Raw genomic sequence first — 55,812 nt, 5'->3', positions numbered from 1 at the left:
CAGAAACACCACGGCACCCCGTCCCCCTACCACCCGCAAGGGAGTACCCATGGCCGGATTCAACGTCAACGCGGCCCGCGCGCAGCGCCTGGAGGCGCTCGGGCAGGCCTGGACCTTCGAGCTCGACGACGACAGTTTCGAGCTGCCGACCGAGCTGACCCGCACCACGGCCCGCACACTCCGCGACCTCGACGACAACGACGTGGACGGCCTGCTTCGACTCCTGCTGGGCGAGAAGCAGTTCGCCCGGTTCGAGCGGCACGACGTCACCATGCAGGACATCGCGGCCATCCTGGAGGCTTACGGCAAGGAGACGGGGCTGGGCCTGGGGGAAGGCTGAGCCTCGGCGAGCTCGTGGAAGAGCACGCCGAGGCCCTGGAGGCGGACCTGCTCCGCCACTACGGGGTCGACCTGCTGGACTGGCACCGGGGGCAGTTGTCGTCGCGGCGGCTCTCGGTGCTGGTCCAGCACCTTCCGCGCGGCAGCGCGACGGCCCGCGAACTGCACGGCGAGGCCGCTGACTGGTCGGTCACGGACTACCTGCTCGCCTCCGTCGTCGACCAGCTCGCGGAGGCGAACTGGATGTTCGCGACGGTCAACCGGGACGAGGACAGCGAGGCGCTGGAGTACCCCGAGGCCGTACCCCGGCCGGGCACCGAACCGGACGCCGGGCCGGCGGAACGAACAGGAGCGCGGTCGGGCGCGCCGACGGCGGAGGAACTCACCCGCTTCTTCCTCTGATCCCGCTCCGGCCCACCTACGCTTTTCCTTCGCGGCTTCTTCTCGCCTTCAGGCGCCGAAGAGCAGCACGAAGACCGCGAGAGCGAGTACCAGACCGGAACCGACGGCCGTCGGCAAGGACACCCTTCCGGTCATCACTTTGTCCGGGAGCTCGGCATTGGACAGGTCCTCCGGGTCATAGACCACATCGATGATCCCTCCTACGAGCGCAGGTGGACTCCTGAAGGGCCCCAGCCGCACCTGTAACTTGCTGCCGTCCTCCGCCGTGAATTGCATCGTGAGCGTGCTGATTCCTTTGGCGTCCCTTTTCCTGTCCACACATTTCGCGGCGATGCGAATACCGCGTCTCCGTAGCGCTCTGCCGCGTCGGAAAATTTCAGCAGAGAACCAGAACACCACACCCGCCATGACAACGACGGGTATTGCAGGACCGTACATATCGCCCCCCACTCGGACGTGAACTGGCCCAGTATTGAGCCTAGGACATGTCTGCGTCAAGACTCTCCGAGTATTCACGGCGGGCAGAGCGAGGAGGTTTCCTCATGACTCAGCATTCAATCGACGACGTCTACGCACAAGTCGCCGACATAAAGAAGAAGCTCGAAGCAACCGCAAAGGAAAAGCCGAAGGAGGAACCGAAGGAGGAACCGTCCCAGATCGAGAACTGGGCCGAGTTGATAGGCATGGACGAGGTGGTGAAAGCCGTACAGGATTTGAAAGTGAACTCCATAGCCGCCTGGTCCACCCTCACCGCGGTGGTGATCGGGTTCCTGGCCAGTACCATCATCGACAAAGACGCACTCGCGACCTCACTGTTGCAAAAGCGCGGATACGCCCGGGACGACATGGGAATCCCCCGCAAGAACAGGGCAGCCGAACCCCCTCCCCAGGCCCCCGTCACCAATATCGACGTAAACCGTATTACAGCGTTGCGCAGTTCCTCCATCGCCCTGTCCCGCTCACTGAACGATCTCGCCAAGGACGTACGCAACGCGTCGCGTGAGATCGCCTGAACCGGGGAGTTCCCATGTCACTCGCGCGTAGCTCCACCAGCGCCGTCGGAGCGCTCGCACGTTTTCGCGGCGCGGCCTCCCAGGCATCCGCCTCCGTCCGCCGGCTGCGCACCGTGGGCACCGACAGCCTCCGCCTGTGCCACGACGGCACCGCGGCGCTGCCGGGCCCGCTGTGCGTCGGGCTGATCACCAAATCCGGGACACTGCGCCTCCTCGGGTACGGCCGCACCAACCACGCCGGTTCGGGTTCGGCCGCGGTCCTGGACGCCGTACGGGCCGAGAAGGCCACGCCCCCCCACCCCCGGACCGGACGCCGTGGACGGCAACGCCCGCTTCTACGGCTTCGAGATCGAGAACCTCGGCAACGGCCGGGACCCCTATCCGGCGGCCCAGCTCGAAGCGGTGGAACGGCTGTCGGCTGCGATCTGCCGGGCGCACGGCTGGTCGGCGGCGAGCGTGATCGCCCACAAGGAATGGACTCGGCGCAAGATCGACCCGTCGTTCCCGATGGCGGTACTGCGCGCCCGGGTCGGGGCCAGGCTGGGCAGCAAGCCGGCTCCTACTCCCCCTCCTGCCGTGTACGCACCCTTCCCGGGCGCCGCGTTCTTCGTGCCGGGCCGTCGCAGCGAGCTGATCACCGCGGTCGGCAGGCGGTTGGTGGCGGAGGGCTGCGGACGGTACTCGTCCGGTCCCGGCCCCGTCTGGACGCAGGCCGACGTCCTCTCGTACGCGGTCTGGCAGCGCGGCCTCGGTTACGTGGGCCTGGCGGCGGACGGCATCCCGGGCCGCGTCAGCTGGGACGAGCTGCGCGTGCCGCACGTCTGACGGCGGAGCCCCGAGAACCACGACATGGAAGAGGAGCAAGAGGAGCACCACGATGACCGATGCCATGCGGACGAGGACGATCGCGGGAGGTACTGGATGACGGCGACCGATACCGAGGAGGTCGTCCTGGAGTTGGAACGCCTGCGCCGTTCGGTCGACGTCGGCTTCGCCACCACGCGGGGCGACCTCGCGCTCCTCCTCCAGCGCGTCGACCAGACCGACAAGACCCTCGCCGAACACGAGACCCGTATCGAGGCCCTGGAACGCACCCGCTGGCCGCTGCCTTCGCTGGCCGCGGCGACGTCTGGTCTGGCCCTGGCGCTCACGGTGTGGCAGACCACGGGCCGGTAGCCACTTCCGATCGGCTACTTCTTGGTTCGCGCGGGTCCCGTGATCGCCTCCGTGACGGCGAAACCCTTGGCGGGGCCCTCGGGGACGGTGACCTCGGTGCCGTAGGGCACGCGGTGGACGCCGACCCAGTCGGCCTTCTCGGGGCGGGGTTCGGTGAGGACGGTTACGGTGCCCGCGTCGTCGTGGTCGTCGATGATGACGTAGACCGGGATCGCCGCGCGGGCGTATTCGCGGCGCTTCTTGACGCGGTCGCGGTCCTGGTTGCGTTTACCGGGAGAGACGACCTCGAAGACGACTCGGACGCCTGCAGCTGTGAGGCCGAGCCCGTCATCCGTCACATAGCGCTCGGCGTCCCTGGCCACGATGAACAGGTCTGGCACCCACACACAGCCCTCGTGAATGACGTTCGTGTCGTTCCGGGCAGCGAAGTCCCCACCCTTCAAAAAGTCTCCCAGCGCCTCCTTGAGCAGGAAGACGATCTGGCTGTGTGAGTAGCGGCCGGTGGGTGACACCTCGATGGCTCCCTCAATAATCTCAGCGCGGTAGCCCTCGGGGAGTTCCATCGCTTCCCATGCCTGCCACAGGACCTCGTCGAGGCCGGGCCCGTTCTCGGGCAGGTACGGAGGCTCGGTCCTGATCTCGGTCATGGTCTCGGGCCTCTCGTGTGCAAGAGCGGTCATAGTGGCGTCACCTCCTCAAGTGTGGGCTGGACGTGCTTGCGGCACAAGCAACGCCCTCACGGTAGGGAGCCACCTGGGCTCACCTGCGGAAACGTTCTCGGTACACTCGAACGGGCGAATCCGGAACGGCTCACCCCGTCGGCCACAGCTCGAACCACACGCCCTTCGCGTACCGCCCCGCCCTCTCGTCGGCTACGCCCCACATGTCCGCCACCTCCTCCACCAGAGCCAGCCCTCGCCCCCAGCAGGCGACGGCCCCTGCGGCGGGGCGTGCCATGACCGGCGGATCCGGGCTCTCGTCGAAGACGCTCACGTGGAGGCGGGCCGAGTTCAGACGGACTCGGAGTATGGCGGTGCCCTTGGTGTGCAGATGGACGTCGGTGACCAGCTCCGAGGTGCACAGCGAGGCGGCCATGACGAGCGGCTCACGGTCGTGCGTGTACAGGACCGCCCGCACGAAGTCCCGGCAGACACGGGGCGCGGTGGCGTCCGCCGACGCGAACAGGCTGTAGTCGTGGCCGAGTTGAGCGGGGCGATGGGCGGCACTGCGGGCAGGGCCCAGCTGAGCCAGATCGAGACGGCGAAGACGACCATCTTGACTGAGCGGCTCCATGAGCTCTTCCGCCTCTACGGATGCACGGATAAGACCTACATCCAGGCCTTGGTCGCCATGTCCGAGGCTACGGGCAAGGGGTGATGGAGCGCGCACAAGAGGCATATGGATCCTGGCGCGCTCGATCTGACCGAGTCGGAATCAGAGACCGTGAAGATCCGGACACATGAACCGCTGTTCATTCCGGGGCTCTTCCAGACCACTGAGTACGCGCGTGCCATCTTCACCAGCCCGAAGCTCGGGTTCGACAACATCGAGGAGTGCCTGAGGTTCCGTAAGGAACGGCAGCGCGTTCTCACGCGCGACGACCCGCCGTCCGTGCACGCCGTCATCCACGAGGCGGCCCTGCACATGCGTTTCGGGGGCGCCGAGGTCGTACGGGAGCAGTTGTTGCGTCTGGTCGAGATCGCTCGACTGCCCCATGTGACGATCCAGCTCTACCCGTTCAGCGCCCAGGCCTACGCGGCACTCAGCGGGAACTTCGCACACTTCATCCCCCGCGAGCCAAAGTTGGGCACCGTACTGCTCGAGAATCCGCTTGAGGCCCGCTACTTGACCAGGCAGGAACAGCTGCTGGAGTACACCGCGTTGTTCGATCACCTCGTCGAAAATGCCCTCGCCCCTATCGACGTATCGTTGGCCCCGGCGGCACACTCAGTAAAGGACTCGCTGGCCCTCATCCAGCATCTTCTCTACACGCTCTAGGGAGACCCGCATGCCTGAGCTGAGCTGGCAGAAGTCATCCTTCAGCGGCGGCCCTCAGGGCAACTGTCTCTACATAGCCACCGCCCCGCAGTGCCTCGCCGGACTCCTGCAGCACGTCCGCGCGCAGGGCAATGGCTGACGAGGCCTTCGCGCACCCCCGCCTCGCCGCGATCTACGACCCCCTGGACCCCGACCGCAGCGACCTCGACCCGTACCTCCGTATCGCCGAGGAGGTCGAGGCGCGCCGCGTCCTGGACATCGGCTGCGGCACCGGTGTGTTCGCGCTGCTGCTCGCCGGGCGCGGGATCGAGGTCGTCGGGGTCGATCCGGCGCTTGCGTCGCTCGACGTGGCGCGTGGCAAGCCCGGCAGTGAGCGGGTCCGCTGGATCCACGGTGACGCCGCCACACTCCCGCACCTGCGCGTCGACCTCGCGACCATGACGGCGAACGCGGCCCAGCAGATCGTCGACGACCGGGAATGGGAGCAGACCCTGCGGGGCGCCCACGAAGCGCTGCGGCCCGGCGGACATCTGGTCTTCGAGACCCGGGATCCGGCCCGCCGCGCCTGGGAGGAGTGGAACCGCGAGGCCTCGTACAGCGTGACGGAGATCCCGGGGGCCGGCGCGGTCGAGAGCTGGATCCAGCTGACCGAGGTGAGCGGGCAGCTGGTGTCCTTCCGCCACACCTACGTGTTCACCGTGGACGGGCAGGTGCTGACCTCGGACTCGACGCTGCGGTTTCGCGAGCGGGGCGAGGTCGAAGAAGACCTGCAGTCGCAGGGGTTCGTCGTGCGAGACGTCCGTGACGCCCCCGACCGTCCCGGACGTGAGTTCGTCTTCGTCGCGCAGCGGCGCTGAGAACGCCCTGCCCGCTCTCGTCCTCCGCACCCTTCAAGGAGGCCTCGATGCCTGAACTCACCTGGCAGAAATCGACGTTCAGCGGTGGTCCGCAGGGCGAGTGTGTCTACATGGCCGCCGCCCCCGACGGAACGATCCGCCTCCGCGAGAGCGACGCCCCCGACACCGTTCTCTCCACCGGCCCGCAGGGCCTCGCACGGCTTCTGCACCACGTCCGCTCCACCACTGCGGGACACCCGACCGCGTGAAGGGGCCCGGAGGTTCGTCGTGAACCTCCGGGCCCCTTCACCGGCCGTGCCTGCGCGTGTTCGTCAGTCCGTCGGTGGGCGCTTGGGGCGCCACACCACCAGCGCGCTCGTGTGTTGGACCTCCTGGTACGGGACCAGGTCGCGGCGGTACGAGGCGTGGACCGCCGCCTCGCGCTGCTGCATCGTCGCCGCCGCGCCCTCCACGGCCGACTGCAGTTCCGCCACCCGGGACTGGAGCGCGGCCACCTGGTTCTCCAGCTCGATGATGCGCTTGATGCCGGCGAGGTTGATGCCCTCGTCCTGCGACAACTGCTGGACCGTGCGCAGCAGTTCGATGTCGCGGGCCGAGTAGCGGCGGCCCCGCCCGGCCGTGCGGTCCGGGGAGACCAGGCCGAGGCGGTCGTACTGGCGCAGCGTCTGCGGGTGCAGGCCGGACAGCTGGGCGGCCACCGAGATGACGTACACCGGTGTTTCTTCCGTCAGCTCGTAAGCCCTGCCGGTGAATGAGTTCTGCCGACGACGTCCGGTTCCGTCCATGGTGTCCTCATGCTCCCTTCGCGGCCTGGAACAGCTCCGCCCGCGGATCCTCCTCCGCGGTCGCCTCGCGATACGCCTCCAGCGCGTCACGAGCCTTCCCCGTCACGTCCGCCGGGACACTCACCTCGACGGTGACGAGCAGGTCCCCGCGGGTGCCGTCCTTGCGGACCGCGCCCTTGCCCCGGGCGCGCATCGTACGGCCGTTGGGCGTGCCCGGCGGCAGTTTCAGGGTGACCGGGGGCCCGCCCAGCGTGGGCACGCGGATCTCGCCGCCGAGCGCCGCCTCCGTGAAGGTGACGGGCACGGTGACGGTGAGGTTGTCGCCCTTGCGGCCGAAGACCGGGTGCGCGTCCACGTGCACGGTGACGTACAGGTCACCGGAGGGCCCGCCCCGCTCGCCCGGCGCGCCCTTGCCGCGCAGCCGGATGCGCTGGCCGTCCGACACCCCGGCGGGGATACGGACCTGCATGGTCCGGGACGACTTGGCGCGCCCCGAGCCGCTGCACACCGCGCAGGCGTGCTCGGCGATCAGGCCGCGGCCCTTGCAGTCCGGGCACGGATCGGTCAGCGAGAACCCGCCGCCCGAGCCGCGCGCCACCTGGCCGGTGCCGACGCAGGTCGGGCACACGCGCGGCGTGCCGTTCTTGTCGCCGGTGCCCGAGCAGGCCTTGCAGGGCGACTGCGAGGTCATCCGGAGCGGGACGGTCGCGCCGTCCACCGCCTCCGTGAAGCTGAGCGTGACCTCGGTGTCGATGTCCTGGCCGCGCCGCGGCTGCGTACGGGCGCCGGGGCCGGTGCCCGCGCCGCCGCGGTTGAAGAGGCCGCCGAAGACGTCCCCTATGCCGCCGCCGAAACCGCCGGCCCCACCGGGTCCCTGTGCCCCGCCCTGGGGGCCGCCTCCGAAGAGGTCCCCCAGGTCGAAGTTGAAGGAACCGCCCGACCCGCCGGGTCCGGGCCGGAAGCCGCCGTTGCCGAAGAGGGCGCGGGCCTCGTCGTACTCCTTGCGCTTCTTGGGGTCCCCGAGGACGTCGTTCGCCTCGGAGATCTCCTTGAAGCGCTCCTCGGCCTTCGCGTTGCCCTTGTTGGCGTCCGGGTGGAACTCGCGGGCGAGCTTCCGGTACGCCTTCTTGATCTCGGCCTCGGTGGCGTCCTTGGGGACGCCGAGGACCTTGTAGTAGTCCTTCTCGATGAAGTCCTTGGTGCTCATCCTCGACGCCCCTCCTTCCGTACGTCACTCTCACGTACGCGCTCGGCGTGCTCCGTGCGTGCGGGAGCGCGTACGGTCCGTGTCACGTCAGCCCTCGTCCGGGCCACCGCTCTCCTTGTCGTCGGCCGCCGCGCCCGCCGTGTCCGCCTCGTCGGCCTGGGCCGGCTGGGCGCCCGGCTGCGGCTCGGCCACCGCCACCCGCGCGGGGCGGATGGTGCGCTCGCCGAACCGGTACCCCGGCTGCAGAATCGCCACGCACGTCGTCTCCGTGACGTCCGGCGCGTACGAGTGCATCAGTGCCTCGTGGATCATCGGGTCGAAGGGCTCGCCCTCCTTGCCGAACTGCTGCAGGCCCATCTTCGCCGCGACGGTCTCCAGCGACTCGGCCACCGACTTGAAGCCGCCGACCAGTTCGCCGTGCTCCCGCGCGCGGCCGATGTCGTCGAGCACGGGCAGGAGCTCGGTCAGGAGGTTCGCGATGGCGAGCTCCTTGACCGCGATCCGGTCGCGCTCGACCCGGCGGCGGTAGTTCTGGTACTCGGCCTGGAGCCGCTGGACGTCCGCCGTGCGTTCGTTGAGCGCCGTGCGCACCTGGTCCAGCTGGGCCGTCAGGCCTGCGATCTGAGCTGCTGACTGAGCTGCTGCCGTGTCCCCGGCCCGGGCCGCCCCGTCCTCCGCGGAGGAGGGGGCGGCCTTCGGCTCGGCGTCTTCAGGGGTGGCACCGGAGGGGACATCGGGCTGCTCGTCGAAGCCCGGGGTCTCCTCCGTCACGCGGCACCGTCCTTGCGGTCACGGTCCTCGTCGACGATCTCGGCGTCGACGACGTCGTCGTCGGCGGCCTTGGCACCGGCGTCCGGACCGGCGCCCGGGGCCTCGGCGCCCGCGGTGCCCTGAGCGGCCTGGGCGTCGGCGTACATGGCCTGGCCCAGCTTCTGGGAGACGGCGGCGACCTTCTCGGTGGCCGTACGGATCTCGGCGGTGTCCTCGCCCTTCAGCGCGGCCTTCAGCTCCTCGACGCCCGCCTCGACCTCGGTCTTGACGTCGCCGGGGACCTTGTCCTCGTTGTCCTTGAGGAACTTCTCCGTCTGGTAGACGAGCTGCTCGCCCTGGTTGCGGGCCTCGGCTGCCTCGCGGCGGCGGTGGTCCTCGTCCGCGTACTGCTCCGCCTCCTGGCGCATGCGGTCGACCTCGTCCTTCGGCAGCGAGGAGCCGCCGGTGACGGTCATCTTCTGCTCCTTGCCCGTGCCGAGGTCCTTCGCGGTCACGTGCATGATGCCGTTGGCGTCGATGTCGAAGGCGACCTCGATCTGCGGGACCCCGCGCGGGGCCGGCGGCAGACCGGTCAGCTCGAACATCCCGAGCTTCTTGTTGTACGCCGCGATCTCGCGCTCGCCCTGGTACACCTGGATCTGCACCGACGGCTGGTTGTCCTCGGCCGTCGTGAAGATCTCGGACCGCTTGGTCGGGATCGTGGTGTTGCGCTCGATGAGCTTGGTCATGATCCCTCCCTTGGTCTCGATGCCGAGGGACAGCGGGGTCACGTCGAGGAGCAGGACGTCCTTGACCTCGCCCTTGAGGACACCGGCCTGCAGGGCGGCGCCGATGGCGACGACCTCGTCCGGGTTGACGCCCTTGTTGGCGTCCTGGCCGCCGGTGAGCTCCTTGACGAGCTCGGCCACGGCGGGCATACGGGTGGAGCCACCGACGAGGACGACGTGGTCGATCTCGCTCAGCTGGATGCCGGCGTCCTTGATGACGTTGTGGAACGGCGTCTTGCAGCGCTCCAGGAGGTCGGCGGTGAGCTGCTGGAACTGGGCGCGCGTGAGCTTCTCGTCCAGGTGCAGCGGGCCCTCGGCGGACGCCGTGATGTAGGGCAGGTTGATCGAGGTCTCCGTGGAGGAGGACAGCTCGATCTTGGCCTTCTCGGCGGCCTCGCGCAGACGCTGCAGGGCCATCTTGTCCTTGCCCAGGTCCACGCCGTGGCCGCTGTGGAACTGCTTCACCAGGTAGTCGACGACCCGCTGGTCCCAGTCGTCACCACCGAGGTGGTTGTCACCGTTGGTGGCCTTCACCTCGACGACGCCGTCGCCGATCTCCAGGAGGGACACGTCGAACGTGCCGCCACCGAGGTCGAAGACGAGGATCGTCTGGTCGTCCTTGTCGAGCCCGTACGCCAGGGCGGCGGCCGTCGGCTCGTTCACGATGCGCAGGACGTTCAGGCCCGCGATCTCGCCGGCCTCCTTCGTCGCCTGACGCTCGGAGTCGTTGAAGTACGCCGGGACGGTGATGACCGCGTCGGCCACCTTCTCGCCCAGGTACGCCTCGGCGTCGCGCTTCAGCTTCTGCAGGATGAAGGCGCTCATCTGCTGCGGGTTGAAGTGCTTGCCGTCGAGCTCGATCTTCCAGTCCGTGCCCATGTGACGCTTCACGGACCTGATGGTCCGGTCCACGTTCGTGACCGCCTGGCGCTTCGCGACCTCGCCGACGAGCACCTCGCCGTTCTTGGCGAAGGCGACGACGGACGGCGTGGTCCTGGCGCCCTCGGCGTTGGTGATGACGGTGGGCTCACCGCCCTCCAGAACGCTGACGACGGAGTTAGTCGTGCCCAGGTCGATGCCGACCGCACGTGCCATTTCAATTCCTCCAGCAATGACTTGAGTGGAACGGACTCAAGTGTGCATGACGCTCGCCGCTTGGTCAACAGAGATGAGCCGTGAGGGCTCAACTTTATCTCTCGCTTACGCGCAAGTTGGGGTGTGACCTGCGGGTCGTTCGCCGCCCGCGAGGCGGTTGGGACCGGTCGCGCAGTTCCCCGCGCCCCTGAAAACCGCGTCCCGCCGCACCTGGGTACGGGTCAGTGGGGGTGGGCCGCGCAGTTCCCCACCCCCCTTCAGGGCGAAAGCCGGGGTGCAGCCCCGCTTTCGAGGGGCGCGGGGAACTGCGCGACAAGCCCCCACCCGGGCGGCACCCGGCCGACAAGCCGGGTCCCGCCCCCACCGAAGGGCTCCGCTTCGCCGCGGGTACCCAGGCATGCCTCAGCGACGCAGATCACCGCGTCGCTGACTACAGTGCGGACAGCGGAATGGGTAGTCTCGAAGGACTGCGTAAGCTACCGCTCAGTAATGCAACCTCGCAGGCCCGAGGAGCCCCGAAATGCAACTCGCCGCGATCATCGTGTCGCTGGTCCTGACCGTGGTCGGCGTCGCGCTCATCGCACGCGCCATCGGCCAGTTCGTCCGGTACTTCAAGCTCGGCCAGCCCGTGCCCGCCGGTCTCCGCACCGACAACCCGTACCAGCGCAGTGTGACGCTGGTGAAGGAGTTCCTCGGTCACACCCGGATGAACCGGTGGGGCATCGTCGGTTTCGCCCACTGGTTCGTGGCCGTCGGCTTCCTGACGCTGCCGCCGACCCTGCTGCAGGCCTTCGGCCAGCTCTTCGAGGCCGACTGGGTGCTGCCGTGGATCGGTGAGTTCCTGCCGTTCGAGATGTACATCGAGTTCATCGGCGTGATGACCGTCCTGGGCATCGCCGTGCTCATGGTGATCCGGCTGCTGAGCCTGCCCTCGCGGGCCGGCCGCAAGTCCCGCTTCGCGGGCTCCAAGTCGGGTCAGGCGTACTTCGTCGAGTACGTCATCCTCACCATCGGCCTGGCCATCTACGTGCTGCGCGGCCTGGAGGGCGCCCTGCACCACGTCGAGGGCTACGAGGCCGGGTACTTCGCCTCGTACCCGCTGGTCCTGGCCTTCAAGGGCCTGAGCGTGGGCACGCTGCAGAACCTGGTCTACCTGGTCGCGATGATCAAGATCGGCACGTCCTTCGTGTGGATGATCGTCGTCTCGCTCAACACCAACATGGGCGTGGCCTGGCACCGCTTCCTGGCCTTCCCGAACATCTGGTTCAAGCGCAACGCCGACGGTTCCACCGCGCTGGGCGCGCTGCAGCCGATGACGTCGGGCGGCAAGCCGATCGACTTCACCGACCCCGGCGACGACGACGTCTTCGGCGTCTCCCAGGTCGAGCAGTTCTCCTGGAAGGGCCTGCTGGACTTCTCCACCTGCACCGAGTGCGGGCGCTGCCAGTCGCAGTGCCCGGCCTGGAACACCGGCAAGCCGCTCTCCCCCAAGCTGCTGATCATGTCGCTGCGCGACCACGCGCACGCCAAGGCCCCCTACCTCCTCGCCGGTGGCGGCAAGGACATGGAGGGCAACGAGAAGGCGAGCGCCGAGCAGCTCAAGGACGTGCCCGCCGCGGCGCTCGCCGAGGCCGAGCGCCCACTGATCGGGACCCTGGAGGAGAACGGGGTCATCGACCCCGACGTCCTGTGGTCCTGCACCACCTGCGGTGCCTGCGTGGAGCAGTGCCCGGTCGACATCGAGCACATCGACCACATCGTCGACATGCGCCGCTACCAGGTCATGATCGAGAGCGCCTTCCCGTCCGAGGCCGGGACGATGCTCAAGAACCTGGAGAAGAAGGGCAACCCCTGGGGGCTGGCCAAGAAGCAGCGCCTGGAGTGGACCAAGGAGGTCGACTTCGAGATCCCGGTCGTCGGCCGCGACCTCGAGGACCTCACCGAGGTCGAGTACCTGTACTGGGTCGGCTGCGCGGGCGCCCTGGAGGACCGGGCCAAGAAGACCACCAAGGCCTTCGCCGAGCTGCTGCACATGGCGGGCGTCAGCTTCGCCATCATGGGCGGCGACGAGAAGTGCACCGGTGACTCCGCCCGCCGCCTGGGCAACGAGCCCCTGTTCCAGGAGCTCGGCATGGAGAACGTCATGTCCCTCAACGCCGCCTTCGGCGAGGAGATGGACGACGACGGCAAGGTCACCGCCGAGTCCAGGAAGCCGAAGGCCGCGAAGAAGATCGTCGCGACCTGCCCGCACTGCCTCAACACCCTGGGCAACGAGTACCCGCAGCTCGGCGGCGACTACGAGGTCATCCACCACACCCAGCTGCTCCAGCACCTCATCGACGAGGGCAAGCTGGTCCCCGTCACCCCGGTCGAGGGCCTCATCACCTACCACGACCCGTGCTACCTGGGCCGGCACAACAAGATCTACACGCCGCCGCGCGAGATCATGTCCGCCGTCCCGGGCCTGCGTCAGCAGGAGATGCACCGCCACAAGGAGCGCGGCTTCTGCTGCGGCGCCGGCGGCGCGCGGATGTGGATGGAGGAGCGGATCGGCAAGCGCATCAACAACGAGCGCGTCGACGAGGCCCTGTCCCTCGACCCGGACATCGTCTCCACCGCCTGCCCGTTCTGCCTGGTCATGCTGACCGACTCGGTCAACGGCAAGAAGAACGACGGGAAGGCCAAGGAGTCCGTGCAGGTCGTGGACGTGGCCCAGCTCCTGCTCGACTCCGTGAAGACCTCCGCGGACGAGCCCCCGGCGGGCACGGCCGAGACGGAGAGCGAGCCGCAGCCGGAACCGGTCAAGTAGCCGGACAGCCGCGAGCCGCCCCTCCCCCGAGTCCTGGTGGGAGGGGCGGCTCTCGTCCCAGACGTGGTCGAACGGCTCCGCGTAGGCGAATGTGCCGCGCAGCGCCGGCTCGTACGCCGTCAGGGTGCGGACCTGGAAGTACGCGCCCCAGGCGGGGTCGGGCGGCAGGACGCCCAGCTTGGTGCCAGGCCGGAAACTGTCCGAAGCGGCCGTAGCAGGCGGGGCTGCCGAGCAGGGCGACGAGCGGTTCGCCCAGGGGCGCCAGCGGCGCCGAGCACCGCGTGCATCAGGGCGAGGCCGGTGCCGTGGCGCTGGTGGTCGGGGCGCACGCCGATCGGGCCCAGGCCCAGGGCCAGGGCCGGTACGCCGTCGGCGTGTCCGCGTGTGCAGACGACGTGCCCGGTGACCTCCTCCTCACCGGTCTTCTCACCGGCCTCCTCACCGGTCTTCTCGCCGGTCTTCCCGTTGGCCTTCCCGCCGGCCTTCTCCTGGACCGCGACGAACGACAGCTCCGGCAGCCAGCCGCCGCAGGTCCGCAGCGCGTCGAGCAGGGTGGCCTCCACCGGGTCCCGGGGGCCGGGGGTGTCCGGACCCGCGAAGGCCGCCGCGATCACGGCGCGCGCGGCGGGTACGTCGACGGGGGTCTCACGTCGTGTCGGCACCGGTTCGGTGCGGGCGGCCGGAGCGGGGCGCCGCAAAGCGGTATCCGTGTGTCCGCGCACCGCATGTCCGCCTTCGCCTCCTTGCTTTCACCTGTCCGGGCGGCGGTTCAGCGCGGCCGGCAGTTCGGCCCGCCCGCGGATGCCCAACTTCTTGTACGTGCTGGTCAGATGGGTCTCGACGGTGCGGCGCGCGAGGTGCAGCAGGTCCCCGATCTCCGTGTTCGTGCGGCCGCCGGCGGCCAGCTCGGCGATGCGGCGCTCGCTCGCGGTGAGCGCGTCCGAGCCGGTGCGCGCCGTCGTGGTGCGACGGGCGCCGCTCCCGCGCAGGGCCTCCTCGGCCGCGGCCCGCAGCCGTACGGCGCCCAGCCGCTCCGCGCGCTCGGCCGCCTCCCGCAGGCGGTCGCGGGCGCGGGCCCGGTCGCCGGCGGCCGCGAGCTGGCGGCCCTGCGCGATCAGCGCGGGGATCAGTTCCGGCTCGACGGCGGCGTCCCGCAGCATGCGTACGGCCCGCTCCGCGAGGTCCAGGCCGCGGCGCCCCCCGGTCGCCGTGCCGAGCACCCGCAGGGCGCGGCCCACCAGGCGCGGGGTGTTCCACACCTCGGCCAGCCGCAGTTCCTCCCCGGCGAGTTCGAGCGCCTCGCGGGGACGGCCGAGCGCCAGGTGGCACTCCGCCGCGGCCGTCCGCCAGGGGGTGACGACCGGGCTCAGCACGTCGCGGGCCGCCTGGCGGCGTCCGCACTCGGCGAAGTCGTCGAGCGCGCCCGCCCGGTCGCCGGTGGCGGCCCGGAGCACGCCGCGCGCGTACAGGAACCGGTTCAGTTCCCAGGAGTCCTGGGCCTCGCGCAGGTCGAGACCGCCCGCGAGCCGACCCGCCTCCGGCACCCGGCCGGTCTCGACCAGCGCGAGCACCGCGTGGGCCTGGCCGTTGAGCGGCCCCGGGCGGACGCCCGTCGAGCGGCGGGCGTCGGGGCCGGCGAGCAGTTGCGCGTAGTCGCCGCGGGCCGCGGCGATGTCGGCCCGTACGTTCAGCAGGGCCCGCTGCATCGGGTGCAGCAGGGAGGGCCGCTGGCGGGCGAGGCCGCGCTCGACGAGCCGTTCGGCCTCCTCCAGCTCGTCGGCCCACTGGGCCACGGCGGCGGCCGTACCCAGCAGATAGGGCTCCGCGAGCCGGTCGACGGGTTCCGCGAGGAGGGCGCGTACGCGTTCCATGGCGGCGTCCGCCGAGAGCAGGCCGGCGGACGCCTCGTACCGCACGAGCAGGGCCTGGCCCTCGGCGCCGACCAGGCCCGGTGAGCGGGCGGCGCTCTCGCGCAGCCGGCGGTAGACCTCCTGGCGGATCTCCTGGTCGTGGTCGGAGAGCAGCGCGGAGGCGATGTGGACCGTACGGGCCAGGTCGGGGTGGGCCGTCAGCTGGGAGCCGAGCGAGTCCAGCACGTCGATCGCGGCGCGGGCCTCGCCGCGGCCGGACAGCGCGGTGCCGAGGGCGACCGCAGCGCGCACGCGGTTCCGCGGGACGCCGGGGAGGCGGACCGCCTCGGCGAGGCGCGGTATGCCGGCCGACGCGCGGACGGTGGCGTACTCCAGGGAGCCCAGTTCGGTGAGGAGCCGTTGCCGGTGGTCGTCGGGCAGGGGCTCGTCGAGGGCCCGGCGCAGGTAGGGCAGGGCGTCGGCGGTGCGGCCGTCGTGGACGGCGACGGCGGCGGCGTCCAGCAGGACACCGGTGGCCCAGGACTCGCCGACCGCGTCGGTCCGCAGCAGCTGGCCGGCCACGGCCTCGGCGCGTTCGCCGCGCCGGAACATCAGCTGGGCGGCGGCGCGGTGTGCGGCCCGCCGCCGGGTGACGGGCCAGCCGCTGAGCACCGCGTCCCGGAGCAGCGGGTGGGCGTACCGGTGCCGTCCGTCGGCTCCGGTCCGCAGGACCCCGAGGCGTGTCATGGCGGTCAGCCACCCGACGACCCGTGCGGGGTCGGCGTCGGCGATCCCGCCGAGCAGCTCGACGAGTCCGTCGGCGACGGGGCCGGTGCCGGTGCCGTCACCGGGGGCGGCCTCCGGTGACGGGGCCGAGCCGCTGTCGGCGTACCGGCCGACACCGGGGGCTGCCGCCCGGGGCAGGTCCTCGGGATGGCCCGAGAGTCCCGGGCCACCCGGGCGCTCCGGGCCCGGGGGGCCCGCGCTGCCCGGGGGGCCGAGGTAGCCGGGGAGGCCAGGGAGGCCGAGGTGGTCCAGAGGACCGGGATGCTCCGAGAGGCTGCGGTGCCGCGGGGGGCTGCAGTACCCCGGGCGGTCCGGAGGACCTGGGTAGTCCGGGTGGTCCGGGTGGCCCGGGCGGTCCGGGCGGTCCGGGTGGCCCGGGCGGTCCGGGCGGTCCGGGTGGCCCGGGCGGTCCGGGCGGTCCGGGTGGCCCGGGCGGTCCGGGCGGTCCGGGCGGTCCGGGCGGTCCGGAGGAACCCGTTGATCCTGCCGGCCCGGCTGGGCCGCCTGCGTCGTCTGGCCTGCCTGGGCTTCCTGACCCGCCTGCGCCGTCCGGCCCGTCCGAGCCGTCTGGTCTGCTGGGGCCGTCCGGTCTACTGGGGCCTCCTGATCCCCCTGGGCCGCCTGTGCCGCTTGGCCCGCTTGGCCCGCCTGCGCCGTCCGGCTCGTCTGAGCCGTTTGGTCTGCTTGGGCCGTTTGACCCGCCTGGGCTTCCTGGGCCGCTTGAGCTCCCTGCGTCGCCTGCGGCGCTTGGCCCGCTTGGTCCACCTGCGGCGCCTGGGCCGCCTGGCCCGCCTGCCTTGTCCGGTTCGGACTCGGCTCGGCTTCATGGCCGGAGTGCCCGCCGTGGGTCGGCGGACCCGGTGGGGCCGCGTACCCCGGCTGGCCCGGCCGGTCGGGTGTGGGGCCTGTCAGGTTCCCGTCCGGGGCGCCCTCGGCGGCATCCGGTCGCGTCGCGTCCGGGCGTGCGTGCGCGACGTCATGGCGGTCCGCCGCGGCGTCATACCGGTCCGGTCGGAAACCGGTGCCGTCACCCTTGCCGTCCGGCGGGAAGCCGGTGCCGTCGTCCGCGCTCCCGGGCGAGAAGCCGGCACGGTCGCGCACGGCCCCCGGCGGGAAGCCGGTGCCGTCGTCCGCGGCCCCCGGCGGGAAGCCGGTGTCCTCCCGCTCGTCGCCCGGCCGGAGGCCCCGGTTGTCGTTCGGTTGCTCGGACGGTGTCCGGGTGGGACGTTGTGCCAAGTCGTCGTCGAGTGCCGCCAGCACTCGGGCCACCCCCGCCGTCGAGGGACCCGCGTTGTCCAGCCACCAGGTGACCGCCGCCTGGTACGCGCCCGGGTAGAGCGCGGCGCTGGTCTCCGGGACCGTCGCGGGCAGCGTCCCGTGGAGGTCGTCCAGGAGGGCCCGGAGCAGCAGCGGACTGCCCGCGCTCGCGCGTACGCAGTCCTCCACCCAGGTCCGCGAGACCGTGCCGAAGTCCGAACGGACCAGCTCCGCCAGGGAGTCGGCGCTCAGCGGAGCCAGGGTCAGGGTGCGGACGAGCGCGGGCGAGAGCGTGTGGGCGAGGCCGGCCGACGGCGCGTCGATGTCGTACTGACTGCGCTCGGTCACCAGCAGCAGCACCGGTAACCGGTCCATCCGCCGGGCCACGTCCACGAGCCAGCGCCGTGAGGCGTCGTCCGCGAGGTGGACGTCGTCCACGGTGACCAGGAGCGGCGACCCGGTCGTGAACGAACGCAGCAGCCGCCACAGCCAGGCACCCCGGTCGCGTTCGTCCGGCACCTCGCGGGTGTGCGCGAACTCCGCGGCGGGAGAAAGGAGTTGCCGGACCGTAGAGAAGGGGAGCGCCGTGTCTTCGGGTGAGCAGCGGGCCCGCAGCACCCGCATCCCGGCCGCCTCGGCCTGTTCGGTGGCGGCTTCGAGGAGCGCGGTGCGGCCCGTACCCGTGGCACCCCGCAGCAGGACGAGCCGCCCGGTCCCGGCGCGGGCACGCCGCGCCTCGGCGGCGACCAGCTCCAGGGTTTCCCGGCGCTCGAGCAGTGGTAGGTACATCCTGCCTCCTCGCGGCCGTGGTGCGGCCCACTGTGTGGGACGGCGGCCCGATGCCACGCGTTGCGTGATCCGCCGAATGACTTGACCCGCTGTCACCACCGGCATGAGCGTCGGGCGTTCCTAGATCTCGTGGTCCCTCTCGTGGTCCTCCACGATTGCGCCGATCGCGCGGCCCCCAGAAGTGTGAGGAACGCACGCCTGTCACGGACGCCACAGAGGTGACAGGCTCGTGAACATAGGGGAGTCCGTTGCGCAGTTCGTTTGGGACCGCGGCTCCGGGCACGGTCGAGCCCGAGTCCCGCATACCGGTGGCGGTCCACGCCTCGGATCCGATCACCCGCGAAGGAGCGCTCAGCCAGCTGCGGCAGCACGCGGTGATCGACCTCCGCGAGGAGACCGGGACCGGGCCGGACACCGTGGCCCTGCTGATCACCGAGACGCTGGACGAGACCGCGCTCTCCCGGCTGCGCAGACTGGTGCGCAGCGAGGGCGCCCGGGCCGTGCTGGTCGTGAGCGTGATCCGCGAGACCGAGCTCCTGGACGTCATCGAGTGCGGGGTCGGAGCCATCGTGTGGCGCCACGAGGCCACCGCGCACCGGCTGGTGCAGGCCGTCATCGCGGCCTCCCGCGGCGACGGCGACCTGCCCGCCGATCTGCTCGGCCGGCTCTTCAGCCAGGTCGGCTCGCTGCACCGCACGGCGAGCAGCCACCCCGGTGCCCCCGCTTCGGGACTCGCACCGCGTGAGGTGGATGTGCTGAGACTCGTCGCCGAGGGACTCGACACCGGGGAGATCGCCGGCAAGCTGTCCTACTCCGAACGCACCGTCAAGAACGTGATGCACGGGCTCACCACCCGGCTGCATCTGCGCAACCGGGCGCATGCCGTGGCCCATGCGTTGCGGGAAGGCTACATCTGACCGAACAGGCAGTCCGAGAAGGCCGACCGGACAGCGAGGTCTGCCCGTCGGTCGTCCCCGGCGTGCCTGCGGGGACGACGGGTCCGGAGGCACGATCGGTGAGGACAGCGGTTCCGGTGCCGCCGCGGGACAGCCGGCGCCGGCATCCGGTGCCGGCAGCCGATGCCGACACCCGGCGGCGGTACGGCACGGCACGGAACGCAGGGCGGGAGCACGACGGTGATCCACGAGGTGGACGAGGTCCTCAAGCGGCTGCTCGGGGGCGGTGCACTGGCCGGCTCCGGCATCGACATCTCCTTCGACGCCCCGACCCGCGACTGGGCGGCCCGGCGCAACGCGCCCTCCGTCAACGCCTACCTGTACGACATCCGTGAGGACGTCTCCCGGCGTCAGCGCGGCCAGATCTCCGTGCGCGACGAGCGTGACATCGTGGTGCGCCGCCGCCAGCCACCCCGCTGGTTCCGGCTGTCGTACCTGGTCACCGCCTGGACCAAGCAGGCCCAGGACGAACACCGGCTGCTCTCCGCCGTGCTGGCGACCATGCTGCCCCGCGAGCTGCTCACCCCGGACGAACTGCCGGGCCCCCTGGGCGCGCTGGGCCTCTCCGTGCCGCTCACGGTGGCCGGGCTGCACACCGAGTCGCGGTCCCTCGCCGAGATCTGGTCCGCCCTGGGCGGCGAACTGAAACCGTCGCTGGACCTCGTGGTCACCGTGCCCTTCCCGGCCTTCCCCGAGTACGACGTCGGTCCCCCGGTCACGGAGGGCGCGGTCGTCCGCGTACGCGGCACCGACGGCACGCTGGAGGGGTCGCAGGAGCGTGCGCACCTGCCCCGGCACCTCAAGTCCTCGCCGGCCGCGGGGACGCGCAAGAACACCGGAGAACGGCAGAAGTGACCACCCACGCCCCGCGTGTGTCAGGCATGTCCGACGCGCTCCTCCTGCGCCTGTCCCGACTGCGCGACCGCGTCGCCGAGCTGGTCGAGGAGCGCGGCGCCGGCGACCCCACGGCCGGCGACCCGCTGCGCGGCCTCTACCTCTCCGACGAGGCCGTACGGCACCTCCTGGAGTCCAGGGCGACCCCGCCCCCGTACACCTCCGCCTTCGAGGACCGCAAGGACCGCAAGGACCGCAAGGACCGCGAGCACTCCGGGCACATCGAGGGCATCGAGGGCGAGGCGGGCAAGACGGGCGAGGCGGGTCAGGAAGGTGAGGCGGGGGAGGGGGCGACCGCCCGGCACGCGCCGCCGGCCGACCGGCTGGAGCTGCTCGCGACGCGGCTCGGGCTCCCCGAGCTGGACCTGCGGATCCTGCTCATCGCCCTCGCACCCGACCTGGACCGCTCCTTCGAGCCGCTGTACGGATACCTCAACGACGACGTCAGCCGGCGCCGGGCCACCACCGGGCTCGCCCTCGACCTGTGCGGGCTGCCCGTGCACCTCGCGTGGGCGCGGGCCCGGTTCCACCCCTCCGCGCCGCTCACCGCACTCGGCCTGCTGAGTGTCGAGGAACCCGAACGCCCCTTCCTGAGCCGGTCGTTGCGCGTACCCGACCGGCTCGTCGCCCATCTGCTCGGCGACGACACCCTGGACCCCGCGCTCGTCGGCCACGTCCACCCGCTCGCGGCGGCCTCCGGCTCGCACGACGGCGAGTTCACCGCCAAGCTCGCCGACCGGCTGACCGCCGCACCCCTCACCGTCTACCTGCGCGAACACCGCGAGGGCGACGGACTCGCCGGTGCCGCCGCCGCCCTGTGGACCGCGGGATTCGAAGCCCTGCACTACACGGGTCCCGAGGACCGCGTACCCGAGCTCCTGCGCGAGGCCCGGCTGCGCGGCGCCGCCGTCGTCGCCTCCGCCCTGCCGGAGCGGCCCGGCCCGTTCATCCGGCAGCTGTCGGACGCGGGCGTGCCCGTGCTGCTCACCGGTTCGCGTCCGTACGACCCCCAGTGGTGCGAGCGCGACCCGCTGGTCCTGGACGCGCCCCGGCAGCGGGCGGGCGCGGTGGAGGCCTGGTCGGCCGCCTTGCGGCAGCAGCCGGACTTCGACCTCGCGGCCGTCGTCGCCCCCTACCGGCTCGGCGGCGACCGCATCCTGCGCGCCGCGCACGCCGCCGAGGACCTCGCCTGCTTCGACGGCACCCCGGTGACCGCCGCCCATCTGCGGCTCGGCGCCCGGCAGCAGTCCGCCTCGGGACTCGAACAGCATGCCCGCCGGATCAGGCCCGACGTGGGCTGGCAGGACCTCGTCCTGCCCGACAAGCCCCTCGTGGAACTGCACGAACTGGCCCTGCGCGCCCGCCACCGCGATCAGGTGCTCGGCGAATGGCGGCTCAGCGCCGGCGGCGGCCGGGGCCACGGCGTCCTCGGACTCTTCGCGGGCGAGTCCGGCACCGGCAAGACCCTGTCGGCGGAGGTCGTCGCCGCCGAACTGGGCCTCGACCTCTACGTGGTGCAGCTCTCCTCGATCGTCGACAAGTACGTGGGCGAGACCGAGAAGAACCTGGAACGGATCTTCACCGAGGCCGACCGCACGGACGCGGTCCTGCTCTTCGACGAGGCGGACGCCGTCTTCGGCAAGCGCTCCGAGGTCAAGGACTCCCACGACAAGCACGCCAACATGGAGAGCGCCTATCTGCTCCAGCGCCTGGAGTCCTTCGACGGCATCGCCCTCCTCACCACCAACCTGCGCGCCAACATCGACGAGGCCTTCACCCGCCGCCTCGACCTGGTGATCGACTTCCCGTTCCCCGATCCCGAACAGCGCCTCGCGCTGTGGCGGCACAGCCTCGCCGCGGTGCCGTGCGCGGACGACACCGACCCGTCGTCGGTCGCCCGTGACTTCGAGCTGGCCGGCGGATCGATCCGCAGCGCCGTCGTCACCGCCGCCTACGCGGCCGTCGGACGCGGCGCCCCGGTCACGACGGTGGATCTGCGGGAGGGCGCCGAACGGGAGTACCGCAAGGCGGGCCGGCTGGTCCCGGGAGAGGGCAACTGGTAGCCGTCCCGGCCGGGCCCGACTGACGGCGGTCACACCGTGAACTTGACCGCCTCGAGCCACAGGTCGTTGTTCAGGGTTCCGCCGAAGATGAAGTTCTCCCCGGACTTCGGGTCGTCGCACCCCAGGCCGAGCCACGCCGCGTCATGGACGTGCACGGTCTGGCACACGGGCCCGCCCCCGTTGTCGACGTTGATGGTGAAGCCCAGCAGATCCGGCGCGTCCTTCTTGGTGCTGCCGATGTAGTTGTCGATGCCGTCGGCGACACCGGACCACGGCGCGTCGTAGTGCCCCTGCCCGTTGGTCGATCCCGGGTCGTGGACGAAGGCGGCGCCCGCCGTGCCCTTCGCGCCGGCCACGGCGATGTTGAGGGCCTTGAGCGGCGTCTTCTCGCCCACCGTGCCGGCCGTCTCGCCGTCGCAGACGGCGTTCGTCCAGCCCTTGCCCTTCGCGTAGGCCCGGTAGCAGATGTGCCGCCCGCTCGGGTCGTCCGCGGCCAGTTCCCGGACGGCGGTCGCCGCGGTCCGCTCGGGGGCCTCGGTCTCCTTCTCCTCGCCCCCACCCGCCGGTCCCCCACCGCCGCCGCCACCGCTCGCGGGCTGCGTCGAGGGGGCGGCCGGGGGTGTCGTGGCGGCGACGGTGGGAGTGGGCGGCGGGGGCGGCGACGCGCTGGGGCTGCTGGGCGCCAGGGTGCTGACGCCGGCCTCCTGGAGCTTCTCCCGGGCGGCGCTGGTGACCCTGGGCTGGTAGGCGATCCACAGCATCACAAAAGTGATCGCCAATGCCACGAAGATCCCGAGGAAAGTCGCCAGCCAGCGCGGCAGGAAGCCCCGCTGGACGTACATACCCGCCACGTCCAGCGGCTTCACACCCGACCGCTGCACAGCCAGGGTGTAGGGCCGGTCCTCCTTCGAACCGAACCAGATGATCTGCCGCGGCTTGAGCGTCGTCTTCACGAACGCCGCACGCCCCGGCTCGATCTGCACGTTCGACGGATGGATGTCGTACGACAACTGGTCGCCGTTGTCGCTGCCGCCGATCGAGGCCGTCAGCTTCGTGTTGCCGAGGTTGTCCACCGCCAGCTTCGGCCGACCACGGAACCGCCCCTTCACGGTCGGCGGCACCAACTCCGCCCGCAGCTCCGTGAAGGGAGTGATGGTGAGGTTGCCCTCGGGGACGGTGGTCGCCTCCGGATGCTCGGTCGGCGTGATCCGCACCGCGTACGGGTTGGGCCCCGCCGTCGCGTCGGGCGTACGCGGCGGCGCGAACGTCAGGTCCACCGAACCCGTCGTGCCGGGGTAGAGCCGCAACGTCTGGGGCTCCACGGCCGTCCAGGGCGCCAGCGCCCCGACGGCCTCGAAGCGGTACTCGTCCACCACGTCGCCGGTGTTGCGCAGACGCAGCCGCACCGTCGTACTGCCACCCGGGTCCACGGTCGCGGAGGCGGGCTCCAGGGAAGTCCAAAGGCTCACCTCTCGGACGTTAAACGCAGCGCCGGTACCGGGGCAGGAAGCCGCGGGGCACGATGACTGCCCGAAGAGGCGGGGCGGCTGCCCGGGTCTCAGTCCTCGGAGGGGTGGATGATCTGCCACTCCTGGTCATCGCTGTTGGAGCAGTGGTAGAGCGTCAGGTGCGCGTCGACGCCACCGGTGCTGAACCCGGCGACGTCCAGGCACTTGTTGTTGCTGGCGAAGTTGCGGATCCAGTAGGCGCCGCTCTCCTGCTTGTCGATCCACCACAGATCGTTGTCGGCAGGCGTGCCGGCGCATTCGGACTCGTATATCCCCACCTGGACCGGCTGGGCCCCGGCGTTCGGCAGGTCCATGCAGAGCTGGTCCTTGACGTTGCGGATCTGGAAGAGGGCGGTGCCGCCGGGACCCAGCTCCGGGTAGCGCACCTCCAGGTTCCAGAGCTGGTTGTCCTCCTCCGTCTTCCCGGTGCAGGTGGCCTGCTGTACGCGGCCGGTCGCCTTGCCCTTCTCGCGGCCCGGAAGGTCGGCGCACATCTTGGTGGTCGGGTTCCGCAGCAGGATCTCGGTCGCGGGCACCACGCTCTTGGGCTTGTCCTTCTCCTTCGGCTTCGGCTGCGGGTCCCCCGCCCCTCCTCCGCCGTCGCCGGACGCCTCCGGGGCGGCGGTCGGGGAGGCCACCGGCTCGGCGGACGGGGCCTTCGGCGCCTCGGGCGTCGGTGAGGGGGAGGGCGCCAGGGTGCTGACGCCGGCTTCCTGGAGCTTCTCCCGGGCGGCGCTGCTGACTCTGGGCTGGTAGGCGATCCACAGCATCACGAAGGTGATCGCCAGTGCCACGAAGATGCCCAGGAAGGTGGCGAGCCAGCGGGGGAGGAAGCCCCGCTGCACGTAGGTGCCCGCCACGTCCAGTGGCTTCACACCCGACCGCTGTACGGCCAGGGTGTAGGGCCGGTCCTCCTTCGAGCCGAACCAGATGATCTGCCGTGGCTTGAGCGTCGTCTTCACGAACGCCGCACGCCCCGGCTCGATCTGCACGTTCGACGGATGGATGTCGTACGACAGCTGGTCGCCGTTGTCGCTGCCGCCGATCGAGGCGGTGAGTTTCGTGTTGCCGAGGTTGTCCACGGCCAGCTTCGGACGTCCGCGGAAACGGCCCTTCACCGTCGGGGGCACCAGCTCCGCCCGCAGCTCCGTGAAAGGGGTGATGGTGAGGTTGCCCTCGGGGACGGTGGTCGCCTCCGGATGTTCGGTCGGGGTGATCCGCACCGCGTACGGGTTGGGCCCCGCCGTCGCGTCGGGCGTACGTGGCGGCGCGAACGTCAGGTCCACCGAGCCCGTCGTCCCCGGATACAGACGCAGGACCTGCGGTTCCACCGCCGTCCAGGGCGCCAGATCACCGACCGCCTCGAAGCGGTACTCGTCCACCACGTCGCCGGTGTTGCGCAGACGCAGCCGCACCGTCGTACTGCCACCCGGGTCCACGGTCGCGGAGGCGGGTTCCAGGGAAGTCCAAAGGCTCACTCCCGGACGTTAAACGCCGTACAGGTACCGGGCAGGAAGCCCCGGGGCACGACGGCTGCCCGAAGAGGCGAAGGGCTGCACCCGAGGACGGTGACTCCGTCCGGACCGGCCCCGGACGGGATCCGGACGGGGTCCGGAGCGCCAGGACGGCCCGCCCGACCGCTCCGATCGGCGCACCGCGCCACAGCCCGGAGGCGACGCGTCACCCGCAGTGTCACGTCCGGGGACGGCGGTTGCCCCGCCGGGCAACATCCCTGCCCCCGATCAGGCACCGCAGGACGTTTCGACGGACGCGCTTCGCGCGTGAGGGTCGTAGAAGACCTGTCTCGTACCCCGAGGAGCGCAGAGCATGCCGTCCTACCTGTCACCCGGCGTATACGTCGAGGAGGTGGCCAGCGGCTCGCGTCCCATCGAGGGCGTGGGCACGTCGGTGGCGGCCTTCGTCGGGCTCGCCCCGACCGGCCCGCTGAACGAGCCGACCCTGGTGACCAACTGGTCCCAGTACGTCGCGGCCTTCGGTGCCTTCACCGACGGCTTCTACCTCGCGCACTCGGTGTACGGGTTCTTCAACAACGGCGGCAGCGCCGCGTACGTCGTCCGGGTCGGCGGCAGCGCCGAGGGCGCGTCCGGCAACGGGGTGTCCGGCAACGGCACCGCGTCGGCCGTCGGCGGCTCCGCGGCCCCGGCCGCGCTCACCGCGGGCGAGCCCAAGCAGCTCGGCACCTTCAGCGTGACCGCGGTCGCGGGCGGTTCGCTCAGCGTCGAGGTCGCCGACCCCGAGGGCGAGGGCCCCGCCGAGCGCTTCAAGCTGATCGTCAAGGACGGCGAGAAGCCGGTCGAGACCTTCGACGTGACCGCCAAGAAGGGCGGCCGCAACTACGTCGTCACGCAGGTGAAGGAGCGCTCCAAGCTCATCACCGTGCAGGAGGCGGCGCCCACCGCGCAGCTGGCCCGGCCCGAGAACCAGACCGTGGCCCTGGCCGCCCCCCCGGCGTCCCCCGCGCCCGTCGTGCCCGCAACCTCGGACGCCCGGCACCCCGGCCCGGCCCAGTACCTCGGCGACTCCGCCGACCGCACCGGTTTCGGCGGCCTGGAGGCCGTGGACGAGATCTCCATGGTCGCCGTCCCCGACCTGATGGCCGCCTACCAGCGCGGCGCGATCGACCTGGAGGCCGTGAAGGCCGTCCAGCTCGGTCTGATCGCGCACTGCGAGCTGATGGGCGACCGCGTCGCCGTCATCGACCCGCCGCCGAGCCTCAACGCCCGGGAGATCCGCGTCTGGCGCCAGGAGACCGCGGGCTACGACTCCAAGTACGCGGCCCTGTACTACCCCTGGGTGAAGGTCTTCGACCCGGCGAGCGGGCAGTCCCGGCTGACCCCGCCGAGCGGTCACGTCGCCGGCATCTGGGCCCGCAACGACTTCGAGCGCGGTGTGCACAAGGCGCCCGCCAACGAGGTCGTACGCGGCGCGGTGGACCTGGAGCTGCAGATCACCCGCGGCGAGCAGGACCTGCTCAACCCCATCGGCGTCAACTGCATCCGCGCCTTCCCGGGCCGCGGCATCCGCGTCTGGGGCGCCCGCACCATGTCCTCGGACCCGGCCTGGCGCTACCTGAACGTCCGCCGGTACTTCAACTACCTGGAGGAGTCGATCCTGCTCGGCACCCAGTGGGTGGTGTTCGAGCCGAACGACCACAACCTGTGGGCCCGGATCCGGCGCAACGTCTCGGCGTTCCTCGTCAACGAGTGGCGCAGCGGCGCGCTCTTCGGCCAGCGGCCCGAGGAGGCGTTCTACGTCAAGTGCGACGAGGAGACCAACACCCCGGAGTCGGTCGACCTCGGCCGCGTGATCTGCGAGATCGGCATCGCGCCGGTCAAGCCCGCCGAGTTCGTCATCTTCCGGCTGGCGCAGTTCTCCAGCGGCAGCGGCGAGCTGGAGGAGTAGGGCTCCTCCGCCTCCCCGCACCTCATAGCCGAGAACCTCCGGCAAGAAACCCAGCAAGAACCCCAGTAAGAACCCTCAGAAGGACAGAGAACAGATGAGTCTCAGCCCGGGTGACGCCCTCACTTCACATAATTTCGGTCTGCAGATCGACGGCGTGATGGTCGAGTACCTCGCCGAGGTCAACGGCCTCAGCATCGAGCAGGACGTCATCAAGCACCTGTCGAACTCGGCGCAGGGCCGGCCCGAGGTCAGCCTCATGCCCGGCGTCCAGAAGGACGGGCAGTGCACCGTGGTGCGCGGCATGACCCAGTCCCCGGCGTTCACGACCTGGATCAACGACTCGATCACGGGCCAGATGAGCACGGCGCGCAAGAACGCGTCGATCATCATGATGGACTACCAGAACAACCCGGTGAAGCGGTACAACATGCGCAACGCCTGGTGCAGCAAGATCGACGCCAGTGCGCTGAAGGCCGGCGAGGCCCAGGCACTCACCGAGACCGTGACCATCGTCTTCGAAGAACTGGTCATCGAGTAATGCGCCGTACGGCTGCCAGGGCGGGCGCGAACCCGGTCGCGCACGCACCGGTGCCGGAACCGGTGGCGGCGCCGGAGCAGAACCCTGCTCCGGCGCCCGCCGCCGCTCCGGCTCCTGCTCCGGCGCCCGCACCGGCCGCCCAACCGCTGCGCACGGAGTTCCCCTTCGAGTTGCCGCGCGGCTATGTGGACGACTCGGGAACGGTGCACAAGGACGGTGTGATGCGTCTCGCCACCGCGCGGGACGAGTTGATCCCGCTGCGGGACGTCCGCGTCCAGGAGAACCCCGCCTATCTGTCGGTGGTCCTGCTGGGCCGGGTCATCACCCGCCTCGGCACGCTGGCGATGGTGCACGACGGGGTGGTGGAGAACATGTTCGCCTCCGATCTCGCGTTCCTGCAGGACTTCTACCGGCAGGTCAACGCCGAGGGCCACACCCGCGCCGCCGTGGAGTGCCCGCACTGCTCGGAGCCCTTCGAGGTCGAACTCGGCGGGAGCCGCCTGGGGGAATCGTGACGTACGCGACCGACCGGCTGCACGAGGAGATCGCGTACGTCGCCTACCACTTCCACTGGAGCCTGGAGACGATCCTGGACCTCGAACACCAGGACCGCCGCCGCTACACGGAACAGATCGCGTCCCTGGTGACCCGGGGCAGGGCGGAGGGCTGATCGGTGGGGTTCTTCGACCGACTGAATCGACTGAACCGACTGAGGGGCGACACGGCGGCGACGCCGACGCCGGCTTCCGCGACTCCCGCGGTTTCTGCGACTCCCGCGGTTTCTGCGGCTTCCGTGGTTTCTGCGGCTTCCGTGGCTTCTGCGGCAGCGCTTTCGCGTACGGATACGGGGCCGGTGGCGGTGGTCGGCTGGACGGGGCTGCCGCCGATCCAGCGGGCCGCCGTGGGGCGGCCCGGTGTCGCGGACTCCGGGTTCGGCGGGCGGCTGAGCACCTGGCAGAACCCGTCCTTCACCGGGACCCTGTCCCACGCCGTCCTGGACGGGGCGCCGGGCGGGCTGATCAGGAACGCGCTCACCACGTCGGCCGGGCCCGTGTCCGGACTCGAACCGCCCGCGCAGGTCCTGCCGGTGGCGTCGGCCGACCTGCCCGGGGCCGCCCCCGACATCGCGTCCGGCACCACGCCCGGCACCGTGTCCGGCACCGTGTCCGGCACCGTGTCCGGCGACATCCGGCCGGTGCAGCGGGCGCCCCGAGCGGTCACGGCGTCGCGCCCGAGGGGCCCCCGGGTGGCCGCCGCACCTCCCAGACCCCACCGGCAGAACTCGCTGACCAGGGCGACCGCCACGCCCGCCGCCGTCCAGCGGACTCTGCCGGTGGCCCGGGCCGGGGCGCCGAGGCCGGTGAGTGGTGGAGGGCCGGGTCCGACATCGTCGGGTCCCGTACCGTCGACGCCCTCACCGTCGGTCCCGGTGCCGCCGGGTCCCATGCCGTCTTCGGCTGCCATGCCGTCTTCGGCTCCCACGTCTTCGGGCCCTGCGTCATCGGCTCCCACGTCTTCGGGCCCCGCGTCGTCAGGGCCCGCTCCGGCGGGTCCTGCGGCGTCGGCTTCCATGTCGTCAGGCCCCGCGTCGTCAAGGCCCACGTCGTCAGGGCCTGCTCCGGCGGGTCCGGCGCCGTCGAGTCCCGCGGCGTCGGCGTCGGCTCCCACGTCGTCTTCGGGTCCCGCGTCGTCAGGGCCCGCTCCGGCGGGTCCCGCGGCGTCGGCTTCCATGTCGTCAGGGCCCGCGTCGTCAGGGCCCGCTCCGGCGGCTCCGGCGCCGTCGGGTCTCGTGTCGCCGGGTTCCGCGTCGTCGTCGGCTCCCACGTCGTCTTCGGGTACCGCGTCTTCGGGCCCCGCGTCGTCCGGCCCGCCGGCGGCCGGCCCTGCGCCGGCCCGCTCCACGGCGCCCGGGTCCACCACTCCCGGTCCTACGGTGTCGCGTTCCGTCCGGCCGGGAACGGGTGCGCCTTCGAAGGCGCCCTCCGCCGGAGCGGCGGTCGACGTCCAGCGGGCCCCGGCGGGCGGTACAGCCGCGTCCGGACCTGTGGCCGGACCCGTCAGGCCGGTGAGCGGTGGCGGTACGGCGGCCGGTTCGAGCAGCCGTGCTGCCGGGGCAGGCGGTACGGGGGCCGGTCCCGGCAGCACGGTGTCCCGCACCGGCGGCGCGGGAGCCGACGTCCAGAGGGCGGCGTCCGGTTCCGGCAAGGCACCCGTCGCACCCGCCGCACCTACCGCGCCCACCGCGCCCGCCCCGAACGCGACTTCCGCTTCGGCCTCGGTCGCCACGGGTTCTCCCGGTACGACGACCGTTCCCGGTAACCCCGCAACTCGGCCGAGTGGGGCGGCGGTCGGCCCCACCGGACCGGTGCCCGCCACCGGCAACACGGCCGCCACCGTCCGGAGGGCGACCGCACCCGGCCCTGCCGCCCCGTCGGCGAGCCCGGGCCGGGCGGCGGCCGACGTCCAGCGAGCGCCGGCCGCTCCCCATGCCGCAGCCCCGGTGCGCGGCGGGACGACCACCGGTCCCGCCGCACCGGTCCGTACTCCGGAGGTGGCGCCCCCCTCCGGCAGCGCGACGAGCGCTCCCGCGGGCACGGCGGCCGACGTCCAGCGGGCTCCGGCCGGCCCCGGCCGTACCGTCACTGCACCCACCGCGCCGCCGACCGGCCCCGGCAGGGCTGCCACCGCCCCCGGTGGCACAGCGCCCCTTCCCGGCACCGCGGTCAACGTCCAGCGGGCGCAGCCCGGTTCCGGTTCCGCGTCGACCGCGCCGCCCGGGACCACGGCCTCACCGTCCGCCACCGGAGCCACCGGCCTCCCGACTCCCGCGACGGGCAAGCCGGTCGGCCCTCCCAGCCCAACGACAGCGGCGAACACCGCTCCCACGGCCACGACCACGACCACAGGCACGGCGGCCTCCCCGTCCAGCACCGGCGCGTACCCCGTACAGCGGAGTGCTTCCACCGGGACGAGGCGTATGGGCCTGGGCGCGCCGACCTCGGGCCCCCTGCCCACCGCCGCCCCTCCGGTTCCGGTTCCGGCCCCGGCGTCCCCGTCACTCGGCCCGGCCCTCCCGCCGTCCCCCGCCGCACCCTCGTCGACGGCGGACTCCCCCGCCTCTCCGGCCGTACCCGCGCCCACACCCGTACCGATACCCCCGGCGCCTGCAGTACCCCGGACCGTCTCCTCGCCCGCCCCGGTCCAGCGCGCCACCGCACCCGCGGCCCCGCGGCAGCGCCCCCTGCTCGGCGCACCCCTCTCCGCCCCTCCGGCGGACGCACGGCCCCTTTCGGGCCGTACCACTCCCAGCGGTCCGGGCCCCGCCGGGCCGCCCGCCGTCCAGCGTGCGTCGACAGCACACCGGCCGCAGGCATCGACACCAGGACCGGCATCGGCACCGACATCAGCACCGGCACCGGCACCGGCACCGAGATCGACGACGCGACCCCAACGCCTCCCGGCCGTGCCCCTGTCACCCCCGGTCTCCCGCACCCTCGCCGTGCAGAACGCCACGGCGGCGAACCCCGCCGTCGCGGGCACGAAGCCGGTGAGCGGCAGGCGCGTACCGGCGGTGCAGCGCGCGACCACGAACCCGCCCGCACCCATGCCGACACAGGCACAAGCACCGGTACTGGCACAGGCACAGTCACCGGCACCGGCACCGGCACCGGCACCGATCTCCTCACCCACCCAGATGCTCACGGCCGCCGCTCCCGTGCGGGGACTGACCCCCGCCCGCGCCCTCGCCCCGGCCTCGTCACCCGCCGCGCCCTCGGCGGTCCGGCGCCCGGCGTCCCCGACCGCCGTCCCGCTACGTCGCCCGGCGCCCCCGCACGGCGGGTCCGCGTCGTCCGGCAACGGACCGGCGGTGCAGCGGGCCGCAGCCCCCACCGCCCGGGCCGTACCCCTCCTCGCAGTGGCCAGGTCCGCTGCCGCTGCCGCCTCCGCTGCCGCTGCCGCGCCGTCCGCCGGAGCAGCCGGGCCGGCCCCTCAGCCACGTCCCCAACGGCTGTCCCGGCCGGGTGCGTTGCCCGTGCTGCCCCCACTGCCCGCGCTGCCGGTCGTCCAACGGCACTCGGCGTCCGCGTCCGGCCCGTCGTCCCCGGCACCCGCCGCCCCCGTGCCGTCCAGCCGGTCCACCCAGTCCGTACGGCCTACCCAGCCCCCACCACCCGCACCACCCGCGCAGTCCGCCCGGTCCGTGCGGTCCGTGCAGCGGGCGCCCAACGGCTCTCTGCTGCCCACGTCCGCCCGGGCCACCACCGCCGTCACCCCGGTCACGGCCGCCGGCACCATGTCGCACGGGTCGTCCGGGGCCGGGTCCGCCAAGGGCGGGCCGCCGCCGTACGACGCCGGTGAGTCGCCGCCCGAGTACACCGCGGTCGCCAAGGGGCAGTTCGACCCCCGTTCCCTGACCGACTTCCAGCTCGACGAGCTCACGCACCGGCTGATCGGCCGCATCACGCGGCTGATCCGTACCGAGCTGCGGCTCGACCGGGAACGGATCGGCAGACTGCGCGACCCCCGCCGCTGACCGGCCGCCCGGCCGCCCGCCCGCCGGTGGCCGGAACCCGCGACCCCGGCATCCGAGAGCACGACCCCGCACGACCGACGTCCGCAGAAAGGCCGCCCCCGATGCCCCGCGATCTCGACCCGGGCTCCACCATCTTCTTCACCCTGACCATCGACGGCGAGAGCCTCGGGTACTTCAACGGGTGCGAAGGGCTCTCGTCCGCGGTGGAGATCGAGCACCACCAGGAGGGCGGCAACAACGGGTTCGTCTGGCAGCTTCCGTCGCGCGTCACCTTCTCCAACATCCGGCTGACCCGGCCGCTGACGCCCGACACCACCAAGGTCGCGGCCTGGATCTCCTCCGTGGCCACCGGCATCAAGCGGCCCACCGCGCAGATCGCCGCGCTGCGCGCGGACGGCTCGGAGGTGGCGCACTGGGGGCTGATCGACGTGCTGCCGGTGAGCTGGACGGGCCCCTCCCTGGACCCGGCCAACCCGAGCGTGGCCACCGAGGTCCTGGAGATCACGCACCACGGGTTCACGGACTGAGGGGCGGGACACCACATGGCCAAGGGAAGCAAGGGCGGCGCGGGCAAGAGCCTCGTGCGGGCCACACTCGCCATCCACGAACCGCCCGTCGGCTCCAGCACCACGCCGGGCGGTCTGATCAAGACGTTCAACTTCGACTTCAACCCGTCGCAGCTCCAGCTGACCCGGCGCGCCACGTGGAAGTCCACACCGGCTGCGGCCGTGCGCAACGGCACGGTCCCGGAGTTCATGGGGCCCGAGCCGCGCCAGATGACGGTCGAGATCTTCCTGGACACGTCCACGAAGCCGACCAGCAACGTGGTGCTGAAGAACGTGGAGTCGCTGCTGGACTGCTGCGAGGTGACGGCCAAGAGCATCGCCGCGAAGCAGCCGTCGCCGCCCTGGGTGGTGTTCCAGTGGGGCTCGTTCTCCACGGCCCGCTTCACCGCGTACGTGAGTTCCGTGGACGTCACCTACTCGCTGTTCGGTACGACCGGTGTGCCGATCCGGGCCACCTGCCAGGTGGCGCTGCACGAGATCCCCAGCACGACCAAGGGGCAGAACCCCACCTCCGGCTCGCTCACCGCGCAGCGGGTGCACCGGGTCGTCGCGGGCGACTCCCTGCAGTCGCTGGCCTGGCGCGAGTACGGCAACGCGGCCGCCTGGCGCGCGATCGCCGAGAGCAACGGCATCGACGACCCCTCGCGCCTGCCCACCGGCATCGAGCTCGTCCTCCCGGCCGCCGAGGAGGTGCGTTTCTGATGGCGAAGCCGTCCTACTCCAACATCATCCACGTCACCCTCGACGGCAAGAAGATCCCGCCCGACTACATCAACCTGCTGGTCGGCGGCTGGGTCGACCTCGGGGCCGGGGTGCCCGGCGAGTTCCGGCTCACCTTCCGCGACCCGGACCGCGAGGTGCTGGGCAAGCTGAACGTCCGGTTCGGCTCCAAGGTGGTCATCGCCCCCGTCGCCGACGGCCAGGGCGCGGGCACCCCGCTGCTGACCGGCGAGGTCACCGGCATGGAGACCGACTACGACGGCACGGGCACGTTCACCGTCGTCCGCGGGTACGACCCGGGCCACCGCCTGATGCGGGTGCGCCGGGTCGCCGCGTACCGCAACCAGACCGCCTCCGACATCGCGCGCAAGCTGGCCGCGATGAACGGCATCCCCATCGGGAAGATCAAGACCACCAAGACCGTCTACGAGTTCATCAGCCAGTCGAACGTGACGGACTGGGACTTCCTCGCGCGGCTCGCCGACGAGAACGAGATGGTGATGTCCCTGGACGCCAAGGGGAAGTTCGAGTTCGGCGAGCCGGACCCGGCCTCCAAGGCGCCCCCGGTGGGCTCCCCCGAGGACCCGAACCCCCGGGTGCTGCGGGGCAGGGTCGACGTCCTGCGCTGCCGGGCCGCCGTCACCGCCGCCGACCAGGTCGACAAGGTCGAGGCGCGCGGCTGGGACATCCCGACCAAGAAGAAGATCGTCGAGCTCACGAAGGCGGGCACAAACCCCGCCTTCGCCATCGGGATCACCCCGCAGAAGGCGGCCACGGCCTTCAAGGCCGCCAAGCTGGTCGAGACCGACACCCCGTACGACCGCCGACCCGAGGTGAAGTTCGCCGCCGCCTCCCTCGCCGACGACCTCACCTCCTCGTTCGCCGAGCTGGAGGTCACGGTGCACGGCAATCCCGTGCTGCGGCCCGGCGTGGCCATCGCGCTCACCGACGTGGGCGTCCCCTTCGAGGGCAAGTACACCGTCACCTCCGTACGGCACACCTTCGGCGCGGGCAGTCACTACGAGACGCTGGTGACCGTGAGCGGCCGGCAGTGGCGCTCGCTGTTCGGCCTGACGTCGGGCGGCGGGTCGGCCTCGCCCCGGCTGCCGAGCGTGGCGAACGCGCTGGTCACCGATGTGCAGGACCCGCTCAAGCAGGGGCGGGTGAAGCTGCAGTTCCCGTGGCTGGACGACGCGTACGTCAGCGACTGGACGCGGACCGTGCAGCTGGGCGGCAAGGCGGGCGGCGGGATCTTCCCGCTGGACGTCGGCGACGAGGTGCTGGTCGCCTTCGACCGGGGCGCGCTCGACCACCCCTTCGTCATCGGCGGCCTCTACAACGGCATCGACAAGCCGACCGTGGTGAAGGACGTGCAGCTGCACGACCCGGTCAAGAAGAAGGCGATCCGGCACACCCTGTCCGACCGGGACGGCAACCGGGTGGACCTGCTCAGCCAGCAGACCGGCGGGCGCAAGCAGGGCGTCCGGGTGGCCAGCGGCAACGACAAGCTGATCATCAACCTGGACCGCACCAAGACCGAGATCACCGTGGACAGCAAGGGCGCCGTCAGCATCACGGGCGGCACCTCGGTGTCCGTCGAGGCGGGTACCGATCTCACGCTCAGCGCCCGGCGCAGCATCAGCATCAGGAGCGGCGGTCCGCTCACCCTCCAGGGCCGCGGGATCGTCAACCTCAAGTCGCTCGGCGGCGCGGTGACCGTCGACGCGATGGGCGCGCTCAACCTCAAGGCGCTCGGCGCCGCGTCGGTGAACGCGGGCGGCACCGTGCAGATCAACACCATCGGCCAGGTGGGCATCCGGGCCGTCAACGTCGACCTCATGGGCCTCGTGACGGTCAACAAGAAGCCGTACCCGATCCCGTGACGCCGATGGCCCCCATGACGCCGATGACGCCGATGACGCCGATGACGCTCACCGACCGTGCGAGAACCACGGCCCCGAGAAGCACCGTGACGACGGAAAACACCATGACGACGACGATGAGAAGGCGGGTGGCTCCCTGATGGCCGAGCAGTTCGTCGGTTCCGGCTGGGCGTTCCCGCTGCGCATCGGCCCCACCGGGGGCATCGCCCTGGTCAGCGGGGAGCGCGAGGTCGAGGAGGCCATCCGGCTCGTCCTCGCGACCGCGCCGGGCGAGCGGCCGATGCGCCCCGAGTTCGGCTGCGCCATCCACGACCTGGTGTTCGCCCCGGTCAACGAGGCCACCGCGGGCCGCATCCAGCACGAGGTGTACACGAGCCTCGACCGCTGGGAGCCGCGCATCGAGGTGAGCGACGTCGAGGTGACCGCCGGCGGCGAGACCGACCAGGGTGTGCTCTTCATCGACGTCCGCTACTCGATCCGCGGTACCAACAACCCGCGCAGCCTCGTCTTCCCCTTCTACGTCATCCCCTCCCACGAGGAGCCCGGCGCCACCGGCCCGGGCGACTCCCCTGAAAGCGACCGCTGATGGCCCTGCCCTCCCCGAACCTCGACGACCGGCGCTTCCAGCAGTTCGTCGACGACGCCAAGCGCTACATCCAGCAGCGCGCCCCGGAGTGGACCGACCACAACGTCTCCGACCCCGGCGTCACCCTCGTCGAGACGGTCGCCCACATGGCCGACCAGATCGTCTACCGCCTCAACCGGGTCCCGGAGAAGAACCACCTGGCGTTCCTGGACCTGGTGGGCATCACGCTCTTCCCGCCCTCCGCGGCGCGTACGGACGTCACGTTCTGGCTGTCCGCGCCGCAGGACGAGGCCGTGCTGCTGCCGATGGGCACCGAGGTGGCCACCACGCGCACCGAGAGCGAGGAGGCCGCGGTCTTCGCCACCGAGCGCGAACTGACGCTCGTACCGTGCGAGTTGCGTCACCTCGTGGTCCAGCGCAGCGGGGAGCCCGGCACCGACAGGACCGCCGACCTCGCCGAGGGCAAGGACCTGATGTGCTTCACCGAGTCCCCGCGGCCCGGGGACTGCATGCTGCTCGGGCTGAGCGCCGCCGTGCCGCACTGCGCGGTCGCGATGGAGCTGGACAGCCGGGTCGACGGTGTCGGCGTGGACCCGCGGCAGCCCCCGCTGGTGTGGGAGGCGTGGACCGAGGACGGCTGGGTCGGGTGCGAGGTCGACCGGGACGGCACGGGCGGTCTGAACCGGCCGGGCGAGGTCGTCCTGCACGTGCCCGGCGCGCACACCCTGTCCCGCACCGGCGGGCAGGAGGCGGGCTGGCTGCGCTGCCGGGTCACCGAGCCGCTGCCCGGCCAGCCGTTCTACACGACCTCGCCGACCGTGCGGTCCGTGGAGGCGTTCACGCTCGGCGGCACCACCTCGGCCGTGCACGCCGAGACCGTGTACGACGAGGCGCTGGGCGAGTCCACCGGCCTGCCCGGCCAGCGGCTGCGGCTGGCCCACGCGCCCGTGGTGGGCGACACCCCGCCGGTGCTGCTGCAGACCGCCGAGCACGACGGCTGGAGCGACTGGGAGGTCGTCCCGTCGTTCGCCGCGTCCACCCCGTACGACCGGCACATCACCCTGGACGCCTCGACCGGTGACATCGCCTTCGGCCCGGCGGTGCGGGAGCCCGACGGCGGCCTGCGCCAGTACGGGGCGGTGGCCCCCAAGGGCGCCGTCATCCGCGCCGCGCGCTACCGCACCGGCGGCGGGCGGTCCGGGAACGTCGCGCGCGGCGCCGTCCAGGTGCTGCGCACGTCCGTCCCGTACGTCTCCGAGGTCGTCAACCGGGAGGCCGCGCGCGGCGGGGTCGACGGGGAGACGGTGGAGGAGGCGAAGACCCGGGCGCCGATCACCCTGCGCGCCCAGGAGCGGGCGGTGACCCTGCGCGACTACGAGGAACTGGCCCGCCGGGCGGCCCCCGAGACGGCCAGGATCACCTGCCTGGAGGGCGACGAGGGCGAGCACGGGGCGTACGCGGTACGGGTGCTGGTCGTCCCGCAGGCCGTCCCCGACCCCGGTGGCCGGCTGCGCTTCGAGCAACTCGTCCCCGGTGACGACCTGTTGCGCCGCATCACCCGCCACCTCGACGAACGGCGCCTGATCGGGACCCGGCTGGCGGTCGGCCCGCCCTTCTACCAGGGCATCACGGTGGTCGCGACGGTGCACGCGTTCCGCGGCACCGACACGGACCGGGTCCGCCGCCAGGCGCACGACGCCCTGTACCGCCACCTCGACCCGCTGACCGGCGGCGCCGACGGCCGCGGCTGGCCCTTCGGCCGGCCCGTCCAGTCCGGCGAGGTCTTCGCCGTGCTCCAGCGCGTCCCGGGCGTCGAGCTGGTCGACGAGGTCCAGCTCCACCCCGCCGACCCCCTGACCGGCAAGCGCGGCGACCCGACCGACCGCATCGACCTGGACGCCCCGTCCCTGGTCTTCTCCTTCGACCACCGCGTCCGAGTGATCGGAGACCGCCCGTGAGGGGCTCCATCGACGGGCTGGGGTCCTCCTCGCCCATCGGGATGACGCTGCCGGCCGTGTTCGCCGACGACGACCTGGCGCAGCGGTTCGTCGGCGGGCTCGACGACGTGCTCGCGCCGATCCTGGCCGTCCTGGACAACCTGGACTCCTACTTCACGCCGAGCCTCGCGCCGGTGGACTTCACCCGGTGGCTGGCGGGCTGGGTCGGCGCCGAGACCGACGGCAGCGAGCCCGAGGACCGGCTGCGGGCCGCCGTCGCCGCCGCCGCGTTCCTGCACCGGGTACGGGGCACCAGCCGCGGCCTGTCCGAGGCGGTGCGCCTGGTGTTCGGCGTGGCCCCGGAGATCACCGAGAGCGGCGGCGCCTCCTGGGACGCCCGGCCGCTCGGCCCGGTCCCCGGCGACCGCCGCCCCCGCCTGCACGTCGCCCTGCGGCTGCCCGACCCGACCCGCGCCGACGAACACCGCCTCGACAGCCTCGTGGCGGCCGCCCGTCCCGCCCACATGCCCTACACGGTCCAGGTGACCGCTGCCGAAAGGACTCCCGAGAGATGACCAGCCAGACCTCCGGCACGGGACGGGAGCCGGCGCGCAGCTGTGCCGAGTGCGGCACCCGCGCGGAGCCCGGCCAGTCCTTCTGCGACTCCTGCGGTGCGGTACTCGGCTGGTCCGGGAGCACGGACCGGTCCGCCGCGGCCCCGGTGGCCGCGGGAGCCGCCGCCGCACCGGCCCGCGACTCCGCGGCCGGCCACGCCGGCGGCGGTACGGGGGCGGCCCGCACAGGCCAGGACGGGACCCCGGCGGCCTCCACGGCCCCTGCGGTTCCCGCGACCCTCGCGACGCCCGCGGCGACGACCGCGACCGGTGGCCGCCCCGCCGGGGACGAGACCCACGGGCGGGGCGACGGGCCGGTTGGCACCGGCGGCTCGGACGGGGGCGGCGACTCACGGCAGCACGCCGGTGCGGGCTCCGGTGCGGGCGCAGGCGCGTCCGGCGCCGGTGCCGGCGCCGACTCCGGCACCGGCTCCGCACAGGGGTCCGCCGAGGCACCGCTGCCGTACCCCGAGCCCGCGGGCTTCGGCAGCACCCCGGCATCCGGCGCGACCGGGACCGGGGCCACCGGATCCGGCGCGGGCGCGTTCGGCGCGGGCGCGTCCGGCACGGGCGCATCCGGAACCGGCGGATCCGGCACGGGCGCCGGTGCCGGAAGCACCCCGGGCACCCCGGTCGCTCCGGTCACCCCGGCCGCCGACGTCTTCGCCGCCCTCGCCCCCGGCACCGCCGACCGCCCCCTGTCGCCCGACGCGGACACCGAGCCGCGGGTGGGCCTGGGCCACGGCGCCCCGGCCCCCTCCGCCGCCGCCACTGCGGACGAGCGGGCCAGGTCCCTCCTCATCCCGGTGAACGACCCCGAACCCCGGGCCGCCGCCATCCCCGTCGTCGCCCCGGTACTGCCGGGCCGCCCGGTCGCGGACCGCCCCCAGGTCCGCGCCCCGGGCCCCGCCGCGGGCCCGGAGACCGGTCCGCCGTGCCCCTGGTGCGCCACCCCCAACCGACCCGACCGGCACTTCTGCGGCCGTTGCGCCATGCCCATGGCGGGCGGCCCGCGCCCGCCGGAGCGGCAGACCTGGTGGCGCCGGCTGCTCAACCTGCGCGGCTCGGAGACCCCGTGGGCGGGCGACCGCCCCCGCCTGCGCCGCGGCTTCGGACGCATCATGAACTGGGTCGTCGGCGCCGTCGTGCTGGGCCTGATCATCACCCTCGTCGTCAACATCGGCGACGGGGTGAACGCCACCCGCGACCACTTCTCCAAGCGCGCCGCGGTCGCCCCGGACAGCGTGCGCGCGTCCCGCTCGTACCCCGGCCACAGCCCGCAGCTCGCCTTCGACATGCTCAACAACACCTGGTGGGGGCCGGGGGTCTCGCAGTCCGGTGAGGGCGAGTGGGTGGAGGCCCGCTTCGACCAGCCGACCCGGCTGCTGGACCTCATCATCACCCCCGGCACCTCGACCAAGGTGGACCAGCTCCAGCAGTCGGCCCTCCCGCACCGCATCGAGGCGAAGATCACCACCGCCGACGGGAAGACGAGCACCCGGATCATCAACCTCGACCAGACCGCGGGCGGCCAGCGCCGCAAGTTCCGGGTCGGCGCGGTCGTCAAGGTGCGGTTCACCCTGCAGTCGGCCTACCACGCCGACGCGAAGAAGCAGGTGGCGATCGCCGAGATCGAGTTCTTCGGCCGCTCCAACAGCAACAACTCGTGACACGGAGCCGGATCGGATCCGATCGGAGCGCATCACATCGGATCGGATCACATCGGATCGGACCACATTGGATCGCATCCGATCCGGCTCCACGCTGCCGCTTCGGGCACTTCGTACCGTTGCGCCCGGATCGGGCGGGACCGGTCCCGCCCGGTCCCGTACCGGGATGGCCGCCCCTGATGACTTATGACCTCTCTCCGTCGCATCATGTGCAGGTTGTTGTCCCACGATGCGGTCGAGGTTGACGTGGCCATGGAGAAGAGCGGGATACGGGTCGCGGGGGCCGTGGCGGGCTGCGCCCTGCTGCTCACCGGCTGCGGCGGGACAGGCGGCGGAGACGGTTCCGGCGCCGCCCGGCGCGAGCCCGTCACGGTCGCCAAGGCCCCCGCGCGGGTCCCCGTGCCGCTGGGCAGGGGCAGCGAGGTCGACAACGACTTCAACGGCGACGGCCACCGCGACCTCGTCCTCAACGACCTGGTGAAGCGCGACAGCCACGGCGACGACGCCGGCATCGGGATCGTGTACGGGTCCAGGCGCGGACTCGCGCCCGCCGCACGGCAGTTGCTGAGCACCGCACAGCACGCGGCCGCCACCAAGGGCCAGCTGCCCGCCGTCTTCGACGCCGAGGCGACCTGCGACCTCGACGGGGACGGCTTCACCGACCTGGTCGTCTCGACCGATCCGCCGTACGACGGCCAGGGGCAGCCGCCGGTGCCGCTGCAGATCCTGTTCGGTTCGGCCCGGGGGCTGTCCGGCAAGGCCGTCAAGCTGGTGATCCCCCCGCAGGCACGTTTCGGCAACGACTGGCCGGACCAGCCCGTGTGCGGTGACTTCAACGGCGACGGGGACGCCGACCTCGTCGTGCACGCCTCCGACGGCCGTCTCAGTCACCTGCGCGGCCCCTTCACCCGCAAGGGGGCCCCGAAGGCGGCCGGCGCACCGGTCGCCTCACCCGGGAACGTACCGACCCCGCCGGCCGTGGACGTCGACGGCGACGGGTACGACGACCTGCTCGTGCGTACGGCCGAGGGGGCCGGCACCTCCGGCTCCTCGCTCGTCCCGGGCGGCCCGGCCGGCCCCACCGGCACCGCGGTCGCCCTCCCCCAGGGCATCGACGTCGCCTTCGGGCGGTTCGGCGGCGGCAAGGGGCTCGACGCGGCGATCGGCACGATGCGCGGCACGGCCCTGCGGTACGACGTGCCGGGCACCCGGCGCGCCGAGCTCGCCGTCGCCGGGACGGTCCTGGACGCCGGGGACTTCGACGGCGACGGCCGGGACGAACTCGTCTCCAGCGGTTCGCAGTTGAGGATCATCGAGAGCGGCGCGGAGGGACTGTCCGCGACCGGGACGGTGACCGTGCGGCCGCCCGCGCGGGGGACCACCCGGGTGCTGACGGTGGCCGACTTCGACGGCGACGGCCGGGCGGACCTGGTGGTGCGTACCTACCCGTCGGACACCAGGGACACGGTCGCCGTGTACCCGGGTGACAAAAAGGGCCTGATCGCGCGGAAGCCCGCACTCACCTTCTCCACCTCGGAGTTCCTGGGCGCGGAGGGCTGACGCACCGCCCTCCCGGGAACCGTGGTCCCCGTTCGCCCCGTTCACTCTGTTCGTCCTGCTCACCCTGCTTGAACAAACTTCGAACAAACTCCGAACTCACGTACAACCATCGGCGGCTCCCGACGGTCTTGTGATCGCTAACCGCCCGTGGAACCCGGGGGAACCCAGGGTTAACACAGGCGGTACGCACCCCATTGACTGCGGGCGCCTGCCAGGCGTTCCCGCATGCAGCAGGAGATTCCCGCATGCAGAAGAAGTACCTGAGACTCGCCCTCGCGACGGCCACCGCTGCCGCGCTGACGGGCGGGCTCCTCACCTTCACGGCCGCGACGGCGACGGCGGCCGACTCCGTCCACCACCCCGTGGCGGACTTCGACAACGACGGCTACGGCGACGTGGCGTACTCGGCCGGCTGGGCGACCGTCGGCGGCAAGAAGGGCGCCGGCCAGATCGTCGCCCTGTACGGCTCACCGAGCGGTGTGACCGCCGGCAACCGCACGACGATCAGCCAGAACACCGCAGGCGTCCCGGGCAGCGCCGAGACCGACGACGGCTTCGGCTGGGTCAGCGCGTACGGCGACTTCAACGGTGACGGCTTCGACGACCTCGCCACGGAGGCCTCGTACGAGGACGTGGACGGCGACAAGGACGGCGGCACCGTCCTCATCGTGTGGGGCTCGGCGAACGGCCTGTCCGGCGCCACGACGATCAAGGACCCGGCGGTCTCGTCCCACGACCGCTGGGGCACGGCGCTCGCCGCGGGCGACTTCGACGGCGACGGCACGGAGGACCTCGCGGTCGGCTCCTCGTCGAACTCGGTGTACGTCTTCAAGGGCGGTATCACCAAGTCCGGTACGTACGGCGGCCGTTACACCGTCAAGACGGACATCCGGTCCGGTGGCGACACCGGCCCGCTGGTGCTCGCCGCGGGCGACGTCAACGGCGACAGGAAGACCGACCTGGTCGTCAACGGCTACGAGACCGACAGCGACTACGGCTACAACACCAACTTCTACGTGCCCGGCTCGGCCTCCGGCCTGAAGGCGTCGTCCGCGCAGGAGGTGAAGCGCGGGGTCATCACCGGCATCGGTGACGTCAACGGCGACGGCTTCGGCGACATCGTCACCGGCCAGGACTGGGACCCCGCCAACGACGGCTCCCCGTCGGTGCCCGAGTCGGTGGACGGCGGCAAGGTCCACATCATCTACGGTTCGGCCGCCGGCCCGGCCACCACCGTCGCCGTGAGCCAGAACAGCGGCAACGTGCCCGGGTCCTCCGAGCGCGGTGACTGGTTCGGCAGCGAGCTCTCGCTCGGCGACATCAACGGCGACGGCATGACCGACCTGGTGGCCGGCGCGCCGGGCGAGAACCTGAACGGCGTGGTGAACACGGGCGCGGTGACCGTCCTGTACGGCGCCGAATCCGGCCTGAACACCGCTTCCGGCTACCAGTACTTCGCCCAGTCCACGGCCGGTGTCCCCGGCTCGGACGAGAAGGACGACGCGTTCGGCAGCGAGGTGAAGCTCACCGACGTCACCGGAGACGGCAAGGCCGACCTGACGGTCGGAGCGTACGGCGAGAACGCCTACAACGGCTCGGTGGTCTACCTGCCCTCCGACGGCACGAAGATCACCACCACCGGCGCCCGCTCCCTCGCCCCGTCCGCGGTCGGCGTCTCGACAAACTCGACGCCGGCCTTCGGCGCCAACGCCGCCAACTGAGTCCCGTCCGCTGTACGCAGGGCCCGCCTCCGCACCCGGGGGCGGGCCCTCAGTGCGAGGGCCGCCGCAGATGACGTATGAGGGCGGCGAGTCCAGCGCCGGTGGCCTGCACCACGGTGCCGGGTTCGTCGCTCTCGCGCAGGAGGAGGGTGTCCGTGCCCCGGGGGGCGGCGACCTCCACACAGTTGGGCGCGTCCTCCCCGTCGGAGAACGACGACTTCTGCCACGGTATGAGCGGTGTCATGACGAGGCCCCTCAGATGTGCCGCACGAGTCGGTGGACGAAGTCCCTCGGCTCTACGACCCCCAGCGCAGCGGCCTCCACAGAGGTGATCGCTCTGCGGTACACGTCGAGCTGCGCCTTCGCGTCGATGAACGTCCCCGCGTGCGGAGAGTCCAGCAGGACGGTGTCCAACTGGCTGACCGGGCCACGCGCCAGGAGCACCGGGCAGGACGACGAGTCGGGTAGGGGCCTGCACCTCGTGCACGCGTACGCCGACGACTGGGGCTGGTTCCGGATCAACGGCGGCAACGGCAGCGGTAGCGGCGGCAGCGGCACCGGCAGCGGCAGCGGCAAGTACGTCTGGTGCGAGCTCGGCACCGAACCCCGCCGCCGCTAGACGAAGACGCCGGCCGTGGCGACCTCCACCCGCCTGCGCGCGGTCCGCTGATCGTCGCGGAACCGGTCGACACCCCACGACAGCGTGGTGACCAGCTCGAACACCTCGTCGGCGGTGATGGTCCCGATCGCGTCGCCCGAGGACTTCGCCTCGCCGAGGAGAGCGTCCGTCCGCGCGAGCAGAGGGTTGCACGCGGTGTTCATGGACGACTCCGGGTCCTGATGGGCGGTGGCGACGCAGTACGGCAGGTCGTGCCAGATGCGCAGTTTCCAGGTCAGCCGCACCAGCCACTCCGCGAGGGCCTCCCGCGGACCGAGCGAGCGGGCCAGTTCGTCCGCCTCGGTCAACGCGATGTCGATGGCGTCCTGCATCACCGCGGCCAGCAGGTCATCCCGGGTCGGGAAGTTCCGGTAGAGCGTCGCGTTCCCCACGCCCGCGCGCAGGGCGATGCCGTCGAGCGAGGCGAGTACCCCCTCCTCCTCGAAGGTCTCGCGCGCCGCGCGAAGGATCGCGTCGCGGTTGCGCCGGGCGTCCGCGCGCAGAGGACGCGCGCCCTTCTCGACGGCACCTCGGTCAGCGGCCATGACCACCCCTCCTTGACCAAGCGGGGAGTGTCCCCACATACTCATTCGGGGACGGTCCCCACTTAGTTCTGGAGTATAGATGAACCAGTCACTCGACGGCCGGACAGTGCTCGTGACGGGCGCCAACGGCGGACTCGGCGAACAGTTCGTGCTGCAGGCGCTCGAACGCGGAGCCGCCAAGGTCTACGCCGCCGCGCGCACGCCCAGGCGCTGGGACGACCCCCGGGTCCAGCCGCTGCCCCTCGACATCACGGACCCCCGCGCCGTCGCCGCCGCCGTCACCGCCGCGCCGGACGTCGACCTCCTGGTCAACAACGCCGGTATCGCACCCGCCGGCGATTCCATCGCGGGGCCCGAGGACGAGCTCCACCGGATCTTCGAGACGAACTTCTTCGGGACACTTCGCGTCGCGAACGCCTTCACCCCGGTGCTGGCCGCACACGGCGGGGGAACGCTCCTGAACATCCTGTCCTCGGCGAGCTGGGTCAACGTGCCGACCGGCTACGCGGCGTCGAAGGCCGCGATGTGGTCGGCGACCAACGCGCTGCGGACGCAGTTGCAGGGACAGGGAACGCAGGTGATCGGCCTTCTCGTCGGCATGGTCGACACGCCGATGGCGGCACGCTGGGACGTTCCGAAGGTCAGCGCCGCGAGCGTGGTCGCACAGGCCTACGACGGAGTCGCGGACGGCTCGATCGAGGTACTGGCCGACGAACCGACGCGCGATCTGAAGTCCCGGCTGGGCACCAGGGCCGAGGAGTTCTACCCGTGGCTCGACGAACAGCTGCGGTCGTTCGTGCCGTAACCCCGCCCGCCCAGAGCGTCGTACAGGGACGACGTCATACAGACGTCATACAAGGGCAGCGGCACGCAGGGACAGCAGTACACAGGGACAGCAGCACGCAGGGACAGCGATACACAGGGACAGCGGTCCCGAACCCGGCACAACCCCGCGCGTACTCCAGGTGTCACACAGGTGAACCGAACGAAACCGTCCGATCCGGCCACCCGGCCACCTGTTTGAAGCCACCCCAGCCCCTGGAGTCCCCCGTGCGCATACGGACGTACGCCGCCCTCGCCGCCACCGTCGCCGCGGCGGCGACCACGGCCCTGGCCTTCCCTCCCACGGCGGCCGCCGCCACCCCGCCCTCCCCGTCCACCAGCGACTTCAACGGTGACGGCTACGCCGACCTGGCCGTCGGAGTGCCGGACGGCGCCGTCGCCGGCAAGGCGAGAGCCGGGTACGTCAACATCCTGTGGGGCGGCAGGAGGGGCGTGGGCGCCCACGGCGGCATCCGCGTCACCCAGGCCACCGCCGAGGTGCCCGGCACCCCGGAGACGGGCGACCGCTTCGGCGCCGCCGTGACGCTGGAGGACCTGAACGGCGACGGCATCGCGGAGCTGCTCGTCGGCGCCCCCGGCGAGGACATCACCGGGCGCGGCACGGACGCCGGCCTGGTCACGGTCGTGGGCGGCGCGGAGGACGGCCCCGGCCCGGGCGCCAACGTCACCACCGGCCCCGCCGCCTCCGCGGCGTACGGGCTGTCGGTCGCCGCGGCCGACCTGACCGGCGACGGCAGCAGGGACATCGTGGTCGGCGGCAAGGACAAGGTCGTCCTGCGCACCGCCGACGGCCTCGCCGCCACCGTCGTCACCGCGGCCATGGGCGGCCGCGCCCCGGTCCTGACCACCGGGGACTTCACCGGCGACGGCGCGGCGGACCTCGCCGTCGGGTACTGGACGAACGACCCGTTCACCCAGTCGCACGTACGGATCTGGGCGTGGGAGGCGGTGGACGAGGCCCTGGGCAACGTGTGGAACACCGACAACGCCGGGATCTCCGCCCTCGTCACCGGCGACTTCGACGGTGACGGCCACGACGACCTGGTCCTCGGCGAGTGCCGGGAGATCGCCGACGAGAACATCGACGACCCGTGCGGCCCGGAGGAGTACGCGAAGGGCGGCGGCCTGCACATCCACTACGGCACCGGCTCGGACGGCTCCTTCGGGTTCCGCAAGCAGACCCTGAACCAGGACACGGCCGGCGTACCGGGCGTCGCCGAGTCCGGCGACCGCTTCGGCGCCGCCCTCGCCGTCGCCGACCTGAACGGCGACGGCCGCGACGACCTGGTCGTGGGCGCCCCCGGCGAGGCGATCGGCACCCGGGCGGCGGCGGGCGCGGCCACCCTGGTGTTCGGCACGAAGGACGGGCTGGTCGACGCGTCCGGCCAGGGCCACGCGGTCGCGTACAACCAGGGCACCCCGCGCGTGCCGGGAGCGGCGGAAGCCGGTGACGCCTTCGGCGCCGCCGTCGCGACCGGCGACTACGACCACGACGGCACGCGGGACCTGGCGGTCGGCTCACCGGGCGAGAACGCGCGTTCCGGTGGCGTGTGGGCGTTCCCCCGGTCGGGCGCCGACGGCTCCTACGCCCTCACGCCCGCCAGGCTCGGCCTGCCCGCCCCGACGAGCGCACTCGCCTACGGCGGAACTGTGAGCAGCCGGTAGTCGGTCAGTGATCCGGTCAGTGATCCGGTCAGTGGTCACCCGGTAGCCGACCGGTGGTAAACCTCCGGCATCCCCTAGGGAGCCCCTAGGGGATGTCACAGCTCGGCAGCAAAGCCGGGTCCGATGCCCCGGGCCCGGCCCGTGACTCTGCGGGACCAGGTACGTTCGATTACGTGGCTGGATTCAGGATCGGACGCGGCCGGGACAACCGCACGCAGCAGGCGCCTCCGCGGCAACCGCGGCAGCAGCCGTACGGACAGCAGGCCCCCCGGGGCGGCCCGTCCTACGGCTATCCCCCCGCGCCCGGGGCCCACCCGCAGCAGCCCCAGTACGGCGGCGGCGGGAACGGCGGCGGCAACGGACCGCAGCAGTGGCCCCAGGGGAACGGGCACCCGCAGGGGAACGGACACGGCGAGCCGGAGTACTTCGGCGACCCCGGCCACCACCCACAGGGCCACCAGCCGCAGGGTCACGACCCGTACGCGGCCAACCAGCCGGGCCACACGACGGCGTTCTCCATCGACGAGGACCCGTACAACCAGGGCGGCACCTACCGCGCGGGCCAGACCGCCGCGCCCCCGGTGGGCCCCAAGCTGCCCTGGAAGGAACTGCTGAGCGGCGTCGTCATGCGCCCGAACCCGACCTTCCTGCAGATGCGCGACTACACGATGTGGGGCCCCGCCCTCGTCGTGACGTTCCTCTACGGCCTGCTGGCCGTCTTCGGCTTCGACGGCGCCCGCGCGGACGCCATCAACGCCACGCTGGCCAACGCGGTGCCCATCGTCCTGACGACGGCGGTCGCGATCGTGCTCAGCGCCTTCATCCTGGGCGTCGTCACGCACACCCTGGCCCGCCAGCTCGGCGGCGACGGCGCCTGGCAGCCCACGGTCGGCCTCTCCATGCTGATCATGTCGATCACGGACGCGCCGCGCCTGGTCGTCGCGATGTTCGCGAGCGGCGACGCGCCCTTCGTACGCATCCTCGGCTGGGTGACATGGGTGGCGGCCGGCGCGCTCTTCACGCTCATGGTCGGCAAGTCGCACGACCTGCCCTGGCCCAAGGCCCTGGGCGCGTCGGCGATCCAGCTGGTCGCGCTCCTGTCGATCATCAAGCTCGGCACGTTCTGAGCCGGGCATGAACGCACATCCGTCACCGTCACCGTCGCCGTCACGTCTGCCGGCCGAGGTCAGCGCACCCGGCCGGGTGGCCGGCCCCGCCGAGGGGATCGGCCACGAGGAGCTCGCCCTCGCGGCCCGCAACCACGGCCTCCCCCTGGAGGCCCTGCGCTACGACGTGACCCCGCCGGGGCTGCACTACGTCCTCGTCCACTACGACATCCCGGCCGCCGACGCCGGCACCTGGACCCTCCCGGTCCACGGCCGCGTCCGTACGCCGCTGACTCTGGACCTGGCCGCCCTGCGCGCCCTGCCGTCCGTCACCCACCGCGTGACGATGGAGTGCGCGGGCAACGGCCGGGCCCGGCTCACCCCCCGCCCCGTGAGCCAGCCCTGGCTGGTCGAGGCGGTCGGCACGGCGGACTGGACGGGCGTACCGCTGCGGACGCTGCTCGCCCGGGCGGGGGTCGAGCCGGACGCCGTCGAGGTGGTCTTCACCGGCGCCGACCACGGGGTGGAACGCGGCGTCGAACAGGACTACGCCCGCAGCCTGTCCCTCGCCGACGCGACGGCCGCCGACCCCGAGGTCCTGGTGGCGTACGAGATGAACGGCGCCCCGCTGCCACCGCAGCACGGGTACCCGCTGCGTCTGATCGTCCCCGGCTGGTACGGCATGGCGAGCGTGAAGTGGCTGACCGACATCACGGTCACCGACACCCCGTTCACCGGTTTCCAGCAGGCGGTGGCGTACCGCTACCGCCAGTCCCCCGACGAGCCCGGCGAGCCCATCACCCGTATCGCCCCGCGCGCGCTGATGATCCCGCCCGGCTTCCCGGACTTCATGTCCCGCACCCGGGTCGTACGCCCCGGCCCCGTGCCGCTGGAGGGACGGGCCTGGTCGGGCCGCGCCCCGGTCGTGAGGGTCGAGGTCAGCACGGACGACGGCACGACGTGGCAGGACGCCGAACTCGCCCCCTCTCCGGCGGACGGCGACGCCTGGTCCTGGCGCCGCTGGCACACCTCCTGGGACGCGGCCCCCGGCCACCACGTCCTGACGGTGCGCGCCACGGACGCCGAGGGCACCGCCCAGCCCCTCACCCAGCCGTGGAACCGCGGCGGCTTCGCCAACAACGAGGTACAGCGGATCACGGTGGCCTGCCTGTAGCCGGGCGACCGTTCGGCCTGACCGAACCGGGCACGAGATGTCGGGTGCGGCGAGGTACGCCCTTCGTAACGTGAAGGGCGTAAGGGAAGGAGGCCGGGTTGCTGGAACGGTTGAACGAGGCGCTGGAGCACATCGAGACACGTCTCGGCACGGAGGACCCCGGGGCGCTCGAAGTCACCGAGCTGGCCCGGATCGCGATGACGTCGGAGTACCACTTCCGGCGGATGTTCTCCGCGCTGGCGGGGCTCCCGCTGTCCGAGTACGTCCGGCGCAGACGGCTCACCGTCGCGGGCGCCGAGGTGCTGGCCGGCGAGCGGACGCTGCTGGAGATCGCGGTGCGGTACGGCTACGGCTCGGGGGAGGCGTTCGCACGGGCGTTCCGGGCCGTGCACGGCGTGGGCCCGGGCCGGGCCCGCCGCACCGGAGCCACGCTGACCGCCCAGCCCCGGCTGTCCTTCCGCCTCGTCGTGGAAGGGAACAGCAGCATGCGATACCGGATCGTGGAGAAGAAAAAGTTCCATGTGGTCGGCAGGAAGATCCGCGTCCCCCTGGTCCACGAGGGGATGAACCCGGAGATAGCGCGGTTCATCAGGAGCATCGACAAGGAGACGCTGCGCCGCGTCACCGCCCTGTCCGACCAGCAGCCGTCAGGGATCGTGGGGGTGAGCGACAACCTGGACCCGAGCCGGGCGGAGGGAACGGAACTGGACTACTACCACGGGGTGGTGACAGGAACAGCGCCCTCCACCGATCTCGACTCGCTGACGGTCCCGGCGGGCACCTGGGCGGTCTTTGAGAACTCGGGCCCGTTCCCGCAGGCGCTCCAGTACCTGTGGCGGGACGTCTTCACCCAGTGGTTCCCGTCCAACCCGTACGGGACGAGGCCGGGCCCCGAGATCCTCAGCACCCGCCTCTCCCCGGACGCGTCGCAGGCGGAGGCGGAACTGTGGATCCCGGTGGAACGGGAAGCAAGGCCCTGACAAACCCTGACAAGGCCTTAAAGGGCTTCCCTGTTCACCTTGGCCGCGTCCCCGGCCCTGTGCACGGGCGGCAGGACACTCCAGGCGCAGTTGATCAAATGAGGGTAGTTCCAAAGACAACATAAACGCAGGTCAGCCCCATGACACGACGAACGCGAGGCCGGCAGATGCACGGCCTCGCGTTCAGGATTGGCAGTAGGTAATTCAGTTCGTGGTCAGCGCCATACGGGCTCGATCAAATGGGGATCAAACTTGCGCCGCCCTCTCCCGGCAGGGTGGATCAAGACTGCCGAGAGGCTGTGAAGGATCAGCGCTTGCTGCCGCTCGATCGGAAGGGCCAGGAAGTCCTCAAGCGAGTCGACGCCCAGAGAAGCAGTCTGCTGCCGCGCCTTGCTGAAACGACCACGTTCAAGCTTCAGCTCGTCACGCTGACGCTCTAGATCCGGCAGCAGTTGGAGCAGCGTGGAGACCGTGATCTCTTTCGTCCTTGCCGCCTGAGTGAGGGCGGCAATGTCCCTCTCAACGTCAGCAAGCTCCGACGCATTGACCCACGGCTCGGCCTCTTCCACTGTGGCACTGGCAGCTCTTTCCCGCTGCTCAGCAAGGACGAGACTGATGACGAACTCGTCGACAGCCTCTCCGACACGTCCCACCTTGCCGCAACCTCCGTTCACCACGGAGCACTGGTAACTGAACTTGGCCACTCCGGGGTTCGGATTCCGTCGACGGGCTACCTGACCACGGATCTTGCTGTGACAGAGGCCGCAGCGGGCAATCCCCGACAGCAAGTACTTCCGGGCCAACGAATGCCCGGGGTACTTCTGCTTCCGCTCCGCTACGACAGCGCACACCGCCTCCCACTCTTCAACGGTGTTGATCGGTTCCCACTCACCAATGACCGGACTTCCGTCGTCCGCAAGGAGGACTTCCCCGCGGTAGGTGCGGTAGCCGCACAAGCGCGGGTTGGTCAGCATGCGTTCCACGAGGTGATGCGGCAGCCGGGTGACACCCTCGCGAGGGTGGCCCAAGCCCCGACGCTGCCAGTCCGTGCGAATGGTTCCGATGCGCACGCCAGCCAGTAGCAGTTGCTGAGCAGCGCGAATGTGCTCCGCAGCAACGAGGTCGACCGTGCGTCCGTCTTTCTGCCATCCATAGGGAGCCGGGCCACCGCTGGATTTCCCCTGTCGTGCCAGTTCAAGGTGCTTGCGCTGGATTCGACGTGACGCGTCGTGAGAGGACTTGTTGGCGAACGCCACCATCACGCGCGCCATGGTGCGACCGTCAGCCGTACCCAAGTTCACGTCATTGGTGACAGTGGCGAACACTCGCCGCTTGCGCTCGTCGTACAGGTCGATGAGGCGTTCAAGGTCTTTGGGCTGTCGAGCGAGCCGGTCAAGGTCGTAGGAGACAACCCCGTCGATCAGGCCGTCCGCCAAGTCGCTCAGCATCAGCTCGAACTCAGGCCGCCGGACGTTCCGCTTGTAGGCAGACACGTCATTGTCCTGGTAGACCTTGGCGACCGCCCAGCCTCGAAGATCCGTCAGCCGCTCGCAGTCTTCACGCTGCCGTGCGACCCCGAGACCATCCCCCTCGTCGTCCCGGGAAATGCGCGTGTAAACCGCGATCTTGAGAGCCACAACTAGGCCCTCCCTTGCAGGACGAGAAGGCGGTGCACCCACTCCTCATCCCGCGCCGGCGCACGACGAAGGTGCTTCGCGATCCACTCGTCTTTCGTCATCACCGACTTACGACTCGTCTGCTCAGCCTTGTGCGTCATCGAGGCAACCTCCGTCCCAGTCAGTGAGCGCTTCGCGTGCGGTCTCGCGGTTGAGTTGGATGTCCCGGCGGATGTTCGCGGCGAACCAGGATTCGCCGGGGGTGTAGCCGTGGCCGGCGTAGGTCCAGTGGGCGAGCACGAGGGTGGTTGCCTCCGGGTGGTCGTCGGGGTCGGGCAGGCCGAGGGAGGCGCGTTGCTGGGCGGCCCGGTAGTCGGCGCGGACCTGGCGGAGGGCGCCGAGGGTGGTGGAGTAGCGGCGGGACTTGGTGGAGAAGTGGCCGCGGAAGCCGAGCATGTGGGCCCAGTCGCGGAGCTTGCGTTCCGGGTAGAGCGCGTGGAGGTCCAAGCACGCTTCGATCAGCCGGCGGGGATGGTCGGGCACGCCGAGCAGAACGAGGGCTTCCTTGTTGCCGACCCGGCGGTCGACCGTGCCGGTGGTCTCGGCGGCCTTCGTGGCGTACTTGGCGACGTAGGAGGCGACCGCCTGCTCTGTCAGGTCTTCGCCGTTGCCGAACGCGCCGATCGGCTGAACGTCGAGCTGGGTGCCCCACCGCAGAGTGCGAGCCGGCTGGACGCGCGCAGGCTGCTCAGGGTCCGGCTGATACCGAGCCGGGGCAACGTCGACCGCGACGCGGGCGGCGGCAGCACGGATCGCGTCGTCGAGCAGGCCGAGGGTGGCCCAGTGCGGGGGCGGGGAGTCGGGCCCGTCCGGTCCGTCGAAGCGGATCACCGCGTGGAAGTGGACGGCCCCGCGCTTCTGGTACTCAGCGACCTTGCCGAAGGAGAGCCGGGACTGTTCACGGGCGTCTTTCTGCGTGAGGCCGGCCCGCTTCGCGATCTCGCGGCGAAGGTAGATCGTGAAGTAGCGCCACAGGTCGGAGGCGTGGTTGTTCCACAGCACGGCGCCCGCGTAGTCGTACGTCTCAGGGGCAACAGGCGTACCCAATACTGGGTTTTCTTCCTCGTGCCGGACCCCGCAGCGGCACGGCCGGTTGCCGGGCCGGTTGTGGACGGGCCCGAACGAGGGCGCGGTGAGGGTCGCGAAGACCCGCGGGTGCTCGCGCACCGTGTACGGGGTGCCCTTGGCCGGGTCACCGGTCAGGCCCGCACGGATCAGGTGGTAGGTGTCGCCGGCGTAGGTCCAGGCGCAGGCCGGGCAGCGCGAGGCACGGCGGTTGCCGCAGGCGATACGGAGCATCCCGCCCGGTTCCTCGTCGGTGTTGTAGTAGTGCAGGACGGTCTTCGTGGTCGGGTCGATCGTCTTCGTGCCGCCGGTGAGGCGGATCGGGTCGGAGCAGCCTCCGGTACGGCGGATCTGTTCGTGCCAGCGGTCGAAGTCATCGGCGCCGGCCACCCTCAACACGTCGGTGAGGGTGGCCGGGTCGAGACCCGCCAAGGAGGCGGTGTCAGTCACGAACGACCTCCGTTGCGGTGGGCGGGGCCGTGACGGTCCGTGTAGTCGTCGACCAGGGCCTTGACGTTGGTGTCGCCGTTGGCGTGGTCCTCGGCGCCGCAGCCGCCGCACAGGTAGTCGCCCTGGGATCGGGTGTACCGAGTGCCGCCGCGGACCCGCAGGCCGGGACTTTCCTCGGTCGGGGTGAGGTTGGAGGGGAGTTTGCGGAACATCCCGGTCACCGCCCGGCGGACAGCGCGGCGGTGGGGGCCGTGTGGCCGGTGCCCTTGCAGGTGCGGCAGTCGACCAGGAGGGTGGTGCGGGAGCCGTCACGGTGACGGGTTCCGGTGGTCACCGCGACGGCGGCGAAGCCCTTGCAGTCCCGGCAGACGGGCGCGGTCGAGTCGTGCTGAGGCATGATGAGTGAGCCCTTTCGGGTCGAAAGATCAGGAAGAGGTGGAGCCGTCCGGGGCGGCGGTTCTTTGGCGAGAGAGCCGCCCCGGAGGGTGCTACTTGCGGTAGCGGTTCGTGCGGTTGATCGTGTAGCCGAGTCCGCCGGTGGCCGACAGGACGGCGACGGCCGCGCCGGCGACGACCTGGACGACGAAGGCGATGACCAGCAGCACCGCGACGGACCCGGCGGCGACGACCAGGGTCAGGACGATTGGCCCCGTGTAGGAGCGCGGCGCCTGCTGGACGATCACGACCTTGCGCATGTCCGTGCCGGGCGGGATCTGCCGGTAGAGGTCAGCAGGGATGTGTCCGGCACGCATCTGGTCCTCGGGGAGCTGCATGGCGGTGTCCTCCTCTCAGGTGCAGCGGTGGGTACGGGCGGCGAGTTCGGCGGCCGAGCGGTTGCCGTGCTCGGTGGAGAAGCCGCAGGCGGGTGCGGTGCAGGCGGCGGTGTGGCGGGTCTGGCCGCGTCCGTTGTTGAACGTGCCGACCTTGACGGGACCGATGCGGATCACGTCGTAGAAGCGGTTCGGGCGCACGAGGGGTCACCTCCTTTCAGGCGAGTTGGGCGACGATCGCGCCGGCGAGGTCTTCCGGGATGCCGAGGCGAACGCGCAGGGTGGCGGTGTCGATGTCGGAGCCGGTGCGGGTGCGGTGTTCGGTGGCGACCTTGCGGGCGTGGTCGACCAGCGCCGGAGGCACCGCGGGCACCGGGGCCTGCGGCAGAGCCGGGACAGGCTCGGGGGCAGGGATTTCCGGGGCCGGGTCGGGTGCCGTTTCGGGGCGGTCGACGACCGGTGCGGTCCGGGGCTCGGAGGCAGGCTCCGGGGCCGGGTCCGGCGGGGGATCGGCCGGGGTGTGGGCCAGGAGGGTGCCGCCGAGGAAGGCGAGCGCGGGCCAGCCGGCGACGGTGATGCGCAGCCAGGCCGGGACGTGGTCGAGGTCGAGGAGTCCGGCGGTGGCGATGTTCGCGCCGAGCGATGCGATCAGGGCGACCAGGAACCAGAACCAGGCCAGCTTGGAGCGTTCGGTGCGCAGCCGGCGCCACACCGCGACCAGCAGCAGGTCGACTGAGACCGGGTAGGCCCAGGCCTTCCAGCCGCTCTGTCCGGCAGCGGCAGCCAGGTCGTGCAGGTGGGCGAAGGACAGAGCGCCGGCGATCACGGCCTGGACGAGTACGGCATCGATGCGGATCGAGCGAGGCACTTCTTTCACCTCCTTTCAGTCATCAGCGGGGGCGACGCCGGAGCCCCAGCAGGTCAAGCACATGGCCGCCTGCCGGTGACCGGTGGCACGTCCCTTGCGGGCGCCGACCCGGACGGTTTCGGTGATCTCCCCCGCGCCCTTGCAGTCCGGGCACGTAACCGGCGCAGGCTTGGGCTTGGTGGTCCGACGTGCGGCCATGAGTGATCTCCTGCCTGGTCAGGGGGTCTTCTGCGGGGGCACGCGCGGCGGGGCGGTGGGCTTCGGAGGCACGAGGCGGTTGACCGGCCGGAACGGGGCCAGGAACGGCAGGTCCGGGGTGAGGTGCGCGAACTGTCGGCACACGGCCGCCGCTTCGTCCGGGGTGGTCATCGGGGTGCGGATACGGGACCAGCCACCGGAGGTGTCACCGGCCACCGCGACGCCAGGGCGATCCACCCGGATCGAGGTGGCGGCCACGACCGCTTCCGCGGAGATGTCGGACAGGCCCATCTCGGCGGTGGCCTTGTCGTTGACGCGGTGCACCACACGCCCGGTCAGCTGAGCGCGCAATGCGGTGGCGCCCCTGCCGAGGTCGGAGCCGAAACGCTGCCCGCACACCTCCAGATGGATGCCGACCGCGCGGGCCATCTGACCCAGCCGCACGAGCTGCATGACGGTGTGATCACGGGCCGCTTCGTCCTTCTTGGAGGTCACGAAGAACAGCTCCGCCACCTCGTCGATCAGGACGATCAGCGGCACCGGCCGCAGCTTCTCGGGCAGCTCCCACACGTCCGAGACGCCGTAGAGGGCGAGCAGGTCGAAGCGTTCGCCCATCTCCAGCACCAGCGCGTCCACCAGACGGCCGGCCGCGTCCGGATCGGTCACCAGGGCCGACAGACGCGGCGCGTAGCGGCCGTGCTCGACGCCCCGCTTGCAGTCGATCCCGATCAGCCCCACCG

54 protein-coding genes and 1 pseudogene (1 of these 55 cut by a window edge) are annotated in these 55,812 nt (G+C 71.7%); 33 read left to right on the top strand and 22 right to left on the bottom strand.

The annotated features are described in order from the left end of the window. Nucleotides 1-49: 49 nt before the first annotated feature. Nucleotides 50-340, top strand: coding sequence for a hypothetical protein (locus QFZ75_RS20795; RefSeq protein WP_307539041.1), 291 nt, complete (start codon nt 50-52; stop codon nt 338-340). Between the two features lie 14 nt (nt 341-354). After that, the gene (locus QFZ75_RS20790; protein ID WP_307539039.1) at nt 355-741 is read left to right on the top strand and encodes a hypothetical protein; all 387 of its coding nucleotides are present in this window, start codon (nt 355-357) and stop codon (nt 739-741) included. A gap of 48 nt (nt 742-789) precedes the next feature. Here the strand turns inward: QFZ75_RS20790 and QFZ75_RS20785 are convergent, their stop codons facing one another. After that, nucleotides 790-1,149, bottom strand: a complete 360-nt coding sequence (locus QFZ75_RS20785; RefSeq protein WP_307539036.1) for a hypothetical protein — start codon at nt 1,147-1,149, stop codon at nt 790-792. Between the two features lie 134 nt (nt 1,150-1,283). On the opposite strand from QFZ75_RS20785, the gene QFZ75_RS20780 reads away from it, so the two are divergent. The 3 genes and pseudogenes from QFZ75_RS20780 to QFZ75_RS20770 all read left to right on the top strand — a co-directional run bounded on the left by QFZ75_RS20780 (nt 1,284) and on the right by QFZ75_RS20770 (nt 2,930). Next, on the top strand, nt 1,284-1,754 hold the full coding sequence (locus tag QFZ75_RS20780) for a hypothetical protein (protein WP_307539034.1): 471 nt from the start codon (nt 1,284-1,286) through the stop codon (nt 1,752-1,754). A gap of 110 nt (nt 1,755-1,864) precedes the next feature. Continuing rightward, a pseudogene (locus tag QFZ75_RS20775) lies at nt 1,865-2,579 on the top strand (peptidoglycan-binding protein); the annotation flags it as partial. 96 nt (nt 2,580-2,675) lie between these two features. After that, on the top strand, nt 2,676-2,930 hold the full coding sequence (locus QFZ75_RS20770) for a hypothetical protein (protein ID WP_307539031.1): 255 nt from the start codon (nt 2,676-2,678) through the stop codon (nt 2,928-2,930). A gap of 14 nt (nt 2,931-2,944) precedes the next feature. Here QFZ75_RS20770 and QFZ75_RS20765 read toward each other — a convergent pair whose 3' ends face one another. Further along, a complete protein-coding gene (locus QFZ75_RS20765) occupies nt 2,945-3,577 on the bottom strand; it encodes a Uma2 family endonuclease (protein WP_307539028.1) in 633 nt (210 codons plus the stop codon). Between the two features lie 163 nt (nt 3,578-3,740). Then, nucleotides 3,741-4,223 (bottom strand): ATP-binding protein, encoded by a 483-nt coding sequence (locus QFZ75_RS20760; RefSeq protein WP_307539026.1) that lies wholly within the window; start codon nt 4,221-4,223, stop codon nt 3,741-3,743. 105 nt (nt 4,224-4,328) lie between these two features. Here QFZ75_RS20760 and QFZ75_RS20755 point away from each other — a divergent pair, with 105 nt between their 5' ends. From QFZ75_RS20755 to QFZ75_RS20740, 4 genes are read left to right on the top strand one after another with little or no spacing between them, the layout of a single operon-like run. After that, nucleotides 4,329-4,928, top strand: a complete 600-nt coding sequence (locus tag QFZ75_RS20755) for a DUF5753 domain-containing protein (RefSeq protein ID WP_307539025.1) — start codon at nt 4,329-4,331, stop codon at nt 4,926-4,928. Nucleotides 4,929-4,938: 10 nt separating this feature from the next. Further along, a complete protein-coding gene (locus QFZ75_RS20750) occupies nt 4,939-5,067 on the top strand; it encodes a DUF397 domain-containing protein (protein WP_307539023.1) in 129 nt (42 codons plus the stop codon). Further along, complete coding sequence (locus QFZ75_RS20745) at nt 5,060-5,785, top strand: bifunctional 2-polyprenyl-6-hydroxyphenol methylase/3-demethylubiquinol 3-O-methyltransferase UbiG (RefSeq protein WP_307539022.1); 726 nt, start codon at nt 5,060-5,062, stop codon at nt 5,783-5,785. The genes QFZ75_RS20750 and QFZ75_RS20745 overlap by 8 nt, the downstream gene beginning before the upstream one ends. Nucleotides 5,786-5,832: 47 nt before the next feature. Next, nucleotides 5,833-6,033, top strand: a complete 201-nt coding sequence (locus QFZ75_RS20740) for a DUF397 domain-containing protein (protein WP_307539020.1) — start codon at nt 5,833-5,835, stop codon at nt 6,031-6,033. Between the two features lie 63 nt (nt 6,034-6,096). Here the strand turns inward: QFZ75_RS20740 and QFZ75_RS20735 are convergent, their stop codons facing one another. From QFZ75_RS20735 to dnaK, 4 genes are all read right to left on the bottom strand, one after another. Next, the gene (locus tag QFZ75_RS20735) at nt 6,097-6,570 is read right to left on the bottom strand and encodes a heat shock protein transcriptional repressor HspR (protein ID WP_307539018.1); all 474 of its coding nucleotides are present in this window, start codon (nt 6,568-6,570) and stop codon (nt 6,097-6,099) included. Nucleotides 6,571-6,577: 7 nt separating this feature from the next. Beyond that, a complete protein-coding gene (dnaJ, locus tag QFZ75_RS20730; RefSeq protein ID WP_307539016.1) occupies nt 6,578-7,777 on the bottom strand; it encodes a molecular chaperone DnaJ in 1,200 nt (399 codons plus the stop codon). Between the two features lie 87 nt (nt 7,778-7,864). After that, nucleotides 7,865-8,548 carry a nucleotide exchange factor GrpE gene (grpE, locus tag QFZ75_RS20725; RefSeq protein WP_307539015.1) on the bottom strand — a complete coding sequence of 228 codons (684 nt, stop codon included), beginning with the start codon at nt 8,546-8,548 and terminating at the stop codon, nt 7,865-7,867. Next, nucleotides 8,545-10,410: a molecular chaperone DnaK gene (dnaK, locus tag QFZ75_RS20720; protein ID WP_307539013.1), complete on the bottom strand. Its 1,866-nt coding sequence runs from the start codon at nt 10,408-10,410 to the stop codon at nt 8,545-8,547. The genes grpE and dnaK overlap by 4 nt, the downstream gene beginning before the upstream one ends. Before the next feature lie 520 nt (nt 10,411-10,930). Here dnaK and QFZ75_RS20715 point away from each other — a divergent pair. Further along, nucleotides 10,931-13,219: a (Fe-S)-binding protein gene (locus QFZ75_RS20715; protein WP_307539011.1), complete on the top strand. Its 2,289-nt coding sequence runs from the start codon at nt 10,931-10,933 to the stop codon at nt 13,217-13,219. A gap of 119 nt (nt 13,220-13,338) precedes the next feature. On the opposite strand, the gene QFZ75_RS20710 is transcribed toward QFZ75_RS20715, so the two are convergent. Both QFZ75_RS20710 and QFZ75_RS20705 read right to left on the bottom strand, forming a co-directional pair. Next, the gene (locus QFZ75_RS20710; RefSeq protein WP_307539010.1) at nt 13,339-13,881 is read right to left on the bottom strand and encodes a GNAT family N-acetyltransferase; all 543 of its coding nucleotides are present in this window, start codon (nt 13,879-13,881) and stop codon (nt 13,339-13,341) included. A gap of 87 nt (nt 13,882-13,968) precedes the next feature. Beyond that, nucleotides 13,969-17,901: an AAA family ATPase gene (locus QFZ75_RS20705; RefSeq protein ID WP_307539009.1), complete on the bottom strand. Its 3,933-nt coding sequence runs from the start codon at nt 17,899-17,901 to the stop codon at nt 13,969-13,971. Between the two features lie 248 nt (nt 17,902-18,149). Between QFZ75_RS20705 and QFZ75_RS20700 the strand changes: the two genes are divergently transcribed. The 3 genes from QFZ75_RS20700 to QFZ75_RS20690 all read left to right on the top strand — a co-directional run bounded on the left by QFZ75_RS20700 (nt 18,150) and on the right by QFZ75_RS20690 (nt 21,814). Next, the gene (locus QFZ75_RS20700; protein WP_307539006.1) at nt 18,150-18,818 is read left to right on the top strand and encodes a LuxR C-terminal-related transcriptional regulator; all 669 of its coding nucleotides are present in this window, start codon (nt 18,150-18,152) and stop codon (nt 18,816-18,818) included. A 219-nt stretch (nt 18,819-19,037) separates the two neighbouring features. Beyond that, on the top strand, nt 19,038-19,712 hold the full coding sequence (locus QFZ75_RS20695) for a DUF4255 domain-containing protein (protein WP_307544631.1): 675 nt from the start codon (nt 19,038-19,040) through the stop codon (nt 19,710-19,712). Between the two features lie 26 nt (nt 19,713-19,738). Then, a complete protein-coding gene (locus tag QFZ75_RS20690; RefSeq protein ID WP_307539005.1) occupies nt 19,739-21,814 on the top strand; it encodes an ATP-binding protein in 2,076 nt (691 codons plus the stop codon). A gap of 29 nt (nt 21,815-21,843) precedes the next feature. Here the strand turns inward: QFZ75_RS20690 and QFZ75_RS20685 are convergent, their stop codons facing one another. Together QFZ75_RS20685 and QFZ75_RS20680 are read right to left on the bottom strand one after the other, a co-directional pair. Beyond that, nucleotides 21,844-23,283 (bottom strand): hydrolase, encoded by a 1,440-nt coding sequence (locus QFZ75_RS20685; RefSeq protein ID WP_307539003.1) that lies wholly within the window; start codon nt 23,281-23,283, stop codon nt 21,844-21,846. A gap of 89 nt (nt 23,284-23,372) precedes the next feature. Beyond that, on the bottom strand, nt 23,373-24,800 hold the full coding sequence (locus QFZ75_RS20680; RefSeq protein ID WP_307539002.1) for an RICIN domain-containing protein: 1,428 nt from the start codon (nt 24,798-24,800) through the stop codon (nt 23,373-23,375). A 349-nt stretch (nt 24,801-25,149) separates the two neighbouring features. Here QFZ75_RS20680 and QFZ75_RS20675 point away from each other — a divergent pair, with 349 nt between their 5' ends. The 4 genes from QFZ75_RS20675 to QFZ75_RS20660 all read left to right on the top strand — a co-directional run bounded on the left by QFZ75_RS20675 (nt 25,150) and on the right by QFZ75_RS20660 (nt 27,953). Next, nucleotides 25,150-26,745 carry a phage tail sheath subtilisin-like domain-containing protein gene (locus tag QFZ75_RS20675; protein ID WP_307538999.1) on the top strand — a complete coding sequence of 532 codons (1,596 nt, stop codon included), beginning with the start codon at nt 25,150-25,152 and terminating at the stop codon, nt 26,743-26,745. 94 nt (nt 26,746-26,839) lie between these two features. Further along, a complete protein-coding gene (locus QFZ75_RS20670) occupies nt 26,840-27,283 on the top strand; it encodes a phage tail protein (RefSeq protein WP_107018041.1) in 444 nt (147 codons plus the stop codon). Then, complete coding sequence (locus tag QFZ75_RS20665) at nt 27,283-27,798, top strand: hypothetical protein (protein WP_307538997.1); 516 nt, start codon at nt 27,283-27,285, stop codon at nt 27,796-27,798. The genes QFZ75_RS20670 and QFZ75_RS20665 overlap by 1 nt, the downstream gene beginning before the upstream one ends. Then, the gene (locus QFZ75_RS20660) at nt 27,795-27,953 is read left to right on the top strand and encodes a DUF6760 family protein (protein WP_307538995.1); all 159 of its coding nucleotides are present in this window, start codon (nt 27,795-27,797) and stop codon (nt 27,951-27,953) included. The genes QFZ75_RS20665 and QFZ75_RS20660 overlap by 4 nt, the downstream gene beginning before the upstream one ends. Here QFZ75_RS20660 and QFZ75_RS20655 read toward each other — a convergent pair. After that, entirely contained in the window at nt 27,902-29,569 is a 1,668-nt protein-coding gene (locus QFZ75_RS20655; RefSeq protein WP_307538993.1) for a hypothetical protein, read from the bottom strand. The genes QFZ75_RS20660 and QFZ75_RS20655 overlap by 52 nt on opposite strands. 1,747 nt (nt 29,570-31,316) lie before the next feature. Here QFZ75_RS20655 and QFZ75_RS20650 point away from each other — a divergent pair. From QFZ75_RS20650 to QFZ75_RS20605, 10 genes are all read left to right on the top strand, one after another. Beyond that, nucleotides 31,317-31,817: an extensin gene (locus tag QFZ75_RS20650; protein ID WP_307538991.1), complete on the top strand. Its 501-nt coding sequence runs from the start codon at nt 31,317-31,319 to the stop codon at nt 31,815-31,817. Between the two features lie 101 nt (nt 31,818-31,918). Further along, nucleotides 31,919-32,344 (top strand): phage tail protein, encoded by a 426-nt coding sequence (locus QFZ75_RS20645; RefSeq protein ID WP_307538989.1) that lies wholly within the window; start codon nt 31,919-31,921, stop codon nt 32,342-32,344. Between the two features lie 15 nt (nt 32,345-32,359). Beyond that, on the top strand, nt 32,360-33,085 hold the full coding sequence (locus QFZ75_RS20640; protein WP_307538987.1) for a LysM peptidoglycan-binding domain-containing protein: 726 nt from the start codon (nt 32,360-32,362) through the stop codon (nt 33,083-33,085). Then, nucleotides 33,085-34,986 carry a VgrG-related protein gene (locus QFZ75_RS20635; protein ID WP_307538985.1) on the top strand — a complete coding sequence of 634 codons (1,902 nt, stop codon included), beginning with the start codon at nt 33,085-33,087 and terminating at the stop codon, nt 34,984-34,986. Before QFZ75_RS20640 ends, QFZ75_RS20635 begins: the two co-directional genes overlap by 1 nt. Nucleotides 34,987-35,125: 139 nt before the next feature. Then, on the top strand, nt 35,126-35,572 hold the full coding sequence (locus QFZ75_RS20630; protein ID WP_307538983.1) for a GPW/gp25 family protein: 447 nt from the start codon (nt 35,126-35,128) through the stop codon (nt 35,570-35,572). Continuing rightward, nucleotides 35,572-37,530: a putative baseplate assembly protein gene (locus tag QFZ75_RS20625; protein WP_307538982.1), complete on the top strand. Its 1,959-nt coding sequence runs from the start codon at nt 35,572-35,574 to the stop codon at nt 37,528-37,530. Before QFZ75_RS20630 ends, QFZ75_RS20625 begins: the two co-directional genes overlap by 1 nt. Next, a complete protein-coding gene (locus QFZ75_RS20620; protein WP_307538981.1) occupies nt 37,527-38,084 on the top strand; it encodes a phage tail protein in 558 nt (185 codons plus the stop codon). The genes QFZ75_RS20625 and QFZ75_RS20620 overlap by 4 nt, the downstream gene beginning before the upstream one ends. Next, on the top strand, nt 38,081-39,793 hold the full coding sequence (locus QFZ75_RS20615; protein ID WP_307538979.1) for a zinc ribbon domain-containing protein: 1,713 nt from the start codon (nt 38,081-38,083) through the stop codon (nt 39,791-39,793). The genes QFZ75_RS20620 and QFZ75_RS20615 overlap by 4 nt, the downstream gene beginning before the upstream one ends. Before the next feature lie 252 nt (nt 39,794-40,045). Beyond that, entirely contained in the window at nt 40,046-41,353 is a 1,308-nt protein-coding gene (locus QFZ75_RS20610) for a VCBS repeat-containing protein (protein ID WP_307544629.1), read from the top strand. 245 nt (nt 41,354-41,598) lie between these two features. Next, nucleotides 41,599-43,074: an FG-GAP-like repeat-containing protein gene (locus QFZ75_RS20605; protein WP_307538977.1), complete on the top strand. Its 1,476-nt coding sequence runs from the start codon at nt 41,599-41,601 to the stop codon at nt 43,072-43,074. Nucleotides 43,075-43,123: 49 nt separating this feature from the next. Here the strand turns inward: QFZ75_RS20605 and QFZ75_RS20600 are convergent, their stop codons facing one another. After that, a complete protein-coding gene (locus QFZ75_RS20600) occupies nt 43,124-43,318 on the bottom strand; it encodes a DUF397 domain-containing protein (protein WP_307538975.1) in 195 nt (64 codons plus the stop codon). A gap of 84 nt (nt 43,319-43,402) precedes the next feature. Here QFZ75_RS20600 and QFZ75_RS20595 point away from each other — a divergent pair, with 84 nt between their 5' ends. Continuing rightward, nucleotides 43,403-43,693 (top strand): hypothetical protein, encoded by a 291-nt coding sequence (locus QFZ75_RS20595; protein WP_307538974.1) that lies wholly within the window; start codon nt 43,403-43,405, stop codon nt 43,691-43,693. On the opposite strand, the gene QFZ75_RS20590 is transcribed toward QFZ75_RS20595, so the two are convergent. After that, nucleotides 43,690-44,277, bottom strand: coding sequence for a TetR/AcrR family transcriptional regulator (locus QFZ75_RS20590; protein WP_307538972.1), 588 nt, complete (start codon nt 44,275-44,277; stop codon nt 43,690-43,692). The genes QFZ75_RS20595 and QFZ75_RS20590 overlap by 4 nt on opposite strands. 79 nt (nt 44,278-44,356) lie before the next feature. Between QFZ75_RS20590 and QFZ75_RS20585 the strand changes: the two genes are divergently transcribed. The 5 genes from QFZ75_RS20585 to QFZ75_RS20565 all read left to right on the top strand — a co-directional run bounded on the left by QFZ75_RS20585 (nt 44,357) and on the right by QFZ75_RS20565 (nt 50,045). Beyond that, on the top strand, nt 44,357-45,082 hold the full coding sequence (locus QFZ75_RS20585; RefSeq protein WP_307538971.1) for an SDR family oxidoreductase: 726 nt from the start codon (nt 44,357-44,359) through the stop codon (nt 45,080-45,082). A 245-nt stretch (nt 45,083-45,327) separates the two neighbouring features. Further along, nucleotides 45,328-46,785 carry an FG-GAP and VCBS repeat-containing protein gene (locus tag QFZ75_RS20580; protein WP_307538970.1) on the top strand — a complete coding sequence of 486 codons (1,458 nt, stop codon included), beginning with the start codon at nt 45,328-45,330 and terminating at the stop codon, nt 46,783-46,785. A 92-nt stretch (nt 46,786-46,877) separates the two neighbouring features. Next, nucleotides 46,878-47,912, top strand: a complete 1,035-nt coding sequence (locus tag QFZ75_RS20575; protein ID WP_307538967.1) for a Yip1 family protein — start codon at nt 46,878-46,880, stop codon at nt 47,910-47,912. A 7-nt stretch (nt 47,913-47,919) separates the two neighbouring features. After that, a complete protein-coding gene (locus QFZ75_RS20570; protein ID WP_307538965.1) occupies nt 47,920-49,065 on the top strand; it encodes a sulfite oxidase in 1,146 nt (381 codons plus the stop codon). A 98-nt stretch (nt 49,066-49,163) separates the two neighbouring features. Further along, entirely contained in the window at nt 49,164-50,045 is an 882-nt protein-coding gene (locus tag QFZ75_RS20565; protein ID WP_307538963.1) for a GyrI-like domain-containing protein, read from the top strand. Between the two features lie 215 nt (nt 50,046-50,260). Here QFZ75_RS20565 and QFZ75_RS20560 read toward each other — a convergent pair whose 3' ends face one another. The 8 genes from QFZ75_RS20560 to QFZ75_RS20525 form a co-directional block, all read right to left on the bottom strand. After that, the gene (locus QFZ75_RS20560) at nt 50,261-51,682 is read right to left on the bottom strand and encodes a recombinase family protein (protein ID WP_307538961.1); all 1,422 of its coding nucleotides are present in this window, start codon (nt 51,680-51,682) and stop codon (nt 50,261-50,263) included. A 123-nt stretch (nt 51,683-51,805) separates the two neighbouring features. Then, on the bottom strand, nt 51,806-53,236 hold the full coding sequence (gene repSA, locus QFZ75_RS20555; RefSeq protein WP_307538960.1) for a replication initiator protein RepSA: 1,431 nt from the start codon (nt 53,234-53,236) through the stop codon (nt 51,806-51,808). Next, nucleotides 53,233-53,448, bottom strand: coding sequence for a hypothetical protein (locus QFZ75_RS20550; protein WP_307538958.1), 216 nt, complete (start codon nt 53,446-53,448; stop codon nt 53,233-53,235). Before QFZ75_RS20550 ends, repSA begins: the two co-directional genes overlap by 4 nt. Nucleotides 53,449-53,453: 5 nt before the next feature. Next, on the bottom strand, nt 53,454-53,633 hold the full coding sequence (locus tag QFZ75_RS20545) for a hypothetical protein (RefSeq protein ID WP_307538956.1): 180 nt from the start codon (nt 53,631-53,633) through the stop codon (nt 53,454-53,456). Between the two features lie 91 nt (nt 53,634-53,724). Next, complete coding sequence (locus tag QFZ75_RS20540) at nt 53,725-54,009, bottom strand: hypothetical protein (RefSeq protein ID WP_307538954.1); 285 nt, start codon at nt 54,007-54,009, stop codon at nt 53,725-53,727. Between the two features lie 15 nt (nt 54,010-54,024). Next, on the bottom strand, nt 54,025-54,207 hold the full coding sequence (locus QFZ75_RS20535; RefSeq protein WP_307538953.1) for a mobile element transfer protein: 183 nt from the start codon (nt 54,205-54,207) through the stop codon (nt 54,025-54,027). 16 nt (nt 54,208-54,223) lie between these two features. Continuing rightward, nucleotides 54,224-54,874, bottom strand: a complete 651-nt coding sequence (locus QFZ75_RS20530) for a DUF2637 domain-containing protein (RefSeq protein WP_307538952.1) — start codon at nt 54,872-54,874, stop codon at nt 54,224-54,226. A 216-nt stretch (nt 54,875-55,090) separates the two neighbouring features. Next, nucleotides 55,091-55,812: the 3' portion of an FtsK/SpoIIIE domain-containing protein gene (locus tag QFZ75_RS20525; protein WP_307538950.1), read on the bottom strand. The gene runs 619 nt beyond the window's last position; only the last 722 of its 1,341 coding nucleotides appear in the window; the start codon falls outside the window, past its right edge — the gene reads right to left on this strand; the stop codon is at nt 55,091-55,093.

The sequence above is a fragment of the Streptomyces sp. V3I8 genome (assembly GCF_030817535.1).
GTDB lineage: Bacteria > Actinomycetota > Actinomycetes > Streptomycetales > Streptomycetaceae > Streptomyces.
Note: the sequence above shows the minus strand (reverse complement) of the source record. Positions and strands in the feature narration are given on the sequence as shown.

Excerpts from the sequence above, each read along its gene's own strand:
- QFZ75_RS20795 (WP_307539041.1), top strand. The coding sequence starts at position 50 with ATGGCCGGATTCAACGTCAACGCGGCCCGCGCGCAGCGCCTGGAGGCG.
- QFZ75_RS20785 (WP_307539036.1), bottom strand. The coding sequence starts at position 1,149 with ATGGCGGGTGTGGTGTTCTGGTTCTCTGCTGAAATTTTCCGACGCGGC.
- QFZ75_RS20780 (WP_307539034.1), top strand. The coding sequence starts at position 1,284 with ATGACTCAGCATTCAATCGACGACGTCTACGCACAAGTCGCCGACATA.
- QFZ75_RS20770 (WP_307539031.1), top strand. The coding sequence starts at position 2,676 with ATGACGGCGACCGATACCGAGGAGGTCGTCCTGGAGTTGGAACGCCTG.
- QFZ75_RS20765 (WP_307539028.1), bottom strand. The coding sequence starts at position 3,577 with ATGACCGAGATCAGGACCGAGCCTCCGTACCTGCCCGAGAACGGGCCC.
- QFZ75_RS20760 (WP_307539026.1), bottom strand. The coding sequence starts at position 4,223 with ATGGAGCCGCTCAGTCAAGATGGTCGTCTTCGCCGTCTCGATCTGGCT.
- QFZ75_RS20755 (WP_307539025.1), top strand. The coding sequence starts at position 4,329 with ATGGATCCTGGCGCGCTCGATCTGACCGAGTCGGAATCAGAGACCGTG.
- QFZ75_RS20750 (WP_307539023.1), top strand. The coding sequence starts at position 4,939 with ATGCCTGAGCTGAGCTGGCAGAAGTCATCCTTCAGCGGCGGCCCTCAG.
- QFZ75_RS20745 (WP_307539022.1), top strand. The coding sequence starts at position 5,060 with ATGGCTGACGAGGCCTTCGCGCACCCCCGCCTCGCCGCGATCTACGAC.
- QFZ75_RS20740 (WP_307539020.1), top strand. The coding sequence starts at position 5,833 with ATGCCTGAACTCACCTGGCAGAAATCGACGTTCAGCGGTGGTCCGCAG.
- QFZ75_RS20735 (WP_307539018.1), bottom strand. The coding sequence starts at position 6,570 with ATGGACGGAACCGGACGTCGTCGGCAGAACTCATTCACCGGCAGGGCT.
- dnaJ (WP_307539016.1), bottom strand. The coding sequence starts at position 7,777 with ATGAGCACCAAGGACTTCATCGAGAAGGACTACTACAAGGTCCTCGGC.
- dnaK (WP_307539013.1), bottom strand. The coding sequence starts at position 10,410 with ATGGCACGTGCGGTCGGCATCGACCTGGGCACGACTAACTCCGTCGTC.
- QFZ75_RS20715 (WP_307539011.1), top strand. The coding sequence starts at position 10,931 with ATGCAACTCGCCGCGATCATCGTGTCGCTGGTCCTGACCGTGGTCGGC.
- QFZ75_RS20705 (WP_307539009.1), bottom strand. The coding sequence starts at position 17,901 with ATGTACCTACCACTGCTCGAGCGCCGGGAAACCCTGGAGCTGGTCGCC.
- QFZ75_RS20690 (WP_307539005.1), top strand. The coding sequence starts at position 19,739 with ATGTCCGACGCGCTCCTCCTGCGCCTGTCCCGACTGCGCGACCGCGTC.
- QFZ75_RS20675 (WP_307538999.1), top strand. The coding sequence starts at position 25,150 with ATGCCGTCCTACCTGTCACCCGGCGTATACGTCGAGGAGGTGGCCAGC.
- QFZ75_RS20670 (WP_107018041.1), top strand. The coding sequence starts at position 26,840 with ATGAGTCTCAGCCCGGGTGACGCCCTCACTTCACATAATTTCGGTCTG.
- QFZ75_RS20665 (WP_307538997.1), top strand. The coding sequence starts at position 27,283 with ATGCGCCGTACGGCTGCCAGGGCGGGCGCGAACCCGGTCGCGCACGCA.
- QFZ75_RS20645 (WP_307538989.1), top strand. The coding sequence starts at position 31,919 with ATGCCCCGCGATCTCGACCCGGGCTCCACCATCTTCTTCACCCTGACC.
- QFZ75_RS20640 (WP_307538987.1), top strand. The coding sequence starts at position 32,360 with ATGGCCAAGGGAAGCAAGGGCGGCGCGGGCAAGAGCCTCGTGCGGGCC.
- QFZ75_RS20635 (WP_307538985.1), top strand. The coding sequence starts at position 33,085 with ATGGCGAAGCCGTCCTACTCCAACATCATCCACGTCACCCTCGACGGC.
- QFZ75_RS20630 (WP_307538983.1), top strand. The coding sequence starts at position 35,126 with ATGGCCGAGCAGTTCGTCGGTTCCGGCTGGGCGTTCCCGCTGCGCATC.
- QFZ75_RS20625 (WP_307538982.1), top strand. The coding sequence starts at position 35,572 with ATGGCCCTGCCCTCCCCGAACCTCGACGACCGGCGCTTCCAGCAGTTC.
- QFZ75_RS20615 (WP_307538979.1), top strand. The coding sequence starts at position 38,081 with ATGACCAGCCAGACCTCCGGCACGGGACGGGAGCCGGCGCGCAGCTGT.
- QFZ75_RS20610 (WP_307544629.1), top strand. The coding sequence starts at position 40,046 with ATGGAGAAGAGCGGGATACGGGTCGCGGGGGCCGTGGCGGGCTGCGCC.
- QFZ75_RS20605 (WP_307538977.1), top strand. The coding sequence starts at position 41,599 with ATGCAGAAGAAGTACCTGAGACTCGCCCTCGCGACGGCCACCGCTGCC.
- QFZ75_RS20600 (WP_307538975.1), bottom strand. The coding sequence starts at position 43,318 with ATGACACCGCTCATACCGTGGCAGAAGTCGTCGTTCTCCGACGGGGAG.
- QFZ75_RS20590 (WP_307538972.1), bottom strand. The coding sequence starts at position 44,277 with ATGGCCGCTGACCGAGGTGCCGTCGAGAAGGGCGCGCGTCCTCTGCGC.
- QFZ75_RS20585 (WP_307538971.1), top strand. The coding sequence starts at position 44,357 with ATGAACCAGTCACTCGACGGCCGGACAGTGCTCGTGACGGGCGCCAAC.
- QFZ75_RS20575 (WP_307538967.1), top strand. The coding sequence starts at position 46,878 with ATGTCACAGCTCGGCAGCAAAGCCGGGTCCGATGCCCCGGGCCCGGCC.
- QFZ75_RS20570 (WP_307538965.1), top strand. The coding sequence starts at position 47,920 with ATGAACGCACATCCGTCACCGTCACCGTCGCCGTCACGTCTGCCGGCC.
- QFZ75_RS20550 (WP_307538958.1), bottom strand. The coding sequence starts at position 53,448 with ATGTTCCGCAAACTCCCCTCCAACCTCACCCCGACCGAGGAAAGTCCC.
- QFZ75_RS20545 (WP_307538956.1), bottom strand. The coding sequence starts at position 53,633 with ATGCCTCAGCACGACTCGACCGCGCCCGTCTGCCGGGACTGCAAGGGC.
- QFZ75_RS20540 (WP_307538954.1), bottom strand. The coding sequence starts at position 54,009 with ATGCAGCTCCCCGAGGACCAGATGCGTGCCGGACACATCCCTGCTGAC.